Annotated in this window: 49 protein-coding genes, 3 pseudogenes and 1 riboswitch (1 of these 53 running past the window's edge); of the genes and pseudogenes, 11 read left to right on the top strand and 41 right to left on the bottom strand. The window is 26.2% G+C overall.

Features of this window, described 5'->3' with window-relative positions:
• The 14 genes from NSA50_RS16730 to NSA50_RS16665 all read right to left on the bottom strand — a co-directional run.
• Positions 1–2800 carry the 5' portion of a DEAD/DEAH box helicase gene (locus NSA50_RS16730; RefSeq protein ID WP_257446931.1) on the bottom strand. Its footprint begins 455 nt before the window's first position, so only the first 2800 of its 3255 coding nucleotides appear in the window; its start codon is at positions 2798–2800; its stop codon lies off the left edge, out of view.
• A gap of 284 nt (positions 2801–3084) precedes the next feature.
• Positions 3085–3567: a hypothetical protein gene (locus NSA50_RS16725; protein WP_257446927.1), complete on the bottom strand. Its 483-nt coding sequence runs from the start codon at positions 3565–3567 to the stop codon at positions 3085–3087.
• 107 nt (positions 3568–3674) lie between these two features.
• Positions 3675–4520, bottom strand: coding sequence for a class I SAM-dependent methyltransferase (locus tag NSA50_RS16720; RefSeq protein WP_195263087.1), 846 nt, complete (start codon positions 4518–4520; stop codon positions 3675–3677).
• A 116-nt stretch (positions 4521–4636) separates the two neighbouring features.
• The gene (locus NSA50_RS16715) at positions 4637–7864 is read right to left on the bottom strand and encodes an ABC transporter permease (protein WP_257446923.1); all 3228 of its coding nucleotides are present in this window, start codon (positions 7862–7864) and stop codon (positions 4637–4639) included.
• A complete protein-coding gene (locus NSA50_RS16710; RefSeq protein WP_306813970.1) occupies positions 7864–8568 on the bottom strand; it encodes an ABC transporter ATP-binding protein in 705 nt (234 codons plus the stop codon). The genes NSA50_RS16715 and NSA50_RS16710 overlap by 1 nt, the downstream gene beginning before the upstream one ends.
• A 15-nt stretch (positions 8569–8583) precedes the next feature.
• A complete protein-coding gene (locus tag NSA50_RS16705) occupies positions 8584–9528 on the bottom strand; it encodes a diacylglycerol/lipid kinase family protein (protein WP_195263085.1) in 945 nt (314 codons plus the stop codon).
• 176 nt (positions 9529–9704) lie between these two features.
• Positions 9705–10946: a 2-hydroxyacyl-CoA dehydratase gene (locus NSA50_RS16700; protein ID WP_257446919.1), complete on the bottom strand. Its 1242-nt coding sequence runs from the start codon at positions 10944–10946 to the stop codon at positions 9705–9707.
• A 5-nt stretch (positions 10947–10951) separates the two neighbouring features.
• Positions 10952–13870: an acyl-CoA dehydratase activase gene (locus tag NSA50_RS16695; protein ID WP_257446916.1), complete on the bottom strand. Its 2919-nt coding sequence runs from the start codon at positions 13868–13870 to the stop codon at positions 10952–10954.
• Positions 13871–13948: 78 nt separating this feature from the next.
• The gene (locus NSA50_RS16690) at positions 13949–14962 is read right to left on the bottom strand and encodes a LacI family DNA-binding transcriptional regulator (RefSeq protein WP_257446913.1); all 1014 of its coding nucleotides are present in this window, start codon (positions 14960–14962) and stop codon (positions 13949–13951) included.
• 98 nt (positions 14963–15060) lie between these two features.
• Positions 15061–16578, bottom strand: a complete 1518-nt coding sequence (galT, locus tag NSA50_RS16685; protein ID WP_195263081.1) for a UDP-glucose--hexose-1-phosphate uridylyltransferase — start codon at positions 16576–16578, stop codon at positions 15061–15063.
• A gap of 8 nt (positions 16579–16586) precedes the next feature.
• A complete protein-coding gene (gene galE / locus NSA50_RS16680) occupies positions 16587–17573 on the bottom strand; it encodes a UDP-glucose 4-epimerase GalE (RefSeq protein ID WP_195263080.1) in 987 nt (328 codons plus the stop codon).
• Between the two features lie 12 nt (positions 17574–17585).
• The gene (locus NSA50_RS16675; RefSeq protein ID WP_257446906.1) at positions 17586–18749 is read right to left on the bottom strand and encodes a galactokinase; all 1164 of its coding nucleotides are present in this window, start codon (positions 18747–18749) and stop codon (positions 17586–17588) included.
• 347 nt (positions 18750–19096) lie between these two features.
• Positions 19097–20956 (bottom strand): ABC transporter ATP-binding protein, encoded by a 1860-nt coding sequence (locus NSA50_RS16670; RefSeq protein WP_195263078.1) that lies wholly within the window; start codon positions 20954–20956, stop codon positions 19097–19099.
• Entirely contained in the window at positions 20953–23190 is a 2238-nt protein-coding gene (locus tag NSA50_RS16665; protein WP_257446902.1) for an ABC transporter ATP-binding protein, read from the bottom strand. The genes NSA50_RS16670 and NSA50_RS16665 overlap by 4 nt, the downstream gene beginning before the upstream one ends.
• A gap of 159 nt (positions 23191–23349) precedes the next feature.
• On the opposite strand from NSA50_RS16665, the gene NSA50_RS16660 reads away from it, so the two are divergent.
• Positions 23350–23796, top strand: coding sequence for a MarR family winged helix-turn-helix transcriptional regulator (locus NSA50_RS16660; RefSeq protein WP_195263076.1), 447 nt, complete (start codon positions 23350–23352; stop codon positions 23794–23796).
• A gap of 32 nt (positions 23797–23828) precedes the next feature.
• Here the strand turns inward: NSA50_RS16660 and NSA50_RS16655 are convergent, their stop codons facing one another.
• The 3 genes from NSA50_RS16655 to NSA50_RS16645 form a co-directional block, all read right to left on the bottom strand.
• A complete protein-coding gene (locus NSA50_RS16655; RefSeq protein WP_195263075.1) occupies positions 23829–24038 on the bottom strand; it encodes a heavy-metal-associated domain-containing protein in 210 nt (69 codons plus the stop codon).
• A 23-nt stretch (positions 24039–24061) separates the two neighbouring features.
• Entirely contained in the window at positions 24062–24328 is a 267-nt protein-coding gene (locus NSA50_RS16650) for a metal-sensing transcriptional repressor (RefSeq protein WP_195263197.1), read from the bottom strand.
• Between the two features lie 176 nt (positions 24329–24504).
• A complete protein-coding gene (locus tag NSA50_RS16645; protein ID WP_195263074.1) occupies positions 24505–25647 on the bottom strand; it encodes a tetratricopeptide repeat-containing glycosyltransferase family 2 protein in 1143 nt (380 codons plus the stop codon).
• A 230-nt stretch (positions 25648–25877) separates the two neighbouring features.
• On the opposite strand from NSA50_RS16645, the gene NSA50_RS16640 reads away from it, so the two are divergent.
• The gene (locus NSA50_RS16640; RefSeq protein ID WP_195428206.1) at positions 25878–27164 is read left to right on the top strand and encodes an NCS2 family permease; all 1287 of its coding nucleotides are present in this window, start codon (positions 25878–25880) and stop codon (positions 27162–27164) included.
• 19 nt (positions 27165–27183) lie between these two features.
• Here the strand turns inward: NSA50_RS16640 and NSA50_RS16635 are convergent, their stop codons facing one another.
• A complete protein-coding gene (locus NSA50_RS16635; protein ID WP_195428207.1) occupies positions 27184–27810 on the bottom strand; it encodes an NUDIX hydrolase in 627 nt (208 codons plus the stop codon).
• A 158-nt stretch (positions 27811–27968) separates the two neighbouring features.
• Here NSA50_RS16635 and NSA50_RS16630 point away from each other — a divergent pair, with 158 nt between their 5' ends.
• On the top strand, positions 27969–28187 hold the full coding sequence (locus NSA50_RS16630) for a hypothetical protein (protein WP_195263071.1): 219 nt from the start codon (positions 27969–27971) through the stop codon (positions 28185–28187).
• A gap of 47 nt (positions 28188–28234) precedes the next feature.
• On the opposite strand, the gene NSA50_RS16625 is transcribed toward NSA50_RS16630, so the two are convergent.
• The 6 genes from NSA50_RS16625 to NSA50_RS16600 form a co-directional block, all read right to left on the bottom strand.
• A complete protein-coding gene (locus NSA50_RS16625; RefSeq protein WP_195263070.1) occupies positions 28235–28462 on the bottom strand; it encodes a TIGR04540 family protein in 228 nt (75 codons plus the stop codon).
• Positions 28463–28706: 244 nt separating this feature from the next.
• Positions 28707–29252 carry a hypothetical protein gene (locus NSA50_RS16620; RefSeq protein ID WP_195263069.1) on the bottom strand — a complete coding sequence of 182 codons (546 nt, stop codon included), beginning with the start codon at positions 29250–29252 and terminating at the stop codon, positions 28707–28709.
• Between the two features lie 118 nt (positions 29253–29370).
• On the bottom strand, positions 29371–30057 hold the full coding sequence (locus NSA50_RS16615; RefSeq protein ID WP_257446898.1) for a M48 family metallopeptidase: 687 nt from the start codon (positions 30055–30057) through the stop codon (positions 29371–29373).
• A gap of 15 nt (positions 30058–30072) precedes the next feature.
• Complete coding sequence (locus tag NSA50_RS16610; RefSeq protein ID WP_195263067.1) at positions 30073–31224, bottom strand: MFS transporter; 1152 nt, start codon at positions 31222–31224, stop codon at positions 30073–30075.
• 141 nt (positions 31225–31365) lie between these two features.
• Positions 31366–31746 carry a desulfoferrodoxin gene (locus NSA50_RS16605; RefSeq protein ID WP_257446897.1) on the bottom strand — a complete coding sequence of 127 codons (381 nt, stop codon included), beginning with the start codon at positions 31744–31746 and terminating at the stop codon, positions 31366–31368.
• 77 nt (positions 31747–31823) lie between these two features.
• Positions 31824–32231, bottom strand: a complete 408-nt coding sequence (locus NSA50_RS16600; protein ID WP_195263065.1) for a ribonuclease H family protein — start codon at positions 32229–32231, stop codon at positions 31824–31826.
• Positions 32232–32506: 275 nt separating this feature from the next.
• Here NSA50_RS16600 and NSA50_RS16595 point away from each other — a divergent pair, with 275 nt between their 5' ends.
• Positions 32507–33370, top strand: a complete 864-nt coding sequence (locus tag NSA50_RS16595; protein WP_195263064.1) for an LD-carboxypeptidase — start codon at positions 32507–32509, stop codon at positions 33368–33370.
• A gap of 107 nt (positions 33371–33477) precedes the next feature.
• Positions 33478–33915, top strand: coding sequence for a GatB/YqeY domain-containing protein (locus NSA50_RS16590; RefSeq protein WP_195263063.1), 438 nt, complete (start codon positions 33478–33480; stop codon positions 33913–33915).
• A 35-nt stretch (positions 33916–33950) separates the two neighbouring features.
• Here NSA50_RS16590 and NSA50_RS16585 read toward each other — a convergent pair whose 3' ends face one another.
• The 6 genes from NSA50_RS16585 to NSA50_RS16560 all read right to left on the bottom strand — a co-directional run bounded on the left by NSA50_RS16585 (position 33951) and on the right by NSA50_RS16560 (position 40001).
• A complete protein-coding gene (locus NSA50_RS16585) occupies positions 33951–34349 on the bottom strand; it encodes a PTS sugar transporter subunit IIA domain-containing protein (protein WP_195263062.1) in 399 nt (132 codons plus the stop codon).
• An 82-nt stretch (positions 34350–34431) separates the two neighbouring features.
• The gene (locus tag NSA50_RS16580) at positions 34432–35307 is read right to left on the bottom strand and encodes a DMT family transporter (RefSeq protein WP_195263061.1); all 876 of its coding nucleotides are present in this window, start codon (positions 35305–35307) and stop codon (positions 34432–34434) included.
• A gap of 91 nt (positions 35308–35398) precedes the next feature.
• On the bottom strand, positions 35399–35590 hold the full coding sequence (locus NSA50_RS16575) for a DUF1450 domain-containing protein (RefSeq protein WP_195263060.1): 192 nt from the start codon (positions 35588–35590) through the stop codon (positions 35399–35401).
• Positions 35591–35975: 385 nt separating this feature from the next.
• A complete protein-coding gene (locus NSA50_RS16570; RefSeq protein WP_257446890.1) occupies positions 35976–37172 on the bottom strand; it encodes an acetate kinase in 1197 nt (398 codons plus the stop codon).
• Between the two features lie 130 nt (positions 37173–37302).
• Positions 37303–38577 carry a metallopeptidase TldD-related protein gene (locus NSA50_RS16565; RefSeq protein ID WP_257446887.1) on the bottom strand — a complete coding sequence of 425 codons (1275 nt, stop codon included), beginning with the start codon at positions 38575–38577 and terminating at the stop codon, positions 37303–37305.
• 11 nt (positions 38578–38588) lie between these two features.
• Positions 38589–40001 carry a TldD/PmbA family protein gene (locus NSA50_RS16560; RefSeq protein ID WP_195263057.1) on the bottom strand — a complete coding sequence of 471 codons (1413 nt, stop codon included), beginning with the start codon at positions 39999–40001 and terminating at the stop codon, positions 38589–38591.
• A 203-nt stretch (positions 40002–40204) separates the two neighbouring features.
• On the opposite strand from NSA50_RS16560, the gene NSA50_RS16555 reads away from it, so the two are divergent.
• Positions 40205–40921 carry an HAD family hydrolase gene (locus NSA50_RS16555; RefSeq protein ID WP_195263056.1) on the top strand — a complete coding sequence of 239 codons (717 nt, stop codon included), beginning with the start codon at positions 40205–40207 and terminating at the stop codon, positions 40919–40921.
• Between the two features lie 57 nt (positions 40922–40978).
• On the opposite strand, the gene metH is transcribed toward NSA50_RS16555, so the two are convergent.
• Positions 40979–44629, bottom strand: coding sequence for a methionine synthase (gene metH / locus NSA50_RS16550; RefSeq protein ID WP_257446881.1), 3651 nt, complete (start codon positions 44627–44629; stop codon positions 40979–40981).
• A 120-nt stretch (positions 44630–44749) separates the two neighbouring features.
• Positions 44750–44846, bottom strand: a riboswitch (SAM riboswitch).
• Between the two features lie 304 nt (positions 44847–45150).
• Between metH and aspD the strand changes: the two are divergent.
• Positions 45151–46780 (top strand): annotated as a pseudogene (aspD, locus tag NSA50_RS16545) (aspartate 4-decarboxylase).
• Between the two features lie 59 nt (positions 46781–46839).
• On the opposite strand, the gene NSA50_RS16540 reads toward aspD, so the two are convergent.
• From NSA50_RS16540 to NSA50_RS16515, 6 genes and pseudogenes are all read right to left on the bottom strand, one after another.
• Positions 46840–47169: a hypothetical protein gene (locus NSA50_RS16540; protein WP_257446878.1), complete on the bottom strand. Its 330-nt coding sequence runs from the start codon at positions 47167–47169 to the stop codon at positions 46840–46842.
• 205 nt (positions 47170–47374) lie between these two features.
• A complete protein-coding gene (locus tag NSA50_RS16535; RefSeq protein ID WP_195428220.1) occupies positions 47375–49168 on the bottom strand; it encodes a WG repeat-containing protein in 1794 nt (597 codons plus the stop codon).
• 491 nt (positions 49169–49659) lie between these two features.
• A complete protein-coding gene (locus NSA50_RS16530; protein WP_195428223.1) occupies positions 49660–50535 on the bottom strand; it encodes a PHP domain-containing protein in 876 nt (291 codons plus the stop codon).
• Between the two features lie 127 nt (positions 50536–50662).
• Positions 50663–50941, bottom strand: a complete 279-nt coding sequence (locus NSA50_RS16525) for a YciI family protein (RefSeq protein ID WP_257446871.1) — start codon at positions 50939–50941, stop codon at positions 50663–50665.
• A 21-nt stretch (positions 50942–50962) separates the two neighbouring features.
• Positions 50963–51199, bottom strand: a complete 237-nt coding sequence (locus NSA50_RS16520; RefSeq protein WP_195263049.1) for a hypothetical protein — start codon at positions 51197–51199, stop codon at positions 50963–50965.
• Positions 51200–51382: 183 nt separating this feature from the next.
• Positions 51383–51901 (bottom strand): annotated as a pseudogene (locus NSA50_RS16515) (AAA family ATPase).
• A 539-nt stretch (positions 51902–52440) separates the two neighbouring features.
• On the opposite strand from NSA50_RS16515, the gene NSA50_RS16510 reads away from it, so the two are divergent.
• Together NSA50_RS16510 and NSA50_RS16505 are read left to right on the top strand one after the other, a co-directional pair.
• On the top strand, positions 52441–52569 hold the full coding sequence (locus tag NSA50_RS16510) for a hypothetical protein (protein WP_257446865.1): 129 nt from the start codon (positions 52441–52443) through the stop codon (positions 52567–52569).
• Positions 52570–52791: 222 nt separating this feature from the next.
• Positions 52792–53106 carry a hypothetical protein gene (locus NSA50_RS16505; RefSeq protein WP_257446862.1) on the top strand — a complete coding sequence of 105 codons (315 nt, stop codon included), beginning with the start codon at positions 52792–52794 and terminating at the stop codon, positions 53104–53106.
• A gap of 310 nt (positions 53107–53416) precedes the next feature.
• On the opposite strand, the gene NSA50_RS16500 is transcribed toward NSA50_RS16505, so the two are convergent.
• The 4 genes from NSA50_RS16500 to NSA50_RS16485 all read right to left on the bottom strand — a co-directional run bounded on the left by NSA50_RS16500 (position 53417) and on the right by NSA50_RS16485 (position 55420).
• On the bottom strand, positions 53417–53848 hold the full coding sequence (locus NSA50_RS16500; RefSeq protein WP_257446859.1) for a GNAT family N-acetyltransferase: 432 nt from the start codon (positions 53846–53848) through the stop codon (positions 53417–53419).
• A gap of 24 nt (positions 53849–53872) precedes the next feature.
• A complete protein-coding gene (locus NSA50_RS16495; RefSeq protein WP_195263045.1) occupies positions 53873–54070 on the bottom strand; it encodes a DUF4177 domain-containing protein in 198 nt (65 codons plus the stop codon).
• 346 nt (positions 54071–54416) lie between these two features.
• Complete coding sequence (locus NSA50_RS16490; protein WP_257446855.1) at positions 54417–54869, bottom strand: hypothetical protein; 453 nt, start codon at positions 54867–54869, stop codon at positions 54417–54419.
• Between the two features lie 359 nt (positions 54870–55228).
• The gene (locus tag NSA50_RS16485) at positions 55229–55420 is read right to left on the bottom strand and encodes a hypothetical protein (RefSeq protein ID WP_257446853.1); all 192 of its coding nucleotides are present in this window, start codon (positions 55418–55420) and stop codon (positions 55229–55231) included.
• A gap of 534 nt (positions 55421–55954) precedes the next feature.
• Between NSA50_RS16485 and NSA50_RS16480 the strand changes: the two are divergent.
• Together NSA50_RS16480 and NSA50_RS16475 are read left to right on the top strand one after the other, a co-directional pair.
• Positions 55955–56155 (top strand): annotated as a pseudogene (locus NSA50_RS16480) (pyridoxal 5'-phosphate synthase lyase subunit PdxS); the annotation flags it as partial.
• A gap of 143 nt (positions 56156–56298) precedes the next feature.
• Positions 56299–57627 carry an IS3 family transposase gene (locus NSA50_RS16475; RefSeq protein ID WP_257446850.1) on the top strand — a complete coding sequence of 443 codons (1329 nt, stop codon included), beginning with the start codon at positions 56299–56301 and terminating at the stop codon, positions 57625–57627.
• The last annotated feature ends 44 nt before the right edge of the window (positions 57628–57671 follow it).

The following is a 57671-nucleotide window of genomic DNA, read 5'->3' as shown; positions in this document are numbered from 1 at the left end:
CTAATATTTTATGTCCTTCCTCTATACCTTGCTGTAGAATTTCAATAAGAGCATCTACTTTACCACTGGTACCTACATAATCATTTATCAATACAGATGGATCAAGGCATAGCTGTCTTAATTTAGTTATATAAGATAAGATTTCTATTTTACTTGTTTTTATATCATCATCCTTAACTTTCTTTTCAATTAAGCTCTTAGCATGATCTGCATAAATAGAATATACTTTTTCCTGTTCTTCCGACATAGATACTAGTAATTTCTTTTCTATCTTTTGAGGTAGCTCTTTTATTACATCCTTTTTATATCTTCTTAATATAAAAGGCTTAATAAGTTTATTTAACTCTTCTAAAACTTCTTCTGATTCATTTAACTTCTTATGATACCTTACGCTAAATCTTTTTTCATCAAAAAGATAGCCAGGCATTATAAAGTCAAAAATTGACCATAATTCCATCAATGAATTTTCAACTGGAGTACCAGTTAAAGCAAATTTTCTATATGCCTTTATTTTTTTTACAGATATTGAGTTTTGAGAATTACTGTTTTTAATAAATTGTGCTTCATCTATAAAACAATACTCAAATTGTATTTTTTCATATTCATCTAAATCTCTTTTTATTAAATTATAAGTAGTAATTATTACATCATATTTTTCTATATTATTTAAAATTTTAACTCTTTCATCTTTAGGACCATTTACAACTGCATATTTAATAGTTGGCGCAAATTTTTCTATTTCACTACTCCAATTATAAATTAATGATGTTGGTGCAACAATTAATGTTTTAGATGGTAAGCTTGATAATATAAATGTTATTGCTTGAATTGTTTTTCCTAGCCCCATCTCATCGCCTAAAATTCCACCAAAGCCTAAGTAATCCATAGTTTTAAGCCAATTATAACCTTCTTTTTGATAAGATCTAAGCTCTGCAAGTAACTCCAATGGTTCTTTAAATGTTAGCTTATTTACATCTCTTATTTTCTTTTGAATTTGTGATAATTCCTTTTTCCCTTTTATATATCTAATATTATTTTCCTTAATAAAATTATCTATATATAAAGCTTTATTTTTACTAAATAAAATGCTATCATTTTCTATATCATTTTCTAAAGATAATACATCTAGTAAATTTAAAAAGTTTTTAAGTTCTATTTCTTCTAAATCTAAAAACTCACCATTTTTAAGTTTAAAATAGTTAAGATTATCTCTAAGTGCTAATATTATATCTTTAACTTCATTTTCTGGTATATTGTCAATTTTAAATTTTAATTCAAAATAATCAAATTTACCGCTTTGTATATTACCTGTTATATTTTTACTGTTGATTTGTTTTATCATTTTAAAGTTTTGTGAATAAAAAACTTCTCCAACATTTTGAAGCTTTTCAATATCATATTTAAAGAATTTAAATAAATAATCATCCCCAAGTAATAAATAAAATTTATCTCCTGAAGCTTCAAAACCAAGGGATCTTAAAAAGGACATAACTTCTCTTTCTTTATTTAAATCTCTATATATAATTTTATTTTTATATTCATGAAATATATTGAATTCATGTTCTCCATATTTAACTTTTAGAATTAATGTTACATCCTTATTAACCTTATCAAAATAAAACTTAAATTCAACATTTTCTTTTACAATTTTGTTTTTTATAGGCTTATTAATACTTACATCATCAGATAGTGTGTAAAGTTTAGGTAATAACTTGGATAAAATTCTTATTTCCTCATCCTTATCTAATGAAATAGATCTTGTATTATTGAATATGTTTAAATATGCTGATATATCATAACAATACTCTATGCTTGGTAAGAAAATGCTACTTCCATATAAAAATACAGTTCCCTTTTTATCAACCTTTTCTGGTATTCCATCTTCTAAAGCTAATAAATATTCTTTTTCAAATTCCTTTAAAGATATTTTTATATCTGGTTTATTAAAAATAATTTCAGTTTCTACGGGCTTATAAAAAAAACCTTCATTTAAATAAACTCTGTTCTTTGAAACAGTTTCAAAAAATTCTCTTATCAAAAAATCAGGAAGTATTAACATCTTTCCATCTATATATTTATCTTGCCTTCTCATAAAATTTGATGAAACTGATTCTATATCTTTCACTTTTTCAATAAAATCTATTATTTTCTTTTCCTTTATACCTAGCCTTTGATATCTTAGGTCAAAATTAAAGTCTTTGCCATATTTAATTGGTAGCTTATTATAATATGAAGTTAAAAATTGGTTTATATCTTTAACAACATATAATCTATTTGAGGATAATCCTTTTAATCCTATTTTAAATTCTGCTGCTAATTTATTCTTTAGACCTTGTTTGTTTATATAAACTTCTATTTTAATCTCATCTTTGTTTTCTTCTTCTAAAAGCAAATCTAATATATTATCTTTTTTATTTTTAAAAATAATCTTATTTAAAACTGAATCGTTAAATTTAGCTTTAACTTCTTCAATATCATCTAATTCATTTAAAAATTTATAAAAGCTTGCAAATAGATGTTTACAACAATAATTATGTTTACGCAATTCATTTCTTTCAAAGTCATCACAGCTACAAAAAGTTGATATTACATTTTTAGTATTTATATCTATTTCCATTTTAGAGTTGTACTCATTAAAAAAATTTTCCGATATAATCTTAGAATCTATATAAACCAAATCATCATCACATTTTACTTCAAAATTAGAAATTAAATCATTTTCTAAAATTCTCTTTCCACCTAAATTATTTTTACCTGATGTATCTTTATTAAATTTTTCTAATAAAACTTGTTTAATCATAATTCTCACCTTATATAATAACGAAATAGTGAAAGATTGAAAAAGTGAAAAGTGAAAATATTAAGGATATGATTCAACTATATTGAATTATGAAAAATTAATAAGAAATTTCAAAGATTTCCTATTAAAAGTACTTTTCACTTTTATATTTCAGATTTTGCATAGCAAAACCACCTCAATTTTTTCATTCTTTAATTTTTTCATTCCTTCATCTTATACATTGCTTTGCAAAATATAAACTAACTTTAATTATAACAAAAAGAAGTGGCTTTTGCCACTTCTCATTATGCATTCATCCATAACTCCTTTAATTTACATTTCCTATCTTCAAAATCATAGGAAGGGCTATATTTAACTCTTTTTTTTATAATATAATCTTTAATTGAGTTCCTTAAATCATTTTCAACTAAAGTTGTGGCAATGATTTTATTATTAGAATCTACAAAACATATAGGTATTGTATCTTGAAATACTAACATTTGAAGATGTTCTTTATCTAAGTCGGAATTCTTATTATATATACGTCCATAAATAAACTTATTACTTCCAGCAAATCTAAATAGTATTACAAGCACTACTTGTCCATTTATTTTTATAGAATTAGCTTTCATTTCAACAATAGATTTTTCTTGTATATATTTTAAATTAAGGTTTTCTTCCTTTAAGTAAAAACTAGAGTATATCTTATTATCCTCAAATTTCGTAATATAATTACCTATATATCCACACTCTAGTAGATCTAAATTTCCAGTGTAGTACAAAACCATTCCCCTCCTAAGAATACAAATTAATCATTAATTAATTATACTACTCTTATAGCATAGTATTAAAGGAGTATATAATGGGAATACTACCATTAATACTTAATCTAATGTTATTTATTTTCAGATTCTTTATCTTTTATATTAAGCTCATTATTTTTTTTAGTTTTTCTAACCTCTTTAGGCTTTTCGCCATAAAAGAAAAGCTTTAATAGCATAACTGAAGAATAACTTAAATTAAAGAAGTTATTATATTCCTCTAAGATTTTTGATAATTTTGAATCACTTACCATACTGCTATTTATTTTATATCTAAAATTGTCTTTTCCTAAAATATCACTATGATTTATTATAGCTTCAATATCGTAATTTATAAATCCTAATGATTTTAAAAGAGTTATAAGTACTCTTCCAATTTCTCTATTACCATTTAAACTAGATTGAAACTTTGATAAATTATCATTTAATGCTTTAATTAAATTATTTTTAGGATATGTTAGCCCCCATAGTTCACTATCAATATCAATTATAATTAATTTCCCTCCGGGTTTAAGAATCCTATATATTTCTTTTAGTGCCGAAATTGGATTATTAAGATGTTGAAAAACAAATCTTGCAATAACACATTCATAATAATTATCTGGTATAGAAGTATTTGTAATATCATCAATTACGAAGTTAACTCTATTACCATATTCTTTACTAAGATTACTATAAGCAAATTCAAGAAGTTTTTCATCATTATCTAATGCAGTAACTTCACATTTACTAAAATTATCTAATAATATCTTTGTAAAAAAACCTGGCCCACTTCCGACTTCTAAAATATCACTATCTTCTTTTACTCCTAATAATTTTAACATCCTCATTTCTTTTTCGAAACCCAAATATGCCTGCTTTTCTAACCTTTCCATCTCTCTTTTAAAACCAATTTTCTCATAAATTTCACTATATGACATAAACATTTCTCCTAAGATTTATATACATAATATAGTATATACCTTGCAATAAAAATGGTTCTTTTATATAAGTCAATAAAAATAAGATAGAAGAGTGTTCTTCTATCTTGTTTTTATTAATCAACTGATTTTAATGATTCTATCATTTCTACTTTTTTTAATTTATAATACATAACAATATTAACAAGTACTGCAAATATTATTGTAAGTAATGCTGAAATTAAGAAGCTTAATAAATCAATATTCCTTCCAAACATAATATTATCCATTTCTACTGTAACCATTATGAATCTATGTAGGAATATTCCTAAAAATTCACCGAAAACAATACCAAATAAAGTCAATATTATATTTTCTCGATAAATATATGCAGATACTTCATTATCATAAAAGCCTAATACTTTTATTGTGGCAATTTCTCTCATTATCTCACTTATATTTACATTAGTTAGATTATAAAGAACAACGAAAGCTAATGCTCCTGCAGATACTATCATTACTAAAACAACATAATTTAAGCTTTTAATCGTATTGTCAAAATTATCTTTTATACCAGCATTAAATGATACGCTTTTAACTATAGGTTTCTCCATAATTGTCTTTGAAAACTTATCTTCATCTTCTATTATAGAGGTATTAACTAAAATAGAATTAAAATTACTGTTAATATCAAATTTTTCTTTATAATATTTAGAAGACATATATACATAATTAAATGTATAATTTTCTGCAATCCCAGAAACGTTCATTAAAATTTCTCTATTATTAACTTTAATTTTTACTTCATCACCAAGTTTAACATTTGCTTTCTTTGCAGCTTTTTCTGATAATATAACTCCATCGTTTTTTAACTTAATCTCTTCTTTAGATAATCTGTTTTTTAGGTTTATAAACTGATCAAATTTATCTAAGGACTCAGGAACTATTATATAAATATCTTTATCTCCGTCATCAGTAACTATTTTAGCACTTTCTGATTGTACCATTAGTAGTTTATCTACCTCTTTCAAACTACTTATATCTGAAAAAATATCTTGTTTTTCTAAATCACTTGCATCTTTATCTATATTTATAGTTAAGTTATATTTAAATATATCTCCATATTGCTTATCAACTATAGTCTTTATTGAATCTTTTATTCCAAAGCCAGTGACAATTAAAGCTGTACATCCAGCAATACCAAAAACAGTCATAAAGAATCTCTTCTTATATCTAAATATATTTCTTACTGTTACTTTACCGATAAAGCTTAATTTACTCCAAATGAAATTGACTCTTTCAACTAGTATTCTTTTCCCATTCTTAGGAGCTTTAGGCCTCATAAGAGCTGACGGAGTTTCTGATAACTCTTTGTAGCATGCAAAGAATGAAGATAAAGTAGTTACTAAGATAGCTATTACAGTTATAGAAATTGCTATTGGTATATTAAATTCTAATTCAACTTTAGGTAAAGTGTACATAATACCATAGGCATCAAAAACTACTATTGGAAATACAGTTAATCCTATTGCAAGTCCTACTATACTACCTAAAAAACTAGCTAAGAAAGAATATATTAGATACTTTGATACAATTTTAGATTTTGAATATCCTAAAGCTTTTAAAGTTCCTATATTTATTCTTTGTTCATCTACCATTCTAGTCATTGTTGTTAAACATATTAAAGCAGCAACTAAAAAGAAGAATACTGGAAATATTCTAGCTAATTTATCTATACTATCAGCATTATTTTTATAATCTACATATGAATAATGACTATTTCTGTCTAATATATACCAACTAGGTTCTTCAATACTTTTTACATCATTTTCTGCCTTTTTAATTTTTGCTTCAGCAGAAGCAATTTCTCTTTCAAAGGTTTCCTTAGATTTTTCGTACTCCTCTTTTCCTTTTTGTAGTTCATTTTTTCCATTTTCTAATTGTAGCTTTGAACTTTCAAATTGATTAACTGCTTCATTTTTAGAAACTTCTAATTGGATTTTCTTTTCATTTAAAAGTTTTTCACCATTTATTAATTCATTTTCTTTATTTGTAATTTCACTTTCTGCTAATCTTAACTTTTCTTCTCCACTTTGAATTTCATTACTGATATATTCTATACCCTTAACTAATTCATCCATGCTTCTAGTTAAAACTTCTAGTTGAATATTTAGCTTATTTTTTTCTTCTTCTGAAATATTAGGAACTTTTAAAGCTAATTTTACTTTAGTAATTTCTTCATTTAGGCCTGTTTTAGTATCATTCAAAGTTAAAAGAGTGCTTTTAGCAATATCCATTTGTTTTTCTGCATTTAACTTTTCAGCTTGAAAAGCATTTTTTGCAGATTCTAAGGCAACTTTACCATCGCTTATTGTATATTCTGACAAAGAAATTTGATTTTCAGCTTTCATAATTGAAACATTAAATTCATTTTCTTTTTTTGCTAGTTCACTTTCCCCATCCTTTAAAGCAATTTCTGACTCTTCTAGTTTTTTCTTAGCCTTATCTAATTCTTCTTTACCTTTAATTTTTTGATTCTCGAGTTCCTCTTTACCTTCAATTATTTTCTTATTTGCTTCACTAACTATTTCATTATATCTAATGCTAGCTCTATCCTCACCTAGCTCTTCTAAGGGATATCTTACATTGTCAATTAAATTAAAATATTTATCTGAATATGAATTTAACTTTTTAGCACCATCTACTGTTACATATGCCTCAGTATATGCTGGTATTTTAAAATTTTCTTGTGGAATAACAATAAAACTAGATATTTTCCCTGATCCTATACTCGATGTACCTTTTTCAAAGGATAAATAATAAGGAGTTTGTACTTTACCTACAACTTCATATTCAACAATTTCTAATTTATCACTTAATAATTCACTTGTCCCAGATTCAAGCTTTATTTTACTTCCTATAGATAATTTTAAAGATTCTAACTTTCCAGCTTCTAAAACACATTCATTTGGGTTTTCCGGAAGCTTTCCTTCAATTAATTTATATTTATTTACATAGCTATCACTATTTAAAGGTATTCCCATAACTTTTAATACATTTTCTGAAGAATCTATAGTAGTTATAGCATCTAATGAATAAGTAGGAAATACATCTAAAACACCATTAACTTTACTTAACTCAGCTATATCATCATCTGTAAATCCTAAAGTAGAGTATAAAGTTAAATCCATAAAATTATAATCATCATAATACTTGTCTGCTGTTCTTTTCATATCAACAGGAGATACTTTTATACCTGAAAAGAAAGCAACTCCTAATGCTATTATTGCAAATATAGAAAAAAATCTTCCTTTTGACTTTTTAATGTCTCCAATAACATCTTTCATAAAAGCATTTTTAAACATTACCATTCAATCCTTTCCACTGGAATAGGATTTTCGTTTAATGTAATACTTTCAATCATTCCATTTTTTACTTTTATAACCTTATCTCCCATAGGAGTTAACGCAAGATTATGTGTTATTATAACAACTGTCATATTATATTTTCTACAAGTATCTTGTAACAATTTTAATATTGCTTTTCCAGTATTATAATCTAAAGCACCAGTTGGCTCATCACACAAAAGTAATTTTGGATTTTTAGCTAAGGCTCTTGCTATAGCAACACGTTGCTGCTCTCCACCTGAAAGTTGAGCTGGAAAATTATCTTTTCGATTTTCTAGTCCAACTGCATTTAAAATATCCGAAGGATTTAAAGGATTTTTGCAAATTTGAGTAGCAAGTTCAACATTTTCTATAGCTGTGAGATTTTGTACTAAGTTGTAAAACTGAAATACAAACCCAATATCGTAACGCCTGTATGTGATAAGTTCTTTTTCAGAATATTCACTCACTTTATTATTATCTACTATAATATCTCCGGAAGTTGCAGTATCCATACCACCTAAAATATTTAGAATAGTACTTTTACCTGCTCCACTTGCACCTGCTACTATTACAAATTCACCTTTTTCAATATTAAATGATACTCCGCTTAATGCATCAATATTTACTTCACCCATTTTATATGTTTTTTTAACGTCTTTAAATTCTATAAAGCTCCTCAAAAATATCCCTCACTTTTATATCAAATTTATTTCCGCATCTATTTCTTTGTTTGGTATAAGAAATTTAATTACTTTACTTTCAAGAGAAATACTTAAATTGTCATTAGTAAAAATTTCTCCATCAACACATATTGTAAACTTTTCTTTAGATTTTATATTTACACTTTTACATTTTTTATAAATAACATATTCCTTTAATTCATCACTTTCAAGATGTTTTCCTTCTTTGTAAAGTTTTATTAATTTTACTAACTTTAATCTTGAAACTTTTTTAATAATACATAAATCTATCAAACCATCATTAACTTCTGCTAATGGAGCTCCCATATAACCGCCTCCATAAGATTTTCCATTGGCAACGGCACACAATAAAAAATCGCCATGAATTGATTCGGATCCATCTATCATTATATCAAATGTATTATACATCTTGTGAAATAATGAATAAAATACTGAAAGTGTATAGGCGCCTTGTCCACTTATAAGCGGAAATCTTTTGAATTTAACCATATTTTCTGCAACTTTTGCATCAAAACCTATATTACATAAATTCACAGAATAAAGTCCATTTACCTTTAATAAGTCAACTTCTTTAATATTTGACTCTATATGCATATTTATATCATAAAAATTTATTTCAGATTCAAAATTCCTTACAAAATCATTGCCTGTCCCATATGGAATAACTGAAACACTTACATTTTCATAACCAATAATTCCGTTAATTACTTCATTTAAAGTTCCATCTCCTCCACAAGCATAAAACTTTAAGTTTCCTTCTTCACTTTCACATATTTTCTTTGCATAATTAGTAGCATCATTTTTACCTTTTGTTATATAAATTGTATATTCTTCAGATGAATCTTTAAATATTTCATTTATATCATTACTTATTTTTTCTGAAACATTAACTTTACCTGCTTCAGGATTTATCACAAAAAAGTGTTTATTTTTAGTCATCTTTTTTCCCCTCTACCATACTAATGGTTATTCATAAATTATTCAAAATAAGTATACTATATAAATTTATTTTTATCATCATTTTTTGTATAATCTACATCATTATATATGCAAAATAAAAGCTATATCTATTATAATAACTTATAGATATAGCTTATTTGTAAATAGTTTTTAAATTATAAGTAAACATTTAGCTTTGCATTTGATAGCATTAATTTAATTCTATTTTCCTGATTTATTTGCGATTGTGATGGGTCATAGTCTATAACAACTATATTAGCATCAGGATTCTTATCTAGTATTTTTCTAATAGCTCCTCTTCCTACTATATGATTAGGCAAACAACCAAAAGGTTCAGCACAAATTATATTTTTAGCACCTGTATTTATAAGTTCTAGCATATTCGCAACTAATAACCATCCTTCACCCATTTTTACTCCATAACCTATATAACCATCCGCCATTTTTCTAACTTCATCAAAATCTGTAGGTGCTTCAAATTTTGAATAGTTTTCTATATTTTTATTTATTTTTCTTTGAAGGCTTAAAATTAATTTATAAGCTACCTTAGCTAATTTAGATTTTATAAATCCTTTTTTATATAACTTATAATCTATTATTGTATTTAAAATACAGTAATTAACAAAATCCATAAGTCCAGATTGTACGACTTCTGCGTCTTCTTTAATTAAGAATTCTTCTAAATGGTTATTTCCCATTCTTGAGTATTTCATATATATTTCTCCAACAATTCCTACTTTTATTTTTTCTTTCTTATTTATACTAATTTTATCAAAAGTTTTTATTATTACTTTTGAAATTTTAGAAATACTCATATATTTTATCCCTGAAAATTTTTCATTTAAATAATTTATCATTTCTTCTAAGGTTTTATCTGTTTCTCCATGATTAATTTCATAAGGCTTAACTTTATTATATAAACACATTATTAAATCACCATATAATACTGCATAAACAGCTTTCAAAATAACTGATGGGCTTAATTTTAATCCTGGATGTTTTTCAATTCCTGTCAAACTTAAACCAATAGCTGGTACATTACCAAAACCACTATTTTCTAAAGCTTTTCTAATTAAATGGATATAATTAGAAGCCCTGCATCCTCCCCCTGTTTGCGACATAAGTAAAGCAGTTTTGTTTATATCATATTTGCCACTTTGTAAAGCTGAAATAAATTGTCCAATTACTATCATTGCTGGATAACATATATCGTTATTTGAATATTTAAGACCTGAATCTATTATTTTAGATACATCATCTTCTAAAAACTCTATATCAAAACCATAATCTTTTAAAATTTTATCTAATATTCTAAAATGAATTGGTAGCATATTGGGTGCTAAAATTTTATAATTTTCCTTCATTTCTTTTGTAAAAACTTTATATTCATAATTCATTGTTCTCACCTACTTTTAATTGCTTCAACCATACTTCTTATTCTAATTTTTGCTGCGCCTAAATTACTAGTTTCATCTATTTTTAATTGAGTGTATAATTTACCATTACTTTCCAAAACCCTTTTAGTTTCATCAGCAGTTATTGCATCTGTTCCACATCCAAATGAAACTAATTGAACTAATTGCATATCGTCATTATTTGCTACGAACTTTGCTGCATTAAATAATCTAGCTTGATATGTCCATTGATTTAACATTTTTACTTCTCTATTATTTTTATCAATTGGTATAGAATCTTCAGTTAATATTACTAATCCTAAAGAATTCATCATTTTATCTATTCCATGATTTATTTCTTTGTCTACGTGATATGGTCTTCCAGCTAAAACGACAATTAATAAATTATTGTCTCTAGCATATTTAATTGCAGACTTTCCTTTTTCTAAAATATCTAATTTATATTGTTCATATTCTTCAATTGCTCTTTCATAAGCTACTTTTACTTTCCTTTTGGTTATCCATGGATATAAATCCTTTAAAGAATTATATAAATTATCAACTGTACTTTTACTTGAATTTAAATCTAAATAAGGACTTATATAATTAAAATCTTTTAATTTAGAAATATTATTTTTTAAAACTTCTGGATAATATGCTACAACTGGACAATTAAAACAGTTATCTGATATTCCCTCATCAAAATTATATGTCATACAAGGGTAAAAAATATTTTTTATACCTTTACTTATAATACTTTCAACATGTCCATGACTAAGTTTTGCGGGATAACATGCTGTATCTGATGGAATAGTATGTTGTCCTTTTAAATAAAGTCTTTTTGATGAGGCATCTGATAAAACTACTTTAATGTCTAATTCATTAAAAAACCTTACAAAGAAAGGTAAATTTTCATACATATTTAAAACCATTGGAATCCCGATAGTATCTTTTGACCCATTATTATTAGCATATTTCATAATCTTATTGTTTTTATATTCATAAATATTGGGGATATTATTATCATTATATTTTCCAGTTGGTTTTGAACATCTGTTTCCTGATATATATTTTTTACCACCAGTAAATGTATTTATAGTTAAATTACATTTATTCGTGCATAGTCCACACTTTGCAGCTTTAGATTCATGATTAAAATTTTTAATACTGTCTTTATCTATAATTTTAGATTTTTCAAGATTTTGACTTTTAGCATATAAAGCAGCTCCATATGCTCCCATTAATCCAGAAATATTAGATCTTATTACATTTTGACCTAACTCAACCTCTAAACTCCTTAAAATAGCATCATTACATAAAGTTCCACCTTGAACTATAACATTCTTTCCTATGTTTTTAGTCCTAATAACTTTATATAATGCATTTTTAACAACACTCATTGAAAGTCCTGCCGAAACATCCTCAATAGTTGCTCCATCTCTCTGAGCTTGCTTTACAGAGGAATTCATAAAAACAGTACATCTAGATCCTAAATCTGCTGGATGCTTTGCAAATAATCCAAGTTTTGAAAAATTTTCAACATCATATCCCATTGCTTTTGCAAAGGTTTCTATAAAAGATCCACATCCAGAAGAACAAGCTTCATTTAAAATTATACTTTTTATTGATTTGTTTTCTATTTCAAAACATTTTATATCTTGTCCACCAATATCAAGTATAAAATCTACTTCTGGATCAAATCTACTTGCTGCTATATAGTGTGCTAGTGTTTCAACTATTCCAAAATCTATTCCAAAGCCTTTTTTTATCAATTCTTCTCCATAGCCAGTAACGGAACTTCCTTTTATATTTATTTTATCTGCAAAGTTGTCATAAATATAACCTAACTGCTCTTTTATTACTTTAACTGGATTTCCTTCATTATGAGCATAGTAATTATATAAAATATTATCATTTTTATCTATGAGAACAAGTTTAGTAGTAGTACTTCCTGCATCTATCCCTAAGTATACATCACCTTTAAAGTTATTTATATCTCTATCTAATACTTTGGCCTTATTATGTCTTTCTATAAATTTCTTATACTCTTCATTACTAGAAAATAAAGGTTTAATATCCCTTTTCATATCTATATTTATATTATTAGAATATGATAGCTTTGAAATTAACTTTTCATATGTATATGTTTTATCTTCACTATCTGCAAATAAGGCAGCTCCTCTTGCCACAAAAACTTCTGCATCATCAGGCACTATTGCTTCGTCATCCTTCAAGTTTAAATTTTTTATAAACCTTTCTCTAAGTCCTTTATAAAAATATAATGGACCGCCTAAAAATAATATATTCCCCTTTATTTCTCTACCTTGAGCAAGCCCCCCAATTGTTTGATTTACTACTGCTTCATAAATACTTGCAGCAATATCTGCCTTACTTGCTCCTTGATTTAATAAAGGCTGAACATCAGATTTTGCAAACACTCCACATCTTGATGCAATTGGATATATGTTATTATATTGCAAACTAATTTTATCTAATTCTTCAACTGTTATCCCCATTAAACTTGCCATTTGGTCTATAAAAGCACCTGTTCCACCTGCACAGCTTGAATTCATTCTTTCTTCTAGACCATTAGTCAAATAAATTATTTTTGCATCTTCTCCACCTAATTCAATGACAACATCAATATTATTAAATAATTTTTTTACACCAATGGTTGTTGCGAAAACTTCTTGAACAAAAGAAATATTTGTATCTTTAGCAACACCATATCCAGATGAACCTGTTATAGAAACTTTTATCACATTATTCACTAATAAGCTCTTTATTAATTTTATTTCTTCTAATATAGTTTCTCTTACTTTTGTAAGGTGCCTCTTATAAGTCTTATAAATTACATTATCATTTTCATCTAATAATACTAATTTTACTGTAGTTGAACCTGCATCTATTCCAAGTCTATATATCACTTAAATCCCCCCCACCTCTTTTTAGCTATTAATACAAACAAGCCCTATAAGTAGTATATTACTTATAGGGCAAAAAAATTATTTTAATTTACAACTATCTCTAATAATTAATTTAACTGGTAATACAATTTTTTTGCTTAGGCTTCTTTCTTCTTTTATTCTTTCAAGTAAAGTATTTAAAGCAGTTTCTCCCATAAAATCTGTAAATACCTTTACAGTTGTTAATGAAGGAGATAAGTACTGAGCTGTAGCAATATCATCAAATCCAACTATACTTATATCATCTGGAATCTTATATCCATTTTCTTGTATAGCTTTATAAGCTCCTATAGCCATAGGATCACTTGCAATAAAAAAAGCTGATGGAATATTTCCTAATTTCAAGGCTTTTCTCATAAGATTATATCCATCCTCTGGTGTAAAATCACCTTTAAATATCCAATCATCATTTAGATTATCGATTTCATTCATAAAATCTTTATATGTTGCTTCTCTATAATTTACAAGTTCTACACCATTATTATCATTATGTGGAATAACCTTAGCCCCTATATAGCCAATATCTTTATGACCCAAACTGTACAAATATTCTAATGCTTTTCTAACTCCATATTTTAAGTCTACAACTATTGAATCAAACTCCCATTCATCAGGAGATGAATCTATAAATACTATATTTTGAGATAATTCACTAAGCTTTTTAATTTCATCATCTTGGAATATTCCTATAGCAATTATTCCATCTAACCCCTTATACTTTGAAGCATCATCGTTTAATATTTTAGTATAATATAAAGATTTAAAATCTATATTTTCTTCAACACATTTTTTTTCTATAGCCATTCTAATAGATAGAAAATAAGGATCATTTAATTCTTTAACTTCATTAAAAGAGCATATTATCCCAATTGTATGACTTTTAAGTTTACTTTTTCTTTCTTTTATTGTAACATAATTCATTTCTTCTGCTATGCTTAAAACTCTTTTCCTAGTATCTTCAGAAACGTTTAGGGTTTTATCAAAATTTAAAATACGAGAAACTGTCGAAATAGAAACTCCAGCAGCACTTGCAATATCTTTTATCGTCGCCATTTATAACCACCTCGATTACCTTTATATAACTCTATAAATTATTAATAACAATTAAAGATGAGGCAAACTAAAGTAATATTGCCTCACCTTATATTTTATTAATTAATTGCTTCTTTTAAGCTATTTATATATCTTTGCATAGCTTCTTTTCCATCTTCATTCCATTTAAATACTCCACAATGCTCTAGGACTTTAGAAAATACCTTTCCAACTTCTTTTTCTATAATGGAATCAACATTTTCTTTATTTATAAATGAATTGCTATTTTTTATTTCTTCATACCAATTTAAATGAATTTTCATTTCTTCATTACTATAAATATCATCAGTTCCATTAACTAAAGATAATTTTATGATTTCTAATTCATCCTTTAACCTAGCCGGAAGAACTGCAAGACCTAAAACTTCAATTAAACCTATATTTTCTTTCTTAATATTATGAAGTTCTTTATGAGGATGGAAAATTCCATCTGGATACTCTTCACTAGTTCTATTATTTCTAAGCACTAAATCTAAAACATAAAACTCATCATCTCTTCTAGCTATAGGTGTAATTGTATTATGAGGAACTTCATTTGTATGAGAATATACATCAACAATAGAATCGCTATAATTTCTCCAGTGAGATAAAATTCTATTTGCTAGATCACTTAATTCCAATCTATTCCTTCCTTTTAATCTTAATACAGTTAAAGGCCATTTAACAATAGATAAATCAATATTTTCGTAATTATTTAAATTGAATTTAAATATATCTTCTGCTCTATCCATTGCAAATTCATAATTTCCACCTTGGTAATGATCATGTGTAAGAATAGAACCTCCAACTATAGGTAAATCTGCATTAGACCCTATAAAATAATGTGGGAATTTTTCTATAAACTCTAATAACCTATTAAAAGTATCTTTTGTAATTTTCATCGGTATATGATCACCTGCAAAAACAATGCAATGCTCATTATAATATGCATAAGGTGAATACTGTAAATACCAATTTTCATTATTTAAATCCACTGGTACTATTCTTATATTTTGCCTTGCAGGATGATTTACCCTACCTCTATATCCTTCATTTTCCTTGCATAATAAGCACTTAGGATATTTAGATGGTGGTAAATTTTTTGCTGCTGCAATTGCCTTAGGATCTTTTTCAGGTTTTGACAAATTTATAGTTATATCTAAATCTCCATATTCTGTACTAGATTTCCATACTAAATTTTGTGCTATTCTATCTGTTCTAACATAATCACATGCCTTACTTATACTATATAAGTAAGATGTAGCACTTTCTTTTGAAACTTTATAACGATTATAAAACTCACGTATAACCTCAGAAGGCCTTGGCATTAAAATCCCCATAATTTTAGTATCTAACAAATCTCTATATATAGGGGAGTTAGATTCTAATATTCCTTTATTAAATGCATAATCTAATATATTTCTTAGTATATCAGTTGGAGTATTTAAATTTTCATCCTCTATTTCAAAATCTTCATATTCATCGAGATTTAAAACATCTAATAAACTATTTCTTACAAATATTTCGTCATCTTTATTAAAAAGCTCATGCTTCAATCCATATTGAATAAGCCTTTTGATTTCCCTATAAATATTCATATCGTCACCTACTTATTAAAACCTGTTGGATTATTTTTATGCCAATTCCAAGCAGAAGCAATAATATCTTCAACACTCTTAAATTCTGGACTCCATTTTAAAGTATTTCTTGCTTTTTCAGCTGAAGCTATTAGTCTAGCTGGATCCCCTGCTCTTCTTTCACAAATCTTTGCTGGTATTTCATGTCCAGTAACCCTTCTGGCAGCTTCTATCATTTCTTTAACAGAAAATCCACTTCCATTCCCTAAATTAAATATATCACTTGAATTTCCGTTTCTTAGATAATCTACAGCTAGAATATGAGCATTAGCTAAATCTATTACATGAATATAATCTCTAATACAAGTACCATCTTCTGTATCATAATCATCTCCAAAAATAGATATAAATTCTCTCTTACCTAAAGGAACTTGTAATATTAAAGGAATCAAATGAGTTTCAGGACTATGGTCTTCTCCTATGCTTCCACTTACATGTGCTCCAGCTACATTAAAGTATCTAAGTGAGACATATTTAACGCCATGTGCTATGTCTGCCCATTTCATCATTTTTTCCATAGCAAGCTTTGTTTCTCCATATGCATTAGTTGGTTCAGTTCTATCTGTTTCAACTATAGGCATTTTTGTAGCTTCACCATAAGTTGCAGCTGTAGAAGAAAATACAATTTTCTTAACATTGTTAGCAATCATAACCTTTAATAAAACTTCTGTTCCATGAACATTATTATTGTAGTATTTTAAAGGATTTGTCATGCTTTCTCCAACTAAGGAATTAGCTGCAAAATGAATTACTTCTGTTATATCATTTTCTTTAAATACCTTATCAAGATCTTCTTCATTTCTTATATCAACATTGTAGAATTTAGCTTTCGGATTTACTGCTTCTATATGACCAGTTTCTAAATTATCTACAACTATTACTTCTTCGCCCTTATCTATTAACTGATAAACAGTATGACTCCCTATATAACCTGCTCCACCACAAACTAATATCATTTTTTATACCTCCTAAATTTCTCTAGTTCCATCACCTATATTTGCTATATAGAAACTAGCTTCGTATCCTATTTTATCTTTATATCCTTGCCCTACTTTTTCTATAAAATCTTCTACCTTATCTTTTTTTACTAATGCAACTGTACATCCACCAAATCCTGCACCAGTCATCCTCGCTCCTATTGTTGCTTCATGATTCCATGCTAGTTCAACTAGTGTATCTAATTCAATCCCTGTAACTTCATAATCATCTCTTAAAGAAATATGAGATTCATTCATAAGTTTACCAAAAGTTCTTAAATCATTTTTTGCTAAGGCATCTTTAGCCATTAATGTTCTTTGATTTTCATATACTGCATGTTTAGCTCTTTTGACTCTTATTTTACTATCTATTAAGTTTTTATTATTTTCAAAATCCTCTATAGATAATTCACCTAATGAATTTATATTTAATTTTGTTTTTAATTCTTCTAAAGCTTTTTCACATTCACTTCTACGTTCATTATATTTAGAATCTGCTAGCCCTCTTCTTTTATTTGTATTGGCAATAACTAATATTTCATTCTTTAATTCGACAGGACAATAATTATATTTTAGCGTGTTACAATCTAAAAGTATAGCATTATTTTCCTTTCCCATTCCAATTGCAAATTGATCCATTATACCACAATTAACACCAACAAATTTATTTTCTGCTTCTTGAGAAAACTTTACTAAATCTACCATATCTATATTTAAATCAAATAGGTTGTCCATCATCACTGCTATTAAAAGTTCTAAAGATGCTGAAGAAGATAGTCCGGCTCCATTTGGAATATTACCATAAATAGACACATCAAATCCTTTATTTATATCGTATCCATGTTTTTTCATTACATCGATTACACCTTTAGGATAATTAACCCAATCATGAGACTTTTCAAAACTAATATTATCTAAATCAAATTCAACTATACCTATATTTTCAAAGTTGCTTGAATACATTCTTACTTTTTTGTCATTTCTTAAACTTATAACTCCATAAGTTCCAAAGCTTAATGCACATGGAAATACATTTCCACCATTATAATCAGTGTGCTCTCCAATTAAATTTACTCTACCAGGTGAAAAAAACGTTTTGCAATTTTCCTTTTCTCCAAATACCTTTTTAAAAGTATCATTAATTTCGTTTCTCATAACAACTCTCCCAATCAAAAATTTAATTTATTTTTACAATATAATAATATCACGCTAAGTAAAATTTATCAATAAATATTTTATTTTTTACTAATAATTTTACCGATAATTTTACTAATAATTTTGTTTGTTTTACTAAAGATAAATATATTATTTTTAATTAGTCCTCAACTTTGCTTATGGTTAATATTTGATTAGATAGATTCACTTAATAACAATAAGTAGAATGCGTATATATAACCTTATCTAAGTACTTTTTAAAGCTTTTTGGAACCACAGTTCGAACCTGTGGTATTCTAAATACAATAAAAAAGAGTATCACTAAAATATAGTAATACTCTTTAAATTTATGATATTTCTGCGGTTTCAAATTGGCTATTGTATAATGAAGCATAAAAACCTTTTTTACTTAAAAGTTCATTATGGGTACCTTGCTCTACAATATCTCCATCTTTCATTACTAAAATTAAGTCTGCATCTTTAATTGTAGATAATCTATGGGCAATTATAAAGCTAGTTCTATTCTTCATCAAGTTATCCATAGCTTTTTGGATAAGTACTTCAGTTCTTGTGTCAACTGAACTAGTTGCTTCATCTAATATTAATATCTTAGGATCTGCTAAAATTGCACGTGCAATTGTTAATAATTGTTTTTGTCCTTGAGAAACATTACTTGCATCTTCATTTAATTCCATATTATATCCATCTGGTAATGTCTTAACAAAATGATGAACATGTGCTGCTTTTGCTGCTTGTATTACTTCTTCATCAGTTGCATTTAATTTACCATATCTTATATTTTCCATTATGCTTCCGTTAAATAACCATGTATCTTGTAGTACCATTCCGAAAACTTTTCTTAAGTCACTTCTCTTAAAGTCATTTATATTATGATTATCAAGTAAAATTTCACCACTATTTAATTCATAGAATCTCATTAATAATTTTACAATTGTAGTTTTTCCTGCACCAGTAGGACCTACAATAGCAACTCTTTGTCCTGGTTTTATTTTGCTAGAGAAATCATTTATTATTATTTTGTCTTCATTATAACCAAAGTGAACATCTTTAAATACAACTTCACCTTCAATATCATCAATACCTACTGGATTATTAATATCTTCAACTTCTTCTTCTTCTTCTAAGAATTCAAAAACTCTTTCAGCTGCAGCTGCAGTAGATTGAAGTACATTTGCAATTTGAGCCGTTTGAGCTATTGGTTGTGTAAAAGTTCTTATATATTGAACAAAAGAAAGAATATCTCCAACTTCAATTGATTTTTTAATAGCAAGATATCCTCCTAATATAGATACCATAACATAGCCTATATTACCTATAAATGTCATTATAGGCATCATCATTCCTGATAAAAATTGAGATTTCCATGCTGAGTTATATAAAGTATTGTTTAATTTATCAAATTCCTCTACAGCAGCCTTTTCTCCGTTAAAAGCTTTCATTATATTATGGCCACTATATATTTCTTCTACATGCCCATTAACATGACCTAAGAAAGCTTGTTGCTCTTTAAAGTATTTTTGTGATTTTTTAACTACTAAAGCTATTAATATACCTGATAGCGGTATTATTAATATTGCTGCTAAAGTCATAGTTACACTTATTGATAACATCATTATAAGTACACCTATTAATGTTGTTATAGAAGTTATCATTTGTGACATACTTTGATTTAAAGTATGACTTACTGTATCGACATCATTTGTAACTCTTGATAAAACTTCACCATGAGTCATTTTATCAAAGTATTTAAGTGGCATGCGATTTATTTTTTCTGATATTTCTTTTCTAAGATTATATGAAACCTTTTGAGAAACCCCAGACATTACGAAACCTTGGATAAATGAAAATACTGCACTTACCACATATAACACTGCTAACAGCACTAGTATATTGCCTATATAAGTAAAATCTATCGCAGCTCCTACTTCTCCTGATACTTTGCTTACTAAACCTTCAAATAATTTAGTAGTAGCTTTTCCTAATATTTTAGGGCCAATTATTGAAAAGGCAGCGCTACCTATTGCAAATATTAATACTATAATAATTGAAATTCTATATGGCTTTAAATATTTTAATAGTTTACTAACGGTTCCTTTAAAATCCTTAGCCTTTCCGCCACCACCGTGCATTCCACCCATAGGACCACCGAAACCACCATGTCTTTTATTTCTTACATTATTACTCATGACATAAGTTCCTCCTTTGAAAGTTGTGATAAGGCTATTTGCTTATAAACTTCGCAGCTTTCTAAAAGCTCTTTGTGAGTTCCAATTCCTACAACTCTTCCTTCATCTAAAACTACAATTTGATTTGCATCTTTTATTGTACTTATTCTTTGTGCGACAATTATCATAGTTGCATTTTTAATATTTTTCTTAATTGATCTTCTAAGTGCAGCATCTGTCTTAAAATCTAAAGCAGAAAAACTATCATCAAATATATATACTTCTGGCTTCTTAACTAAAGCTCTTGCTATAGATAATCTTTGCTTTTGTCCACCAGATACATTTGTACCACCTTGAGAAATTTCAGTATCATATTTATCTGGCTTATTATCAATAAATTCTAATGCTTGTGCAATTTCTGCAGCTTTCTCTAAATCTTCAGCAGTTGCATTTGGGGAACCATATTTTAAGTTGCTTTCTATAGTTCCTGAGAAAAGCACTCCTTTTTGTGGGATGTATCCAATCTTATCCCTTAATGATTTCTGATTTACATCTCTTATATCAACTCCATCAATAGTGATTTCACCTTGAGATACATCGTAAAATCTTGGTATTAGATTTATTAAAGTAGATTTACCACTACCAGTACTTCCTATAATAGCCGTAGTTTCACCAGGTTTTGCAGTAAAACTAATATTCTCTAAAACATAATCTTCTGCACCAGGGTATTTAAAGCTTACATTCTTATATTCTACATATCCCTTTTTAAAATCTAAAAACTTTGTACTATTTTCTTTATCTTTTATAGTTAAATCTGTGTATAGCACTTCACTAATACGTTGAGCTGATACTGAAGCACGAGGTAACATTATTGAAACCATTGAAATCATTAAGAATGACATAATTATTTGCATTGCATATTGCATAAATGCCATCATATCTCCTACTTGCATTGTACCTAAATCTACTTGATGAGATCCAACCCATACAATCAAAAGTGTTAATCCATTCATTATAAGCATCATAGTTGGCATCATAGTTTGCATTAATCTATTAACAAATAAATTTGTCTTAGTTAAATCCTTATTAGCATTATCAAACTTGTTTTCTTCATGCTTTTGAGTGCTAAATGCTCTAATAACTAACATACCTGTTAGATGTTCTCTAGTAACTAAGTTTAGTTTATCAACTAACTTTTGAACTACTTTAAACTTAGGCATAGCAAATCCAAATAATATACTTACAAGTAATGAAATTAGAATTACACCTACAGCTATAATCCAAGTCATATTTGTATCTGTTCTTAATACCTTTAATACACCGCCAATACCAAGTATAGGTGCATAGAAAACTATTCTAAATAGCATAACCATAAGCATTTGAATTTGTTGTATATCATTTGTACTACGTGTAATTAAAGAAGCAGTTGAAAATTTATCAAATTCAGTATTTGAAAAAATTGTAACCTTTTTAAATACATCACTTCTTAATGATCTGCTTAATCCTGCTGCTATTCTTGCAGATATAAGCCCTACAATAACTGCAGCTGCCATGCTAATTAATGCTATTCCAAGCATTTTTAATCCAGAAATAATAATAAAGTTTGTTTGTAATTTATCTGTATTTATTCCTATTTCAGAATACTCATTTTTAACATATGAAACAGATGCTTGTTCTATCATACTCTCTGGCATTTCTTCAAATTTTTCATTTATTGAATCAATTAAACTATTTAATTGTTCTTTTGGAATGTTCTTAAGAATTAAAAATGGATCTGTATCAGCTGGTACAGGCATATTACTTGGCATATTTCCTAACATGCTAGTATCAAAATTTTCATTTTCAATTCCATATACAATAAGTTCTGGTTTAGAAAAAATGCTATTCAATCTAGATATAGTATCTTTATTTTTTGAATTAAGTTCATATAAAGGTTCTTCATCTATCTTTGAATACTTTTTTAAATATTTATCAAACTCATCCTTTGAAAGAGTATCTTTATTTAATAATGTATAATTATCTTGTATAAATTTAAAATCATCCTCCCCTATAAATAGTGAAAGCTTATCCATTTCACTTTTACGTATTATAGTCGGTACCGAATTTTCTATACCACCTTGCTGAATACCAATATTTACTATGTTAGACATATAATCTGGTAATGATAATTCACTAACAGCTTGAACAAATAATAATATTAGTACAGCAATGATAGAACCGATAAATGGCTTTAAGTACTTTGTCAGTTTCATCATTTTATTTATCTCCTTTCAAATTCTATTTTCATTTTTAAGTTGTTATAAATATATATTAATTATATTTTCATAACTATTATATGTCAATAACAATTATGGTTGTATAATAAAAAAAAATAGTTTATAATTAATTTGTTACAAATACTTAGGAGGGACTATATGAATAATAATGAACTAAAAGATATATCTGATAATTTACTTAATCTATTATTCCAAATACATAATAGATTATTCAATCCAAGCGAAATGGTTAAAGGAGTATCTATTCCTCCCTCTCATATGAAAGTAATATTTTATCTTTCACGAAAGAAATCGATGTCAGTATCTGATGTAGCAAAATGTTTAGATATATCTAAACCAAATATGACTCCGATAATAGATAAATTAATTAATGAGGGTTTTGTTTATAGATATACAGATCCAAATGACAGAAGAAAAATAAATATAGAGTTAACTGAAAAGGCACATTTATTTTTAAAAAATAAAGAACTTGAAATTAAAAATAGTTTATTAACAAAAATATCAACTTTGGATGATGAAGACTTACATAAGTTGAATATTACAATAAAAGATATGTATGATATATTAATTAAACTAAAAAAATGAGCAGTAAATATTACTTGCTCATTTTTTAGTTTCTATAACTTTTCTATTGATATTACATCATAGCCTGCTTCATCTATTGCTGCTATTAAGGCATTGTCTTCAATTTCAGTATTAACTAAAGCATTTTTACCTTCTAAATTAACTTCTAAAACCTCAACCCCACTCATTTCTTCTAATGCTTCTTTTACATGTGCAACGCAATGTCCACAACTCATACCTTCAATGTTTATTTTCTTTTTCATATTTAAACCTCCATTTTAATAATTTATCTAGTTATAACTTTATCTAATATTTTCATTATTTCCTCTATTTTTTCATCACCATTACCACTTATACATGCATCTTTAACACAATGTGATAAATGATTCTCAAGTATTATAAGATTAGCTTTTTTTAATAAAGATTGAGCTGCAAAAATCTGATTGGAAATATCAATACAATATCTATCCTCTTCAATCATCTTTATTATACCTTCAATTTGTCCTTTAGCAGTTTTTAACGATTGTAATGATTTTTTTCTTTCCTCGTTCATCATATACCTCCCCCACCCTCTAGGGGTGTATTATAGTTAAATTATAATATTTATAATTTATTTGTCAATATATTTATTCATACGAATAGTATGACTCTTTAAATATATATTATATTCATGTAAATTAAGTAAAAAAAATATGCCATCGGTAATTCGACAGCATAGTATTATACTATTTAAAAAAATCTATACCTTCGATCAATCAATTTATAATCAAGCTCTGGAATAGTTTTTCCTAGTTCATCAAACTTAGATTTTAAAAACTTTCTATTGTAGTCTACTTTTTCTACATTTCCGCCATATAAAGCCGTTAATTCATTATAATAATAAGCAGCATCATAATCACCTAAGATAGAATAACAAACACATAGTTGAATACTTGGTATCCAAGTATAATAATCTTTATTATCTATTCCAAGGTTATCTTTTTCATGAATACACCCCATTGCAACTTTATACCAAAAAATTGCTTGCTTAATTTGCTTTTTACTTAAAAATATTTCTGCAAGCCTGCAACAAATATCTGCTCTAGGTACATCAAATTCAAAAGACTTTAAAATTATTTCTATCTTCTTTTCTGGCTTATTTGTATTAGTATAACATTGAATTAAATTAGCTATAGCAGTTTTTATATCTTCCACCCAACCTAAATTGGTATCTAAAAATTCTTCATACTTTTTAGTAGCTTCTTCATAAAGACCATTATAATATAGTTCATTAGCATAATAAAACATATCTCTTATACTAAATTCTTCGCCTTCTTCTTCCATCTTTTTGAATATAGTTAAATTTCTATTTCCACTAGGTTTAACTTTTCCATGATTTACAGATATTTCACTATTTAAGCTAATTCCTCCTACTTCTAAATATTCGTGTATTCTTCCTATCCATTTAAAACCTTTAGATCTTTTCACTAGTCTATTTCTCTTCAAGGAATAAGTTGTATTGCCATTTGAATCTCTACTTAAAGAATACTCCATAACTACAGTATCAACATTTCTATCTAAAGTTTCTTTTAGTATTTTGAATTTTTTTATATTATCTTCATCTAAATAATCGTCTGCATCAAGCCAAAAAACATATTCTTTAGTAGCTTTACTAAATGCATAGTTTCTTGCTTTTGCAAAATCATCTACCCATTTAAAATTATATATTTTGCTGTTAAAGCTTTTGGCTATTTCTATTGTTTTATCCGTAGAGCCAGTATCTACGATAATCATTTCATCCACTATATCTTTTACTGAAGATAAGCATCTAGCTAATGTCTTTTCTTCATCTTTTACTATCATACATAAGCTTATAGTAATTCTATTGGTCAAAGTTATCCCCCTTTGCACTATTAATATCTTCTATATACTATGTTTTTACGAATAACTTTGCTGTAATTTTACAAAAATATATTTGAGTATATTTTTTTGTCATTATATATATATAATTTGACTTTAATTTATTTCTACTCTTTAATTTTTTAAATTTAATGATATAATTATTTAGACATCAATCGGTGCGGGCGGGTGAGGGATAAAGAAAAGAGGTTTTTACAGAAAGGATGGACAAATTATTTAAACTTAAGGAACACAAAACAAATTTCAAAACCGAGCTAGTAGCTGGTTTAACTTCTTTTTTTGCTGCAGTATATATTATTGTAGTTAATGCTAGTATTTTAAGTGATGGAGGTATATCACAGGAACCACTTATAATAGCAACAGTACTTGCTTCATTTGTAGGATGCTTACTAGTATCTTTTATGAGTAATACTCCACTTATAATTATGCCAGGTATGGGAATTAATGCTTTATTTACTTATACAATTGTACTAAGTATGGGATTATCATTTAATCAAGCATTAGCAAGTGTTGTTATGGCTGGTATATTATTTTTAATTGTTGCTACTACACCCCTAGCTAAAATACTAGATACATCTATACCTAATTCATTAAAAGAATCAATTACTATAGGAATAGGATTGTTTATTACATTTTTAGGTTTTCAAAAAGGAGGTCTAATTATTTCTGATCCATCTACAATGGTTAAAATTGGATCACTTTCAGATCCAAAAGTTATATTTTTTATAGCGATGTTTTTATTAACCGTAGTATTATTTGCTAAAAATATTCCAGGTGGATTTTTAATAAGTATAGTTGTTGGTACAATAGCTGCAATTTTATTAAATCTTGTTGATACTACAGGATTAAAATTTTCATTACCTAATTTTAATGAATATAAAGGAATTCTATTTAATATAGATTTAAGTGCATTTTTCACTATTCCTTTTTGGATTTCAACTTTTTCATTAACTTTAGTTTTAATTTTTGAAAATATAGGTTTATTACATGGACAAATAAATGGACTTTTACAAGCTCCTGAAAAGCAAAATAAGGCTTTAAATGCTATAGCAATATCAACAATAGCATGTGGCTTATTTGGAACAAGTCCTTCTGTTTCTACAGTTGAAGGGACAGCAGGAATAGCAGCCGGTGGAAAAACTGGTTTAACATCATTAATTTCAGGATTACTACTTCTGATTTCATTATTATTCATTCCGTTTATAAGCTTAATTCCTAATGAAGTAATTGCTCCAATTTTAATTATTATAGGGAGTTTAATGATTAAAGGAATAGTTCATATAGATTTTAATGATATTTCAGAAGCAATTCCATCATTTTTAATTATTGTTTTAATACCACTTACATTTAGTATAGTAGATGGTATTGCATTTGGATTTATCTCATATACAATGATGAAACTTATAACAAAGAAAAAAGATCAACTTTCAATTGTAATGTATATAATTTCATTTGTATTTATAGTATATTTTATACTACATAGTATTTAAATATAAGGCTAGGAATTCCCTAGCCTTTAATTATATATTTATTAAAATCATTCAAGAAGTCTTCTAATATTAATGCAGTAATGCCCCAAATAACATAATTTTGATATTCATAAAATAATGATCTATATATTCCTTCTTTAAACTTATAATTCTTGCCTCCATTTATTAAATCATAAGGAAAATCATCACATCTATTAACTATAATTTTACTATTCTTGATTCTAGGTTCATTGTTTAATAGATAATCTAATGGTACTAAAAATATATGATCTACTTCATCTTTATTAATATTTACATGATCAAAGTTTTTAATATATCCTACAAATGGATGTATTAATAAACTATAGTGAGTAACAAGTATATTAAGTGGAGCTATTATTTCAAAATCTTCATTTGATAGCCCTAATTCCTCACATACTTCTCTAATAACGGCTTCCTTTTCATTTTCTTTTAAGTCTATTTTTCCTCCTGGCAAAGAAATATCTCCCGGTTGACTTCTCATATGCTTAGCTCTAACTTCAAAAACTATATTTAATTTATCTTCTATTTCTACAAATAAAATTGCAACAGAAGCTCTTTTCATTTTTTCCCATCCATTTATATATGGAATATTATTATGAAATTTTTTAATAACATCATTTAGCATCTTTCTACTCCCTTTATTTCTACATTAGTATAATATAATCTAAAACCAAATTTTATATAATTAAATTTTTATATTTTTAATTGAAAACATTTAGATAATTTGAACATTTATTACATTTATTGTATAATATTGTTATTATTACACAGGGGCGTGATTTTATGAAAATAAATAACTGCTATGAAGCAGCATTAAGAATGTTTGAGCTTTCTGAAGAATTAAGTATATTATTAGATCAAAATCAAAAAGCAAATACATCTCGAGAAAAAGAAATCTTATCTAGTAAGATTGATAGAGCTGAAATAGAATTTTTAACTTTAAAACATTCTTTAGACAAAATACCATACGAAGAAAAAAAATTATCTATTTTTAATTTATAAAAATTTATTCAATAAAGCCTCCATAGAATTTCTATGGAGGCAATTTTTTATCCTTTAATTATTTTATCAATAATTTCTACTCTTTCATCACCTAAATATGGATATAGCTTTAATGATATCTTACCATCTTTATAAACTCTATCTCCATTTGCATCAACTATTTTCTTGATTTTATTCTCTAAATCATCATAACTTAATAAATATTCTAAGTAATTGTCTACTAAATCTTTTAAGCAAGTTGCTAATTCTTTTGGATTTCTATATACGGCTCTCATGTTTATCTCCTTAATACTTTTCTAAAGTTTTATAAGCTAATTATAAATACTACAAGAGTTTTTTTCTAGTATTATTTTAAAAAAAATTTCACATTTTATACATATTGCTAAAAAAACTATTTCTAGCCCTATGTAAATTATAATAAATAACCTTTTTTTATTGTAACTTTTTAAAGCTATTTAAATAATCTCAAGCTAATTCTTAAAATTTTTAACAAGTTCAATTTTTCATATAAAACCAATTTCAATTAAAAATGTTTATTTCTGAACTTTTTTCTCCCTTAGTTTCATAAACTTTAACTTTTCCATCATTAGAAATCCATGAAATTGCCTCTTCAGTAAATTCACTTTCAGTTTTAATTGGAACTATTAAATACTCCCCTTCTTTTATGCTGTCAGATATTTTTTCATAATTAATATCTCTTTGGTCCTTTATATAATCACTAGAATTCAATCCTTTGGATGCATTTATTTTATGAATCCTTATATCCTTAGCTTCTGATTTTGTAGTCATTATATAAATCGAATCTCCTTCTCTATCTACTGCAACTGCTAATGCCCCCTCTGAACTTAAATCTTCTTCTACTTTTTTTATTAAATCCTCAATATTTACACTTTTTTCCTTAAACGAAGCTTTTAAAATTACAGTATCATCATTATCATTAACAGTTCTTTGTTTATCTTCGCTTTTATCAGAGATATTAGATTCAGCTTTATTATAAATTTTTTTGTTACTACAAGAGTAAAATGTTGAAATAACTAAAAGCAATAAAATTATAATCTTTTTCATATATTTTCTCCTAAGTCTAAAAATTTTTATATAATTAGTATTCCAAATTTTTTATAAAAAACTTAGTCATATTTAAATTGTTAAATTTTCAATCAAATAATTTAAGTTAAAAATGGAGCTATGTTAAATTCATTAACATAGCTCCATTTTCCTTTAACCAATCCTTACTTTCTTTATAGTTAGGATAGTAAGACTCAACTAATTTCCAAAATTCTTTCGAATGGTTCATTTGCTTTATATGGCATAATTCATGAATAATTATATAATCCATAACAAATTGCGGCATAAGAACAAGTCTCCAATTTAATCTTATTTCTCTTTTCGAATTACAACTTCCCCAAAGACTTTTCTGATTTTTAATAATGATCTTACTAGGTTTTATATAAATATTATTAGAAATATCCATTACCCTTTTCCCAACAATATCTATTGATAATTTCTTATACCAGCTTATTAATAATTCATTAATATACTCCCTACTTAAGTCTTTACTATTTATAGTTATATTAATATTATCCTTAAAAATATTATTTTCATCAGATTTATTTATTATTAAATTATAATATTTTCCCTGAAAGATAACTTTATTATTAATATAATCTTTTTTCTTTATCTTATCAAGAGACTTTAATATCCAATCACCTTTTTTAATGATTAAGTCATCAATATAGTTATTATCTATTCCACTTGGTGCAAATACTTTTATTTCTCCACTATTTTCTATTTTTATAGAGATATTTTTCTTCTTTTTAAATATTAATAAATACTCAATAGTTTGATTATTAAAAATAACTTTTCTCTTCATAATAACATAAATATTTTACTTTATAGACTTCTTTGAATTTGGTAAAAAGCTAAAGAAAATCACTACTGACAACATTAGTAATATAAATCCTAATATATACATTCCAGAATATCCAAACCTTCCTTGAATTAAGCTATAAATAGAAGGATATATAAAATTAGAACCTCCAGTACTTAATACAGACAATACTGCAAATGAAGTAGCAACTAAATGCTCATCCAATATCTCTCTTAAATATTTAAATAAGAAGCTTAAATATAATCCATACATTATTCCATGAAGTTGATCTCCTAAGACTACAAGAAAAACACTTCCACTTGATAATAATAATACTTTAATTGCAGCTATTGATAAAGCAATAGTAAGACACTTTTTACTATTAGCATTACTTAAATATTTACCAATTATCATAAATGCAAAGAATTCAATTACAACCCTAAAACTTATTGATGCACTATATATTTCATTTGCTTTATTAACATCACCAACTATGTCTACTAAGTAAGAAGAATAAGCAAAGTCTAAGCCCATATAGCTCCCCATGCCTAAAAATACTACTATTATAAGAAATATAATATTCTTGTCTTTAAATAAATCTGCTATTGTTGCGTTATTTTGTTTTTCGTTTATTTCTATATCATCCTTAAACTTTAGAAGTATGACTAACATCATTGCACTAACCATAAGTAGTGCTAAAATATGTAATATTCTATATCCAAAATTATTTATTACAATACCTGCAATAAACACTATACATGCATATCCTATAGAACCCCATTTTCTTATATCAGAAAATTCATATCCATTTCTTATTGATAATTCTTCAATGTATACTTCAAATATTCCTGCTACTGATCCAAGTAAAGAACCATATATAGGTGCAAATATTATAGATAAGTTCTCATTTATAAACATAAGTCCTACTATAGATATAAAAACGCTAATTAAATAAATTAATATAAATCTATTTTTATTTTTTACTTTAGAAAACCTATTTGATAATATAGGTTGTGCAACTAAAGTAAATAATGCCCCTATCGATACCACTCGTCCAACTTCTCCTAATGATAAACCAATTTCTTGATTTAAATAAGGAAAATAAAAAGTTGTTAATATACTAAAAACTCCAAATGTCAAAAAAGTAGTCATATTATAATACTTCTTCATTCGTACTACCTCCATTTCATTATTACTACCTGTAAATTCTATCATTTGTACATACCAATGTAAATAATAAGCATTTAATTAACAACTAAATAAAATGCTATCTTATAAATCCAAGATAGCATTTTTACTATTTATTATTTACTATTTAGTACTCCATAATCCATGTAAGTTACAGTATTCTCTAACTCTATCTACATTACCACTTACTTTAAATGTAGCTTGTGGTTTTTCACCTGGATTTAATTCTTTTCTTAAAACTTCTCCATCTTTAGTTATAACTTCTACCCATTGAATAAAATGCTCGTCCACCATTGGATGTTCAACTTCTCCAACTTTAACTAAAAGTTCTCCATTTTTTTCTACAGCTACAGGTATATGCTTTTCTACAGCAGCATCAACAGTGTTTTCATTTAATAATGTCATTGGTTTGCCGCAACATACTAAAGTTCCCATTGCTTCATTTAAAACTTCAACCATTGATCCACAAATTCCACATTTATATACTTGTAATTTCTTTACCATAAAATTCACCCCTTATTTAATATATAATTTAATATATATATATTTTACTATACTTTCCCAATTTTTCAAAAGCGTTCTTATAACTCTAAAGCGTCTTCTGCTAAGGTTCTTACGTAATTATAATCATTAACTTCAAAATACTCATAATATATACTAATTTTCAAATTTTTCATCAGATTGTTTAATCTATTTACTAAAATTTCCGTTCCAGGACTCACATCAAGCTTTCTACCATTTAGATATTCTACAAGCATTAAATTTGAAACATACACTATAATACTGGTAGCATTATTAAACTTTGATATTTCATCTATACCTTGCAATATAGCATAGATTTGCGCCTCTGAGCAAGTTCCTACCCCTACATTTCTTGAAAATGAAGTTTCTTCTCCATGATCACTTAAAATTACACCACCAATTCCAATATCACTTTGAAAATTTCTAGTATTTTTACATTTACCATTTACATAAAGTCTATACTTCATATATCCTCCACTTATAAACTTATACACTATAAAAATATTCTAAATTTAAGTTTATTATTCTCTTATTGATATACATAATATAGAAATTTAAAAATTAAATATTATATTAATATACATTTTATATATCTCATTGTTTTATATTACTTTATAAAAATAAATAACTACTTTAATCCCAACATATTATTTGTATGAATAAATAGTATAAGTAAATTAATTGCTTTTTTTACTTTTATTTTTTATACTAAATAATAAATAATTAATATTCTGGAGGATTTATGAAAAGTTTATTAAATAAAAATGATACAATTGGACTAATATCATGCTCAAATGGTTTAGATATAAATATGATTGAGAAAATAGACGAATTAATTTCTATATTATCATCTATGCAAATTAATGTTATAAAATCTAAATCATTATTTAAAGATAAATTCGGAATTACTTATGATGCTAAGATTAGAGCAAAAGAGCTTATGAATTTATATATTAATGAAGATATCAAAATTATATTTGATTTATCTGGTGGCGACTTATGTAACGAAATTCTTGATTATTTAGATTATGATATTATTTCAAAATCTAAGAAACCTTTCTTTGGATATAGCGATTTAACTGTAGTTTTAAATGCATTATTAAAACAATCAAATACTGTTAATTATAACTACCAATTAAGAAATCTTATAAGGGAGAATTCTATAAAGCAAATAAATAATTTTAAAAATAGCATTTTAGAAGGAATTCCTGATTTATTTAACTTTAATTATAAATGGATTCAAGGAAGTTCTATGTCTGGAACTGTTATCGGAGGTAATATTAGATGCTTTTTAAAGTTAGCTGGAACAAAGTTCATGCCAGATTTTAAAAATAAAATACTTTTTCTTGAAGCATTAAGCGGAGATGTTAATAAAATATCAACCTTTCTAACTCAATACAAACAAATTGGAGCTTTTAATAATATAAGTGGAATTTTATTAGGTACATTTACCGAATTAGAAAAAGATCCATCATCACCTAAAATCGAAGATATAATTATAAAAATAATTGATAATCCTAATATTCCTATTGCTAAAACAGATGAATTAGGTCATGGTTCAAATTCTAAGTGTATAGGTATAGGAAAGGATTTATACATAGATTAAGGTTTACTTATACTTAGATTTCTTGCAATAATATTCCTTAAAGTATATAATTTTAACAAGGATAAACAATATTGTTTATTATAAGTATTCTAGTGAGGTGAAATGATATGTTAAAAGAAGAACTAAAAAAGAACGAAATAGCTGCTATGAAAGCTAGAGATAAAGCTACTGTTAATGTTTTAAGACTAGTTAATTCAGAAATTAAAGCTTTTGAAGTTAATGAAAGAAAAGATATTTCAGATGAAGATGTTATAAAAATTATAGAAAAGCAAATTAAACAACTTAAAGAAGCTCTTCAATATGCTATTCAATTAAATGACAATGACAAGATTGAAGAAGGAAATTTTGCAATTAATTTATTAACTCCATATCTTCCAGCACAATTAACTGAAGAAGAAGTTGAAGCTATGCTTAAAGAAATAATTACAAATGGTAATTATGGTCCTAAAGATATGGGAAAAATAATGAAGGAAATAATGCCAAAAGTAAATGGTAAGTTTGATAGATCAAAAATTAATCCTATGGTAAAAAATATATTAGGTTAAAAAAAACCTCTCTTAATGAGAGGTTTTCTTTATATTTAATTCAACATGTGAACCAATGTATTTGGAAATTCATTTTTTAATGTTTTAACAAGCTTTACTGCATTACATTTATTATACTGTCCTATCATTATTCCTTCCAAAACTATGGGTAAATTCACTCCAGATAATATAGTGAATCTATTACAATCATATATAGAATTAATTAATGATAATTTGAAGGGACTTCCGGAAAATAAATCACAAAATACTATTATATCTTCATAACATCTTAACTCTTCTAAAACCAATTTAATTTTGTTATCTAATTCATAAATACTATCACTATCAAGAAAGTCAATTGCCTTAACATTTGAATAAGTTTTATCAACCAACTTACAAGCACTATACATACCTGTTGCAAATTCACCATGCCCAAGAATAATAAAACCTACCAATTAGTCACCACCAGTTTTCTTAATGCTTATATAATAATATTATATGTTTTTTATATAATAGTGTTTAAAACTATAAATTAATTTATTTACCTTCTGCCTTATCTAACTTTTTATTATAAATATACATATAATAAGATGCAGCAAAAATAATAAAATATCCAATGAAACTTAGTGTATCTGGTAATACCCCAAAAATCAAAAAGCTTATAATAGCTGAAAATAAAATATTGGAATAATCAAAAATAGAAATTTCTTTTGCTGGGGCATATTTGTATGCAATAGTTATACCAAATTGGCCTATACTTGCAAATACACCAGCCATTAATAAATAAAAAAGTTGCTGAATAGTCATAGGAGTATATACTGCCATCATAAATGGGAAAATTACTATCAAAGAAAATAATGAAAAATAAAATACTATTGTATAATGCTTTTCTCTTCCTCCAAGTACTCTAAGACAAGTATATGCCCCTGCAGCAAAAACTGCACCTAATATTCCCATAATAGCTGGAATCATATCTAAATTAAAACTAGGTTTTATTATAAATAATGTTCCAATAAAAGCTATAATAATCGCCATAAACTGTTTATAATTTATCTTTTCACTTAAGAACAATGCTGAAAAAATAATTACAAAAAACGGACTCAACTTATTTAACATATTTGCATCTGATAAAACTAATTTATCAATTGAATAGAAATTTAAAACTATTCCTACTGTTCCTAATGCCGATCTTAATAATAAGACCTTTTGATTTTCTTTTTTTCCAAAAAAACTTTCTTTATTCTTTATAATAAAAAATAGCGCTATTATGCAAGATACTAAATTTCTAAAAAATGTTTTTTGAAAGGAAGGTAAATCTCCTGCTAGTTTTACAAAAGCAGACATTACCGCAAATCCAAAGGCTGAAAATACTAAAAATAGTATACCTTTAGTTCTATTACTTAAATTATTCATATAATCACTCCTTACTTATATATTACCATATTATTAATATATTATAAAAAATTTAACACCCTAGAGTATTATTCTCTAAGGTGTTGTATTACTACTCTTCTATTTCGTTAATAAACTCTTCTTCTGTTTCAGTTTCAATGTATTTTCCATTAGCATATCCTATTATAAGGCCATCTCTTCCGCCACATTCTCCTATACATCCTACTTCTACATTATCTTTTCCAAACTTCTCTTCTAATTTTTCTATATCTATTCCTGAACATACTGGGCAAACTGATATCATTTTTCAATCTCCTTCTATCTTTATTTAATTATTAATTAATTTTATTATATTAATAATGATTATTATTTACAAATCTTAATTATTTTAATAAATTTTATTTATCTATTAAAATCTTTAACTTTCTTAATATTAATCGAATTTTTACAGTTTTTAATTTTATAAAATTAAATTTTCATCAATAATATTTAGCAAAATTCTTTTCATATTTTTTTTACAAATACAATATCACCTAGCTTATTGCTATATACATCTAACTTATAATCATATATTAATTTTTTCTTTGAAATGTATTTTTTCTAATTTCTTCAGATTGTAAAATATAAAAGCAGACCTTAGTCAGATCTGCTTCCATAGTGTATACTTATTAATTTTATTTAAATATTTATTACTTATTTATTAACCTTACAGTATCTCTAGCAATCATAAGCTCTTCATTAGTTGGAATTTCATAAACTTTTACTCTTGAATCATTAGTTGAAATTTCTTGAATTTCACCTCTTACAGCATTTTTTTCGTCATCTATCTTAAATCCTAAAAATTCAAGACCATTTAAGCATTCCTTTCTAGTTAAAGAAGAATTTTCTCCTATACCAGCAGTAAATACTATAACATCTACTCCACCCATTATACCTGCATATGCTGCAATTTGAGCTCTAACTTTATAGTGGAATATATCTAATGCAAGTTTAGCTCTTTCATTTCCTTTATTAGCTGCTTCAATAACATCTCTAAAATCTGAAGATACTCCTGAAATACCTAAAACTCCAGATTTTTTATTTAGTAATTCATCTATATCACTAATTTTATATCCATGTTGTTCTGAAAGGAAACTGATAACTGATGGGTCTATACTTCCTGATCTAGTTCCCATCATTACTCCTGCTAAAGGTGTAAAGCCCATAGAAGTATCTATTGATTTTCCACCTTTTACTGCTGCTAATGAACATCCATTGCCTAAGTGGCATGTTATAATTTTTAAATCCTTTATGTCTTTTCCCATTACGTCTGCAACTTTTTGAGATACGTATTTATGTGAAGTACCATGGAATCCATATTTTCTTATGCCATACTTTTCATAAAGCTCATATGGTAGTGGACATATATAAGCTTCCTTTGGCATAGTTTGATGGAATGCTGTATCAAATACTGCTACCATTGGTGTATTTGGCATAAGCTCCATACAAGCCTCAATACCAACTATATTTGGTGGATTGTGAAGTGGAGCAAGAGATATACAATCTCTAATTGAATCTAATACAGTGTTATCTATTATAACTGAATGAGAATATTTTTCTCCTCCATGAACTACTCTATGCCCAACAGCACCAATTTCATCCATTGATTTAATAACGCCATGGTCTTTGTTAACTAAAGCTTCTAAAACTAACTTAATTGCCGCCTTATGATTTGGCATAGATTCTCTAATAATATATTTATCTTTACCTTCAACTTTTTGAGTTAATATAGAACCTTCAATTCCTATTCTTTCTACTAATCCTTGTACTAATGAATTTTCTGTTTCCATATCAATTAATTGATATTTTAAAGATGAGCTTCCGCAATTAATTACTAAAGTCTTCATAATTATTCTCCTTTGCATTCATTTGTTTCATTATTTATATAATACACTAAAAATCTATATATTCAAATTGATAGATTTTTCTATATTTCTTAAATAAAAGTAAAAAGGGCTATATATTCAGCCCCTTCCTCTATTTTCCTGAAACTTCCACGCCATTTAACTTTATGGCTAATGGTAATTTATAAGATTCTAAATTTTGTACTTCTTTAGATAAAATAAAATCACCTTGAACATCTTTTATATTAGCAGATAATGACCCTCCAGTTAAAGGAATTATATTATCTCCATCCTTTAATAAAGCAAGTCTAATTTCACCAAAAAAATCTCCTGTTAAAGAATCCATTTGGAAATCTGAAAATTTAATAATGTGAAGATCTCCATTTTTTATCATATCATTAAAAGGTGTGTTTCCTGCCGATATTATTGCCCCATCATATTCACCAATTGGCTCTAATCTTAAGTAGTTCATAAATCTTGAAGATCCATATATACTCTTTAATTCACAATTATCAATTAAAGTTCTATCTATCAATTTAACACCTTCATTACTAAATGGTACGCTAGATGTTAGTTTAATGTTTATTTTATCTCCCTTTACATCTTTTCCTTGAACATTACTATTTATCTTGAAATTTGAGTATCCTTGGTAAATCATTGAAGCTTCAGAATTTTCCAAGTAGTAGCTTAATAATGTTTTCACTTCTTCACCTGATAAAATTACATTATAGAAATCTGTTTTAGGTGGATTTAAACTCTTTTCTCTATAACCGGTATTTATAATTGATTCTTTAACTTTTAAACTTAGCTCATCTTCTTCTAAATCATTATAACTAAAGCTATTATATAACTCTACATCTTCTTTATCTATCCATTGAGTTACATATTCTCCATTAGTGCTATATTTTGTATATTCTATATCAGTTCCATTAGATCCTACAATTTTCTTTCTTACCTTTTCAACAAAGATTTCTGCTGAATTAATAAATCCCTTATCTATATTATTATTTCTAAATAGTGCTTTTTCTAATTTTATAGCATTTTCTTCCAAAGTACTTTCAGAAAGTTTGCTTTCAATTAAAATTTTTTCATTTTTATTCCCCTTAGGTAAATCATAATATTTATTCTTAACTAATGAAGCAATATAATATCCTTCTTCAATAGCTTTATCTATCTCCTCCTTTGTCATTGAGGGATATATAGTTAATGTAGTTTCTCCTTTAAATTTTTCTCCATTTTCATCAAAATTATTAAATATTTTAACTGAATAATTCAATAAATGCTTTGACCTCTTCATATCAAGTGAATCTTTTATAAAGTAAAGTTCTACATCTTCGAATTCAGTTTCTGAAACTATATATTCTTCTATATTATGTTTCTTTAATAATTCTTTAATTAAATTTATCATAAAATTCACCTCTATCCCAATCTAGCCTTACATTTTATATAAGGCCCACCTGCTGAAACTTTAACAAATTCTTTATAACCTTTTCCACAATATCCTGTACCACTAGTTCCAAATTCACTTGATATCATTGAAATAGATTTTAACAAATCAGGAACATATCCTGTAATTATTATAGGTGAAAATATCTTTCCAGTTAATTTACCATCTTTTATTTCCCTTCCTATATTTGCAATACATTGAATCCCCCAATTTTTAGGATCTTCCATTCCGCTTTCTGCAGAATCTATTAAAAATCCATATTTTACTGATTTTATCATTTCTTCTACAGTACTATTACCATATTCGATATAAGTATTAGTCATTCTAGTATAAGCTTTTCTATCAAAACTTTGCCTTCTTCCATTACCAGTAGTTTTTTCATTTAACGCTAAAGCCGTCAAGCTATCATTTATTCCAGTTTTTAATATCCCATTTTTAATTATTATAGTGTCACTTGCCATATTCCCTTCATCATCAAAGAAATAAGATCCTGTTTCTTCTATAGATGCTGCTCCATCATGCATAGTAACTATATCTGATGCAACATACTCTCCCATAAAGTCTTTGGACTTTGCCCTATCTTTTAAAAACATGTCCATTTCTACACCATGTCCAAAAGCTTCATGAACTATTAATCCAGTGATATCTGGAGTACATATAACATCATATTCACCTGGCGTAATCTTTTTAGCAGATAGAAGTTTGACTGTTTCATCTACAAGTTCATTTGCAACGCCATTCATTTCATTTAATAATTCTCCACCCTTAGCACCTGAAAAAATTCTTGTTCCAATTTTATTTCCATTTTCATCAGCAGCTATACAAAGGCACATACCATTTCCCCACATTAAACTTTGCTCTAAGTCCTTCTTAGAAGATAAAAATATTTTATTAACGTTCATATATTCGTAAAAAGCTCGAAAATCTACTACATTATTATTTAATGATAATCCTTCATTTTTTATTTTTGATAATGATTCCAATATATTTTTATCACCAATATCTTTAGGATGAATTTTTATTTCTGTTCCTTTAGAGAATTTTATTTCATCTTCATCTATAATCTGATAACTATTAATATTATTATTAGTAGAATTTTTTGAATTGTTTTTTATTTCTTCAATTATGCCATTAAAATTTTCTTTATTAATATAATTAAAAGCATACTCTGAATAATTTACACCATTATAAACTTTTACAACAAATCCTCTTTCTATAAATGCCCCATCATTTATACTTACTGTATTTTTAGACACAATAAATCTTTTACCAAAAGAATCTGTAGCCAAAATGGATACATATTTAAAATCTTTTAGTAACTCTTCTAAAAGATTATTTAAAATAGGTTTTATTTCTTTCAAATATTTACTTATTTCTAATTTCATATTATAGCCTCCTTTTTTATTAAGTTTATCACTAATAAATACTACAGTCCACATTATGGTAAAAAATATTAGTATTAAATATAAATTAAATAAAAGTATTTTTGTTTAAAAATACAAATCTTCTATAATTATATATTAATTAGAGGATTTATTCCTTATAAAAGGAATTAGAGTATATATAACTTGATTATGGAGGATTGCACATGTTTAAAAACTATATATTTGATTTGTATGGAACATTAGTTGATATAAATACAAATGAAGATTCACAGCTACTTTGGGAAAAGTTAGCTCTATTTTATTCATATAAAGGAGCAAATTATTCTAGTAAAGAATTATATTATCAATATTCTCGTTTAATACGTTCTAATTTAAAATTAAATACAAATACTAATTTTCCTGATTTTAATATAGAAGAAATATTTAAGGAACTATTTAATAAGAAAGCTATTTTTCCAAGTGATGATACAATTAGAGATACAGCACAAATATTTAGGGTCCTATCAATAAATAAATTATCTCTTTATAATGGTGTTATTGAATTTTTAGAAGATCTAAAATCTAAAAATAAAAATATATATCTATTATCTAATGCTCAAAGAGTTTTTACTCTTTATGAAATGAAATTGCTCGATATTGATAAATATTTTGATGAAATATTATTTTCTTCAGATTATTGTGTTTGTAAACCAGATAAACTTTTTTATAATTCATTAATTGAAAAATATAATTTAAATCCAATTGAAAGTATAATGATTGGAAATGACTATATTTGTGATATACAAGGTGCAAAAGAAGTAAAATTAAACACCTTATATATTCATTCTAACTTATCTCCTGATTTAGTTGATGACGTTAATAGTAACTATTCAATTTTAGATGGAGATTTCAATAAAGTTAAACCCTTAATATTAAAATAAAAAAAGAGAACTTATAAAGAATAGTTAAACTTTATAAGCTCTCTTTTTTGTAAATAATTATATTAATATATTTGGAAGTCTATTTTTCAATTCTTCTAAGTCTGAATTATTTCTTTTTGCATAATCTTCTAATTGATTGTTATCTATTTTATAAACATCGAAATACTTAGCTACAATATTTGCAAAATATAATCCACAAACTGATGATGGAGGATCAATCATATTACTTTCCGTAACTTTTGCACCAGTTGATTCTTCTCCATTCAATAACTTAAATATCTTTCTTATTTCTTTGTGATCCTTCATTGATGGATAACCTACAGCTGGTCTTATTCCTCTATACTTTCCAGAAAGTAATTCTTCGTGATTTAACCTTTCTTCACTTGAATAACCCCAATAATATTTTCTAACATCCAAGTGTAATTTTTCTGCAAAAGCTTCTGCTAATCTATCACAAACAAAACTTAAAAGCATAGAACTATAATCATCTCCATTTTCTTTCAACTTCTTTGCATATTGTCTTGCCTCAGTTCCACTTGTAACTAAGAATGCACCAATATAATCATCAATTTCTAATTCTTTTGGAGCTATATAATCACTTAAAGAAAGATTAATATTATTTTCATTTTTCTTTTGTTGTCTAAACATATTAAAAGTTTCTATTAAATTGTTATCTTTATCAAAAAGCATTATATCATCTTGGTAAGAGCTTGCTTTAAACAATCCAAATACACCTTTAAGCTTTACTATTTCGCTATTTTCTAAATCATTTAATAACTTATTTGCATCTAAATAAATTTTCTTTGCTTCTTTTCCATAATTATCATCTTCCAAAATTTTAGGGAATTTCATTTTCATTCCCCAGGCTGCAAAAAAGAAACTCCAATCTATAAAAGGCCTAACATCTTTTATAGTATAATTATAAATTTCTTTTACGCCTAAAAAATTAGGTTTTTTAATATGAGTATTTTTCCAATCTATTTTAAGTTTATTTTTCCTTGCTTCTTCTAGAGAAAGAAATTCAAGTTTCAGATTTTTATAATTTTCTCTTTGCACTCTATACTCTTCCTTAGTTTCCTTTATAAATTTATCCTTATCACTTGATATTAACTTCTTACAAATCTCAACAGTTTTAGATGCATCATATCCATAAATTACTGGTCCACTATAATTCGGATCTATTTTTAACGCTGTATGAATTTTAGAAGTAGTTGCACCTCCAATAATAAGTGGAATATTTAGGCTTCTTTTTTCCATTTCCTTTGCTACATTTATCATTTCATTTAAAGATGGAGTTATCAATCCACTTAAACCAATTATATCAACATTTTCCTTAATTGCTTTATCAATTATTTCTTCACACGGAACCATAACCCCTAAATCTATAACTTCAAAATTATTACAAGATAAAACAACCCCAACTATATTCTTTCCTATATCATGAACGTCACCTTTTACAGTAGCTATTAATATCTTTCCATTCATAGTAAACTTACCATCGTTTTTACTATTTATATATGGTGTTAAAAAAGAAACAGCTTTTTTCATGACTCTTGCAGATTTCACTACTTGTGGTAAAAACATTTTTCCACTTTCAAATAATGAACCTACCTTTTTCATTCCACCCATTAATGGCTCTTCTATTATCTGCAAAGGATTGTCATATAATTTTAATGCTTCTTTTAAATCTTCTTCTATATAATTAGTGATTCCTTTTACTATAGAATAATCTAATTTTCCCTTACAAGCTAAATTTCTCCAGTCATCTCTACTTTCTTCATCTTCTTTCGAATCGTTTTTATATAAAGATGCAGATTCTAAAAGTATTTCATTTGCATTTTTAGATTTATTTAAAACAACGTCTTCTACTAACTTAAGTAAATCTTTAGGGATATTATCGTATATTTGAATCATACTTGGATTTACAATCCCCATATCCATGCCATTTTTTATGGCATGATATAAGAAAACTGAATGCATAGCTTCTCTTATTTTATTATTACCTCTAAAAGAAAATGATAAATTACTAACTCCACCTGAAACCTTAGAATATGGTAAATTTTCTTTTATCCACTTAGTTGCATTTATAAAATCTAAAGCATAATTATTATGTTCTTCAATTCCTGTAGCTATTGCTAAAATATTTGGATCGAATATTATATCCTCTGGTGGAAATTTAACTTTATTCACTAAAAGATCATAAGCTCTTTTACATATACTTATCTTTTTTTCATAGCTATCTGCTTGGCCTTTTTCATCAAAAGCCATTACGACAACTGCTGCTCCAAAATCTTTAATAATCTTTGCTTTCTTTAAAAAGTCTTCTTCTCCATTTTTTAAAGAAATAGAATTTACTATATGTTTTCCTTGAATTACTTTAAGACCTTTTTCTATAACTTCCCATCTTGATGAATCAATCATTATAGGTTTAGCTGAAATATCTGGTTCTGAAGCTAAGAGTTTTAAAAAATACTCCATTTCTTTTTCACTATCTAAAAGTCCATCATCAAAATTTACATCTATTATTTGAGCACCATTTTCAACTTGTTCTTTAGCAATTTCAAGAGCTTCTTCATATTTCTTTTCCCTAATAAGTCGTGCAAACCTTAAAGATCCTGAAACATTTGTTCTTTCTCCAATATTAATAAAATTACTTTCTTTATTCACCTTGGTTATTTCTAATCCACTATATACACTTTCTATTTCAATTCCTTTTACAAGTCTTGGTTTATAGTTTTTAGCTATATTTGCAATTGCTTTTATATGTTCATAAGTAGTTCCACAGCATCCACCTACTATATTTAGATATCCTTCTTTTAGCATTTCTTCAATACACTTTGACGTTATTTTAGGTGACTCATCATAAAGTCCTAATTCATTAGGCAACCCTGCATTTGGATAAACTGATATAAATAACTCCTGAGTTTCTGATAATTCTTTTATAAAAGGATTTAAATCTTTCGCTCCAAAAGAGCAATTTAGTCCTATTGAAATGATATTTTCATTTTTCATAGAAGCAGCAAAAGCAGAAAGATTTTGTCCTGATAAAATCCTTCCTGATTTATCGGATATAGTTCCAGATATCATTATTGGAATAACTTTATTTTTTAATCTGAAAACATCATTAGCCGCCATAATAGCAGCTCTAGCATTTAAAGAATCAAAGATCGTTTCTATTAAAACTAAATCAATGCCACCATCAATTAATGCACCAATTTGTTCTTCATATGCCTCTTTTAACTGGTCAAAAGATATATTCCTATACCCAGGATCTTCAACGTCTGGAGATAATGATGCCATTCTATTTGTTGGCCCTATAGATCCTGCTACGTACCTTTTTTTGCCATCATTTTTTGAAAAATCATCACAAGCCTTTTTAGCAATCTCTGCACTTTTATAATTTAAATCGTAAACTAAATCTCCAAGCCCAAAATCAGCTTGAGATATTCTATTTGAATTTAATGTATTAGTTTCAATTATATCTGCACCTGCTTCTAAAAATCCTCTATGTATTTCATCAATTACTTCTGGCTTTGTTATACTTAACAAATCATTATTTCCTTTTTGATCTAGGTTGAAGTCTTTTAATAAATTCCCCCTATAATCAGATTCCTTCAACATAAATGATTGAATATTAGTTCCCATTGCCCCATCTATTACTAAAATTCTCTTTTCTAAGTCTTTAACTATTTCAAAATTTCTCTTCATTATATAGCCCCCTTATAATATCGATTAATAATATTTAAAACTAACATCAATATTTTTAGAAATAAAAAATCCCTTCTAAATAAGAAAGGATTATATAAAAATTATATATAAATTCTATTACTCTTATTTTTCAGAAAATCTGTAGGATTTAGCACCACACTAGAAAGTAGGTTGCTGGGTTTCAAAGGGCCAGTCCCTCCACCGCTCTTAATAAGATATTATTTTTATATAATTATATAATCTCTTTCATTTATTGTAAATATATTTCATTAAATAAAAAAATCTAAGTTTAGATTATATGATATTGAAATAAAGATTTAACATTTAATTAAATTATAATTTATTTATATAAATAGTATTTTGTAATTTATATAAAATGTTAAATGATTCGTGTTCTTATATTGAATTTTACTTGATTAATTATATAAATATTAATGTATTTTTAGTATTAATTATTTATAAGAATAATATTTAGATTCATAACAAAAAATAAGATAAATTTTTTAATTAAGGAGAAAACTATGGACAAAAATTTACAACGTGAAGAAATTGAAAAGATTTATGGTAAAATAAGTCCATTTGAATTTAAAAATAGGCTAATAGAACTAGCTAATGGAGAAAATGAAAAAACAGCACGTATTCTTTTAGATGCTGGTCGGGGAAATCCAAATTGGACAGCATCTACTCCTAGAGAAGCCTTTTTTACATTTGGTCTTTTTGCTGTTAATGAAACTAAAAAAGATTTTTATAATGTTAATCTAGCTGGAATGCCTAAAAAAAATGGTATTTACCATAGATTCATAAAATTTGTAGATGAAAATAATACTTTGCCAGGAATAGAATTACTAAGAAAAATAATTGAATATGGAATAAATGAAAAAAAATTTAATGCCGATGATTACTTATATGAATTAGCAGATGCAATTATCGGAGATAACTATCCTGTTCCAGATAGAATGCTATTTCATATTGAACAAATAGTTCATGATTATTTAGTACAAGAAATGTGTTACAACAAGCCTCCAAGTGGTAAATTTAATATTTTTGCGGTAGAAGGAGCTACTGCAGCAATGTGTTACATATTTGATACTTTAGGATCAAATATGCTTCTTAATCCCAAAGATAAAATAGCAATAATGGTACCTATATTTACTCCATATCTAGAAATACCAGTTTTGCCTAGATATGATTTAGAAATAGTTCCTATAAAGGCTACTGAAACTACCACAGATGGAACACATACTTGGCAATATCCTTTACATGAACTAGAAAAACTTAAAGATAATTCTATAAAGGCTTTATTTATAGTAAATCCAAGTAATCCACCATCTGTTTCATTAAGCAGTGAATGTAGAAAAAACCTAGTTTCTATTGTAAATGAGTATAATAAAGATATAATGATAATATCTGATGATGTTTATGGTACATTTGTTCCTGAATTTAGATCATTAATGGCTGATTTACCTTATAACACTATAGGGGTTTATTCATTTTCTAAATATTTCGGAGTTACAGGTTGGAGATTAGGAACTATAGCTATTCATGAAAAAAATATATATGATAAACTTCTTAAAGAATTGTCAGAAGATAAAAAGAAAATTTTAAATAGAAGATACGGTGATATGAATTTAAATCCAGAAACTATACCATTCATAGATAGAATAGTTGCAGATAGCAGACAGGTTGCCTTAAACCATACAGCTGGACTTTCTACACCTCAACAAGTGCAAATGGCATTTTTCTGTGCATTTGCATTATTAGATGATAAAAACATATATAAAAATCAAACTATAGAAATATGTCATAGACGTCAAAAACTACTATGTTGATAGTCTCGGACTAAATTTAAGAAAAGATATATATGACGCAGCTTATTATACAGAATTTGATTTATTAGAATGGGCAAATTATAATTATGGTTCAAAGTTTGCAAATTATCTTGAGAGCAATTATAAGCCTGTTGAAGTGTTATATAGATTAGCTGAAGAATCATCTATTGTATTATTAAGTGGTTCTGGATTTCAAGGACCAGAATGGTCTATAAGAATTTCTTTGGCAAATTTGAAAGATGAGGATTATACCACTATAGGAAAAACACTTCGTATAATTCTTGATGAATTTGTAAGTAGATGGAAAGAAAGTGAAATATGAAACTGTGTAATAGAGATAAAAGATATTAAATTGTAGTACTACTATAAAATATAGTAGTACTACAAAACTAAAATAAGGATATTAGAAGATATTATTAAAACAGCAGTTTTTATTAAAATTTCTTTCACATTTTCTTGTGATTTCATTAATTCTTGACTGTATTGATTTTTTTGATGTCCTTGAAACATATTTATGTTTCTCTCATTATTTTGATTCATTGTATATGAACTTTTTAAATCAAGATTCATATTATTTAATCCTTCTTCTAGATTATTCCTATATTCATTATTATCTAATTGTTCATAATCGGTATATGAACAATTTTCATTATTCATACTCATTATTTTAAAATAATCTTCATAATTATAATCTGAATTATTATAGTTCATCTTAGTCTCCACTTTCTAAATATCTTTTGTTTATTTATATATAGTATATATTATTCTTTCTATTTGTTTTATTTCTTTGTTTTTTTGATTTGCTTTCATTTTTTTATTCTATTTATACTCATTTACGAGTATATTATTTAAGATTATATTTAACATTAAAAATAAAGCATATAAGAATACTTAAATTCTAATATGCTTCTTCTAATTATCCATAGAATGCTTTATAAAAATCACCTTGATTATCTAAATAAATTTGTATTTGGATAAGTGGTATTTTAAAAGTAATAACCCCAGCAGAATAAGGGCCTATTTCATTTGGAAGATAATAAATATATAAATTATCTTTATCTAGGTAAAAGTCATGATTCTCCGATATTCCTTTAAATGAATCTGGAAAAACATATTCATAATTAGGGTCATTTTCTATAAAATTCTCAATTATATCATTTAACCTATTTATCCAGCTCGTATTACTTTTAAATAAATCCTTTAAATTGTAAAATTTTCCCGTCAACAAATCAATAGCACAGGTTTTTCTTATTGGTGTTCCATGAACTTCTCCTAATGGATAATAATATCCTAATAAATCTATGATTATTGAATTATCTCTGTAAAATAATATTTGAAAATTTCCGTAGTAATTGTATGATAATACCTGATCATTTATAATATTTAGCTCCTTACCTATCAATTCTCTTTTTGATGGTATGAAAAATGACATTTCCCTTAATCTTGAATTAACTTCTTTTTCTATATTATCATCATGCATCCCTTTCACTTGTGGAATATATATGAGATAATTTATGTTTGGTTTATATTTATCAATTATTATCAAATATCTTTGATCTAAAGGAATCTCTTTATTCGGTTGATAAATTACTTTATTATTTTTATCTAAATAATACGGAAAATAATCTATATTAGCATATATAATTTCACCTTTAACTCTAAGTTGACCACTTCCATCAACTATAGGTAGATTTTTTATTATTTTCCCATACTCATCTAAAAAAAATGTTTTTTTATCATCAGATCCATATGATAATCCTTTAATGTAGCTATCAATCTCAAGATAATTAAATTTTGTTAAAAGAGTTCCTTTGGTATCTCCTATAGCATAAATACTTCTTGGAAATATCCTATTATCTCCTATCGGTAAACCTAATGCTACCTTACCTTCACCTAAATATTTTACATCACTATATATATCTCCATAAATTTGCTTTCCTAATTTATCAATGACTCCATGTGTACAGCTTATATTATTACCTCTACTGACCACAGCTACTCCATCATTAAATTCTTGGGCATCACAATAAATTGGACTAATAACTATTTCTCCATCCCTGTTTATATATCCATATGGTCCACCTAATAATATTGAAAATACCATTAAGTCTTCCCCATATGATCCAACATATTCAAAATTATAAGTATTGCTAATATTCCCTTGTTTATCTATTAATGCATATTCTCTTTCTTTTATTTTTATTAAGCCAAAACCATCATTGAAATCACTTACATTCATATATTTAACTTCTGTAATTTCTTTTGCATCTAAATCAATATATCCATATTTATAACTTTTCCCATTTCTTTTTGCAACAACCGCATGTCCATCATTGTAGTTTCCTATATAATCGTAAACTATATCTCTTAATTTATTTCCTTTTTCATCTAAAACCCCCATTTTAGATTTTTCAGTATAAATGGCCCTACCTTCTTTATACTGATTTATATTATCAAATTGAGGATTAACATAATAATTTCCCTTCATATCAATTATTCCAAACTTGCTATTTTCTTTAATTATTGCTAATCCAAGTTCATTAAAATCATATGCCCTTGTAAACTTAAATGGAATTGCTTCTTTACCTTCCTTATTTATATAGCCATATCTATCTCCATCCACAGTATTTTTAAGTGCAGGATATAATCCAAATTCTCTTTTTTTTGTATTTTTCTTCTTACTTTGTTTATTATTTTTCCCCCTACTCATATAACCCCTCTAAAATTTATTGATAATGTATATTATATTTGTATATTACCTATACGATACACTATTATGTATACTTATTATGAATAATTTATATTTTATAACCTACTGATTCTTTTACCTGATTTAAATTAGGAATGAATATTTGTTATCATAATTTAAAGGAATATGGGAATTTTTTAAATTATATGGAAATATGGAACAAAAAATTTAAACTACAGTTCTTTTTATAAATTTTTATTACAATAAATTAAAAGCCAGTAAATATGCTTATGATTAATTTACTGACTTTTATTTAATATACTTCTTATATTCATATATTATAATTTATATACTATTTAAAATCATTTAAGATTAGCTACCTTACTATTTTAATTAGCTTTAAATTTACCAATTTTAGTATTATCGATTTTTTAAATTCAATATTTGTTTCCATTAAATAAGTTAAAGAAGTAACTTTCATAAATTTTAAATGCGAAAAATATTAATATCACTTACTTAAATATTTTATCTATTGAAATATCTTTAGGCTCAAACTTAAATTTCCCAATTTCTATATTAGGTTTTGTCTTTCCATGAAAATCACTTCCACAAGTTATTATCATATCATTTTTTAAAGCCTTAATATAAAAATAATCGGTTTGCTCTTTTGTATGATAACTACTAAAAACCTCTATACCATCTATTCCTTCTTTTATCAATTCATCTATTATATCTAAATTTTCTTTTAAATTATTTCCTGGATGCGCAATTATTGCTTGACCACCATGCCTATGAATTAATTTAATTGCTTCTTTTAAAGTTATAAATTTTATTGGTACATAAGCTGGTTTTCCTTGTGAAAAATAGTCCCAATAAAAATTTACATAAGGCATATCACTTCTACTTCCACCTTCTAAATACGGCTTCATTATAGTAGAATTCCTATTTTCCTTATCTTCTAATAGTATTTCAGCTATTAACTCACCTGTAACAACTCCATTTGTCGATCTTTTAAGAACTTCCTCTTCGTGTATATTTAAACCTGTGTGTTCCTTTATTAACCTTATCTTTTCTTTTGAAGCACTTCTTTCTTGATTTAAAATATCTTCTTCAATATTATAGAAATCCTTTTCTTTATAATCTATATTGTATCCAAGTAAATGTAAGTTTATACCATTAAAGGTGCAGTCTATTTCTATTCCTGGTATAACTTTTATCTCCTTATCCTTTGTATAATTTAAAGCTCTTTCTATTGCCTTTACTGAATTATGATCACTTATAGAAATTATTTCAACATTATTTTTTACTGCTTTATCGATAATTTCTTCTGGAGTATACTCTCCATCATCACTAAAGCATGAATGCATATGCAAGTCTATATTACTCATATCAATCTCCCCATAACTAGTTATTATTTTAAATGTCTTAATTTATATTATACAATGATTTCATAATATTTAATTTTCAAATATAGATATTTTTTATAAATAAGCTTATAAATTTTAATCACTATTTTCAGATAAAATAAATAAATTCCCATTCATATAAATCAAAAGTAAAAAACTTTCCTTTTATTATTGGATCCTCTTCTGCAATATTTCTTGCATCATTTATATCTTTTGCTTCAAATAAAATCATGCCTCCATTAGTATTATTAAATCCTCCACCTAAAAAATACCTCTCCTTAGAAATTTTATTTAGATAGTCTACATGTTTTGTGAAATCAGTCGACGTATATTCTAAATCTTTATTCTTATAATCTATTCTAACAAATAATTTATCTCCCTTTTTCATAAATTCATCCTAAAGACTTTATTATTCTTCTATTTTATGAGTAGTAATTCCTATAAAATCCCTCCCCTTTGGTCCAATTGTACCGTCTACATCCATATCCATTGGAATTACTTTTCTTGATCCATCATTATATTCTACTAATGCAAAACATACTATTGGCAAAGTAAAATAGCCATTTTCTTCATTAGAATATTCAGAATAAATATCTTTTGAATTCGATATTATTTGAATTATTTCATAATCCCCCATTTTTTTCATCCTTTCTCCACTTTACTAATACTATCTAAAATTTCAGTTTTAGATTTCTACATAACTATCCCAAAAGCCTTCATGATTTTCTATAGTTCTTACTGATAACTCTATTACTCCTTAATTAAATACTAGATTTTATATTTGTATAAAACCTAATATAACTTTCGGTAATACCTTAATAAATAAAATTTATTTTTTAATATGATTAATTATATTATTTGTTATCAATTCAACTACTTCTAATATAGAGAGATCAGTTGTATCAATTTCTTTTGTATCCATATTTTTATATAAGTCTAGATATTCGATACTCCTATTTATAGATTCTTCAGTTCTTAAGTTAAGCTTTACATCTCTTAATACTCTATTCCTCAATGTATCTTTAGAGCATGTAAGAGTTAGCTTAATAACTTCAAAATCTAAGTCCTTTAAAGGTTCTAAAATATCGTTATAAATTTCTTCTCTATGTATAACCTATGTAAAAATAACATATTCTATTGTTGAATTCCTAATAAATCCTCTAAGCAAATATGTTATATTATCTATTACCATTTTTTTATTTTCTTCATTAACAACAAAAGGATTCATCATCCAACACCAGTCTCCATCAAGCAATACGGAATTTTGAAGACTTTTATTTAATTCCTTACAGGTTGTAGTTTTACCTACTCCCATAGCTCCATTAACTATAATTAATTTTTTATTCATTTTAATCTCCTCTTGAATTTTATTATTTCATCTCCAAATTCCATTGAAATTTTATCATTGTAAAGTATAATTTATTAGATAATTTTTTGTGATATTAATCTATTAATACTTTATATTAATTCTAATTTAAAAGTTGATCTTCCCCTAATAGATTGTTTTATCAAATGATTCTCCAATGTCATAAAGCTATACTGGATGGTTGTAATCACCCATACTTTTCCATAGCATAAATTATCTAATTTACCTTTTGCTTCTGGTAAGGTTTTTCCGATCACAGTAAGCTAATTACTATTTTATCTATAATTAAATATTTTCATATTCACCATAATTTTCATTATTGTCCCTAGAATTTAATAAAAAGCATTAAATTTGCTACAGTTAGTGCCATCTTTTAATTGGAAAACCTTATATTTTCACAATAATTAGCTTACTTTACTGTACCTTCTAATTAAAATTTTACTCTATACCTAGTAACACTTATGTGACGCTTGGAATATATTAAATTATATACTATAGAGAGGTGAATAATATGCCATTTTGTGGATTTAATAGATGCTGCTGCAGATGCTGTAGATGTCGTAGATGTCGTAGATTTAATAGATGTTGTGGATTCAATAACTTCTTTGGAAATTGTGGAGGTTTTTGGTTCTAATAATACTATGAATTAATTTCCTGTAAATTTTAATAATAAACTAATATTAAATGGTGGATTATTATATGGTCCACCTCTCTATAAAATATAGCATAAATTATTCATTTCCTTAGAAAGCCCCATTAAAATACCAAGATTAAATAAATTATATATCTTACTTAATTTCTTATTTAACTTTGCACACCTTTGAATATTTATTTCATATTTGATTAAAATAAATATGAAAGGTGGTTAGGCTATGAAAAAATCAATACTTTTATTTATAATTTCATTATCTTTGTTTTTTAGTACTTTTACACAATATACTTATGCTATAAATTTATTTGAAGAAGGTGTTTACCAAGCTTCTGACTTAAATTTTTCTTCTGAAAATAAATATATAGTGCAAAACATATCTGAAACCAATAGTGTTTATTTACAGGTGTTTGATGAAAATCAAATTATTGTCCAATCCATTCGTCTTACTCCTAAATCCGATAAATTTAACTTAACAGCCTTACTTCCAGGTTATAGAATTGTTATAGTTGGTAAGGGTAATGTTTTCATTTCTTAAAGGGCACTAAAGGTGTCTTTTAAGTCTTGTTATAGAACTACTACACTCATTCTATTTTCTTAATTCTAATTTGATCTTACTATTAAGAATGTACAAAAATCAAAGTGAAAATTATAATAACTGTAGAACCTATTATCATTAAATTTTAATAAGGAAAATAGTATGATAAACCCACTTACAATACAAACAGTTATATAAATTGCTTTTTAAAAACTTTTCATTTTACCTGCAGCCTATATTTTTTCTATAATTATTCCTTTTAATCTTAAAATTTACTTAACTTTATTTATAGAATTGTATGAATATAAATCTAACTAAATAATTTAATCAAATTCTTCTGTTCTTTTCTGTAAATATAACCATTTCTCTCATAAAATCTATGTGCATTTTCTCTATCAATTCCCGATACTAGCCTTATTCCAGAATATTTATTTTCTCTTGCTACTTCTTCTAATTTATCTATTAAGGCTTTTCCTACACCATTTTTTCTATAAGATTCTCTAACTACAAATCCTAAAATATTTATTAAAGAATCAGAATATAGTAACTCATATTCACTACCATGTATATATCCAATTATATTATTATCTATATAAGCTACTAAAATAATATCTTTTTTGTTTTCTATTATATATTTAATTTTTTCTCTAACTCTTTCTTCTGGATATAAATAACCTAATTCTTTATTTAGCAAATATATATCCCTATAATCAGATATAGAAATGGTTCTAATATTTATCATATATACCAGCCCTTCAAATAATTTTTATAGTGATTCATCTATTTCCTTTTCAAATACTAAATCAAATCTCTTTATTCCTCCATTATTACTATAAAATTCTGAAGGTATTGCCGTAACAAACCTCCATCCTTCTTTACTATACTTATCTATGATTTCCCTATGATTTGCATCACCCCTAAACAATCCATGTGTTTGAGCCTCTTTATACATATACTTGTACATATGCTATCCTCCGATTAAATTTAAGTATTATTTATATAAACATTATATAATATTTAGGATTAAATGTAATTATAATGCATATAATAATTGGAATTTTATTTATTCTATTAAATACCTTAATAAATTTAGGTATTTACTCCTCTTAATAAAAATCTTTAAAATATATTATTATACCAAAATACTAAAAAGCCTAACACAGTTCTATGTTAGGCCAAAAGGCTTATATTTAATATTCTGAAATCTTAGAAACACCTATATCATATATAATATTTCTTTATAATAATTTATTAATCTTGTAAGTGTAAATATACAAAATAGTTCATTACTATAATAAATTGCTTATTCTCTAACCCCTAGTCATGTATTTTTGAAATAATTTATCTGCTATTTCTGGATTAGATTCTTTTAAGTCATTTAAATATACAAGAGCACTTCCTTTATATTCTTTTTCTTCGCCAAATAAAATAACTTCATAGCAGCTTCTTAAAATATTTACAACACAATTGTCAAAATGATTTTCCTTACAACTTTTACAAGTTCTTAGAATGTCTGCAACTCCATCCATTATATATTCTTTGTCATATATTCTTGTATCCATAATCGGAATGTTCTTACATCCATCGATTACATATGTAACTTTATTAATCATACAATTTTTAATACATTCCGTTCCATATCCAACTAAACAGGTTTCTCTCTCGCACCCTCCACAAACATTCTCAGAAAGACAACAAGGACTAAGCTTGTCTACCAATCTGCTAAAATTCACATCTTTAAATGCAACTCCCATCTTTTTCATCCTCCATTTATAAAAATTTATAAGTATATCTTACCCCTTATATTCGCCTTATTAATACATTCCACATGCATATTAATAAATGCATTTAGTACCATTGTTACCTTTAAAAATTATCACAATGTTAATTATATTCTACATTATACCATTTTTATTTTTTTTAACCAATATGAAAATATCTAAAATTATTTTAATTTGACTCTCTTCCTACTCCCTCGCTATTATTTTTATTTTTTCTTGTTTGAGTAATTATAAGCGTCACTTTTGCACTATTTCAAGAAAAATTCATAAAAATACTCAACATTATTTAAAATAGTGTTGAGTATTTTTATTATATTATATTCTTAAAATTTTTAATTACATTAAAATATCATTTTTACTAGTATTTTAAAATTTTTTAATACTCTATTTCTTTTATCTCTAGATGATTTATATATTTCTCTTTTAATCTCAATTGAATTTAATCTTTCATCCTTACAATATCTTTCAAACTCTATAGCGTTTTTGTGACTATTAACTATAGCTATATTAATTAATTCTCCGATAGTATACATATAAAATTCCTCCCTTTCTATTTCTTATACCTGTTTCTAATTGATTTTCTTTTAATTTTTTTAGATTAATCATTTAATACATCCTCCTTTAAATTATTTTTAATATATAAAAATAACCCTAGTTTACCCAGGGTCATTAAATATCACTTTATTTAGCAATTAAGCGCATAAAAAAACCATGAGCATAATAACTCATGGTGGCACAATTAACAAATTAATATTCCGTAAAAAATTACAGATTATCTCCACTGGTAGAGCTACTAATAAAATATAGATTATATTCAATTTGATTTTTATTAGATTTTAAATTTATAAACATAACCCTACCTCCTTAATTTTATAAAAAATATTACTACATTAGTATATGCCCTTATCCATCTTTTGTAAATAGGTAAATGTAAAAAATTATAATTTTAGTAATTTTTTATTAATGAATTTGTATCGATATATTTGTACAATATAAGTTTTAGTATTATTATCTATTTAATCTAATTATAGGTATTAATTCTTTAAAGGATATTATTATAAGTAAATATTAGGATTAAAGGTGAAGCTGGCACTGGTAATATTGTTGAAGCAGTTAGACATCAAAGAACTATGATTTCTGATATAAGAAAAATTCAATCTGCATCTAAAGAAGAGCTTATGACTATAGAAAAAGAACTTAATGCTCCTTACGACTTAATTTTATATATTCATGAAAATGATAAACTACCTGTTATTAACTTTGCTGCTGATTGTCTTAATAAAGCTAATCTCTTATTTTTATAAAGGGGCTCGCGTTTTAAACTGATACCTATAGACTAGACACTTAAATAAAAGGATTTATGTCTATAGGTATTTTTTATATAATTAAATAAATAGATGGGGGTTGCTGAATGGGTAGATTTTTATTAACGAGAGAAGATATAGAAAAATTAAAGAAGAATAAATATGTAGCTAAAGTAAGTGAAACAACAATAACTTATACATTTGAGTTCAAAAGATTATTTATAGATGAATATATTTCTGGAAAACCAGCACGCAAAATTTTTGCTGAAAATGGATTTGATATAGCTATGATTGGAATTAAAAGAGTTGAAGAATCAGCTGCTAGATGGAAGAAAGCCTATGATAAAGGCGGTATTCTAGCTTTAGATAAAGCCACAAGAACTCCACGTTACCGCAATGTTAATCGCGAATTAACGAAAGAAGAAATTATAGAAAGACAAGAAGCTAAAATCAAGCTACTTGAAGCACAGGTAGAACTATTAAAAAAATTAGACGAGAAAGAAAGGTTGCTGATAAAGAAAAATAAAGAATTGAATACTAGCACTAAATTTGAATTAATAAAATCTACAATTGAAATGAATAATTTTAAAAGGTTAACAGGATATTTTTGCAAGATTTTAGATGTTTCACGATCGGGATATTACAATTATATAAATTCAGCAGATATACGAAAGCAACGTGACAACCAAGACATATTTGCTAAAAATCTAATTTTAAAGGCTTTTAACCGACGTGGATACAAGAAAGGTTCTAGGTCTATTAAAATGATATTAGAAAATGAATATAATGTAATTTATAGCTTAAAAAAGATACAACGAATAATGAAAAAATATGAAATTATATGCCCATATAGAAAGACTAACCCTTATAAAAAAATAATAAAAGCAACTAAAGAACATAGAACTGTTCCAAATCTTTTAGAAAGAAATTTCAAGCAAGAAACTCCTGGTTTAGTTTTATTAACTGATATTACATATTTGCCATACGGCGAAAACGATATGGCTTATTTGTCAACCATTCTAGATGCCTCAACAGGTGAAATATTAACTCATCATATGTCTAAGCGAATCACTCTAGATATAGCGACAGAAACAATATTAAAACTAAAAAAACAGAAGAAAGTAAAGTTAGCTGCTAATGCATTTATCCATTCTGACCAAGGATCACATTATACAAGTCCTATATTTCAAGCCTTACTGAAGGAAAACAACTTAGGACAATCTATGTCTCGCCGTGGAAACTGTTGGGATAACGCCCCGCAGGAATCGTTCTTTGGTCATTTGAAGGACTCTGTTAAATCTAAGAAGTGTAATTCATATGAAGAACTTAAAAGCAAAATTAATAAATATATAATTTATTATAATAACTACAGATATAAATGGGATCAAAAAAAGATGACCCCTGTTCAATACAGAAATCATCTTCTTTGTGCATAACCCTTTTTTTATAATGTCCTTGACATAGGTATCAGTTTATTTCG

This window comes from Clostridium mucosae (assembly GCF_024622765.1).
Taxonomy (GTDB): domain Bacteria; phylum Bacillota; class Clostridia; order Clostridiales; family Clostridiaceae; genus Clostridium.
Note: the sequence above shows the minus strand (reverse complement) of the source record. Positions and strands in the feature narration are given on the sequence as shown.

What these genes read in the sequence shown, in the direction of transcription:
- NSA50_RS16725 (WP_257446927.1), bottom strand. Translation starts at nt 3,567, where the DNA reads ATGGTTTTGTACTACACTGGAAATTTAGATCTACTAGAGTGTGGATAT.
- NSA50_RS16720 (WP_195263087.1), bottom strand. Translation starts at nt 4,520, where the DNA reads ATGTCATATAGTGAAATTTATGAGAAAATTGGTTTTAAAAGAGAGATG.
- NSA50_RS16715 (WP_257446923.1), bottom strand. Translation starts at nt 7,864, where the DNA reads ATGTTTAAAAATGCTTTTATGAAAGATGTTATTGGAGACATTAAAAAG.
- NSA50_RS16705 (WP_195263085.1), bottom strand. Translation starts at nt 9,528, where the DNA reads ATGACTAAAAATAAACACTTTTTTGTGATAAATCCTGAAGCAGGTAAA.
- NSA50_RS16700 (WP_257446919.1), bottom strand. Translation starts at nt 10,946, where the DNA reads ATGAATTATGAATATAAAGTTTTTACAAAAGAAATGAAGGAAAATTAT.
- NSA50_RS16690 (WP_257446913.1), bottom strand. Translation starts at nt 14,962, where the DNA reads ATGGCGACGATAAAAGATATTGCAAGTGCTGCTGGAGTTTCTATTTCG.
- galT (WP_195263081.1), bottom strand. Translation starts at nt 16,578, where the DNA reads ATGAATATTTATAGGGAAATCAAAAGGCTTATTCAATATGGATTGAAG.
- galE (WP_195263080.1), bottom strand. Translation starts at nt 17,573, where the DNA reads ATGATATTAGTTTGTGGTGGAGCAGGTTATATAGGGAGTCATACTGTT.
- NSA50_RS16675 (WP_257446906.1), bottom strand. Translation starts at nt 18,749, where the DNA reads ATGAGAAACGAAATTAATGATACTTTTAAAAAGGTATTTGGAGAAAAG.
- NSA50_RS16670 (WP_195263078.1), bottom strand. Translation starts at nt 20,956, where the DNA reads ATGAGTAATAATGTAAGAAATAAAAGACATGGTGGTTTCGGTGGTCCT.
- NSA50_RS16665 (WP_257446902.1), bottom strand. Translation starts at nt 23,190, where the DNA reads ATGATGAAACTGACAAAGTACTTAAAGCCATTTATCGGTTCTATCATT.
- NSA50_RS16660 (WP_195263076.1), top strand. Translation starts at nt 23,350, where the DNA reads ATGAATAATAATGAACTAAAAGATATATCTGATAATTTACTTAATCTA.
- NSA50_RS16655 (WP_195263075.1), bottom strand. Translation starts at nt 24,038, where the DNA reads ATGAAAAAGAAAATAAACATTGAAGGTATGAGTTGTGGACATTGCGTT.
- NSA50_RS16650 (WP_195263197.1), bottom strand. Translation starts at nt 24,328, where the DNA reads ATGAACGAGGAAAGAAAAAAATCATTACAATCGTTAAAAACTGCTAAA.
- NSA50_RS16640 (WP_195428206.1), top strand. Translation starts at nt 25,878, where the DNA reads ATGGACAAATTATTTAAACTTAAGGAACACAAAACAAATTTCAAAACC.
- NSA50_RS16635 (WP_195428207.1), bottom strand. Translation starts at nt 27,810, where the DNA reads ATGCTAAATGATGTTATTAAAAAATTTCATAATAATATTCCATATATA.
- NSA50_RS16630 (WP_195263071.1), top strand. Translation starts at nt 27,969, where the DNA reads ATGAAAATAAATAACTGCTATGAAGCAGCATTAAGAATGTTTGAGCTT.
- NSA50_RS16625 (WP_195263070.1), bottom strand. Translation starts at nt 28,462, where the DNA reads ATGAGAGCCGTATATAGAAATCCAAAAGAATTAGCAACTTGCTTAAAA.
- NSA50_RS16620 (WP_195263069.1), bottom strand. Translation starts at nt 29,252, where the DNA reads ATGAAAAAGATTATAATTTTATTGCTTTTAGTTATTTCAACATTTTAC.
- NSA50_RS16615 (WP_257446898.1), bottom strand. Translation starts at nt 30,057, where the DNA reads ATGAAGAGAAAAGTTATTTTTAATAATCAAACTATTGAGTATTTATTA.
- NSA50_RS16610 (WP_195263067.1), bottom strand. Translation starts at nt 31,224, where the DNA reads ATGAAGAAGTATTATAATATGACTACTTTTTTGACATTTGGAGTTTTT.
- NSA50_RS16605 (WP_257446897.1), bottom strand. Translation starts at nt 31,746, where the DNA reads ATGGTAAAGAAATTACAAGTATATAAATGTGGAATTTGTGGATCAATG.
- NSA50_RS16600 (WP_195263065.1), bottom strand. Translation starts at nt 32,231, where the DNA reads ATGAAGTATAGACTTTATGTAAATGGTAAATGTAAAAATACTAGAAAT.
- NSA50_RS16595 (WP_195263064.1), top strand. Translation starts at nt 32,507, where the DNA reads ATGAAAAGTTTATTAAATAAAAATGATACAATTGGACTAATATCATGC.
- NSA50_RS16590 (WP_195263063.1), top strand. Translation starts at nt 33,478, where the DNA reads ATGTTAAAAGAAGAACTAAAAAAGAACGAAATAGCTGCTATGAAAGCT.
- NSA50_RS16580 (WP_195263061.1), bottom strand. Translation starts at nt 35,307, where the DNA reads ATGAATAATTTAAGTAATAGAACTAAAGGTATACTATTTTTAGTATTT.
- NSA50_RS16575 (WP_195263060.1), bottom strand. Translation starts at nt 35,590, where the DNA reads ATGATATCAGTTTGCCCAGTATGTTCAGGAATAGATATAGAAAAATTA.
- NSA50_RS16570 (WP_257446890.1), bottom strand. Translation starts at nt 37,172, where the DNA reads ATGAAGACTTTAGTAATTAATTGCGGAAGCTCATCTTTAAAATATCAA.
- NSA50_RS16565 (WP_257446887.1), bottom strand. Translation starts at nt 38,577, where the DNA reads ATGATAAATTTAATTAAAGAATTATTAAAGAAACATAATATAGAAGAA.
- NSA50_RS16560 (WP_195263057.1), bottom strand. Translation starts at nt 40,001, where the DNA reads ATGAAATTAGAAATAAGTAAATATTTGAAAGAAATAAAACCTATTTTA.
- NSA50_RS16555 (WP_195263056.1), top strand. Translation starts at nt 40,205, where the DNA reads ATGTTTAAAAACTATATATTTGATTTGTATGGAACATTAGTTGATATA.
- metH (WP_257446881.1), bottom strand. Translation starts at nt 44,629, where the DNA reads ATGAAGAGAAATTTTGAAATAGTTAAAGACTTAGAAAAGAGAATTTTA.
- NSA50_RS16540 (WP_257446878.1), bottom strand. Translation starts at nt 47,169, where the DNA reads ATGAACTATAATAATTCAGATTATAATTATGAAGATTATTTTAAAATA.
- NSA50_RS16535 (WP_195428220.1), bottom strand. Translation starts at nt 49,168, where the DNA reads ATGAGTAGGGGGAAAAATAATAAACAAAGTAAGAAGAAAAATACAAAA.
- NSA50_RS16530 (WP_195428223.1), bottom strand. Translation starts at nt 50,535, where the DNA reads ATGAGTAATATAGACTTGCATATGCATTCATGCTTTAGTGATGATGGA.
- NSA50_RS16525 (WP_257446871.1), bottom strand. Translation starts at nt 50,941, where the DNA reads ATGAAAAAGGGAGATAAATTATTTGTTAGAATAGATTATAAGAATAAA.
- NSA50_RS16520 (WP_195263049.1), bottom strand. Translation starts at nt 51,199, where the DNA reads ATGAAAAAAATGGGGGATTATGAAATAATTCAAATAATATCGAATTCA.
- NSA50_RS16505 (WP_257446862.1), top strand. Translation starts at nt 52,792, where the DNA reads ATGAAAAAATCAATACTTTTATTTATAATTTCATTATCTTTGTTTTTT.
- NSA50_RS16500 (WP_257446859.1), bottom strand. Translation starts at nt 53,848, where the DNA reads ATGATAAATATTAGAACCATTTCTATATCTGATTATAGGGATATATAT.
- NSA50_RS16495 (WP_195263045.1), bottom strand. Translation starts at nt 54,070, where the DNA reads ATGTACAAGTATATGTATAAAGAGGCTCAAACACATGGATTGTTTAGG.
- NSA50_RS16490 (WP_257446855.1), bottom strand. Translation starts at nt 54,869, where the DNA reads ATGAAAAAGATGGGAGTTGCATTTAAAGATGTGAATTTTAGCAGATTG.
- NSA50_RS16485 (WP_257446853.1), bottom strand. Translation starts at nt 55,420, where the DNA reads ATGTATACTATCGGAGAATTAATTAATATAGCTATAGTTAATAGTCAC.
- NSA50_RS16475 (WP_257446850.1), top strand. Translation starts at nt 56,299, where the DNA reads ATGGGTAGATTTTTATTAACGAGAGAAGATATAGAAAAATTAAAGAAG.